This is a genomic window from Arthrobacter alkaliphilus, from assembly GCF_021483235.1.
GTDB lineage: Bacteria > Actinomycetota > Actinomycetes > Actinomycetales > Micrococcaceae > Arthrobacter > Arthrobacter alkaliphilus.
In genome coordinates this window covers 1-55,200 of the sequence record NZ_JAKEEC010000012.1, presented here as the reverse complement: position 1 = coordinate 55,200, position 55,200 = coordinate 1, and the positions used below count along the sequence as shown (strand labels likewise).

At 64.3% G+C, this 55,200-nt stretch carries 58 protein-coding genes (1 of these 58 only partly in view); 33 read left to right on the top strand and 25 right to left on the bottom strand.

Annotated features, from left to right (window positions below; genetic code table 11):
• The 6 genes from topA to proC all read left to right on the top strand — a co-directional run.
• Positions 1–863: the end of a type I DNA topoisomerase gene (gene topA, locus L0B83_RS10385; protein ID WP_234758334.1), read on the top strand. It extends 1,864 nt beyond the left edge of the window; 863 of the gene's 2,727 nt are visible here — the last part of the coding sequence; the start codon falls outside the window, past its left edge; its stop codon occupies positions 861–863.
• Positions 864–1,075: 212 nt separating this feature from the next.
• Positions 1,076–1,963, top strand: a complete 888-nt coding sequence (locus L0B83_RS10380) for a hypothetical protein (RefSeq protein ID WP_234758333.1) — start codon at positions 1,076–1,078, stop codon at positions 1,961–1,963.
• 120 nt (positions 1,964–2,083) lie between these two features.
• Complete coding sequence (locus tag L0B83_RS10375; RefSeq protein WP_234758332.1) at positions 2,084–2,560, top strand: SseB family protein; 477 nt, start codon at positions 2,084–2,086, stop codon at positions 2,558–2,560.
• 71 nt (positions 2,561–2,631) lie between these two features.
• The gene (locus L0B83_RS10370; protein WP_234758331.1) at positions 2,632–3,696 is read left to right on the top strand and encodes a Ppx/GppA phosphatase family protein; all 1,065 of its coding nucleotides are present in this window, start codon (positions 2,632–2,634) and stop codon (positions 3,694–3,696) included.
• 1 nt (position 3,697) lies between these two features.
• Positions 3,698–4,534: a sugar phosphate isomerase/epimerase family protein gene (locus tag L0B83_RS10365; protein ID WP_234758330.1), complete on the top strand. Its 837-nt coding sequence runs from the start codon at positions 3,698–3,700 to the stop codon at positions 4,532–4,534.
• Positions 4,535–4,853: 319 nt separating this feature from the next.
• On the top strand, positions 4,854–5,684 hold the full coding sequence (gene proC / locus L0B83_RS10360) for a pyrroline-5-carboxylate reductase (protein ID WP_234758329.1): 831 nt from the start codon (positions 4,854–4,856) through the stop codon (positions 5,682–5,684).
• A gap of 27 nt (positions 5,685–5,711) precedes the next feature.
• Here proC and L0B83_RS10355 read toward each other — a convergent pair whose 3' ends face one another.
• Positions 5,712–6,398 (bottom strand): potassium channel family protein, encoded by a 687-nt coding sequence (locus L0B83_RS10355; protein ID WP_234758328.1) that lies wholly within the window; start codon positions 6,396–6,398, stop codon positions 5,712–5,714.
• Positions 6,391–7,824 (bottom strand): TrkH family potassium uptake protein, encoded by a 1,434-nt coding sequence (locus L0B83_RS10350; RefSeq protein WP_234758327.1) that lies wholly within the window; start codon positions 7,822–7,824, stop codon positions 6,391–6,393. The genes L0B83_RS10355 and L0B83_RS10350 overlap by 8 nt, the downstream gene beginning before the upstream one ends.
• 111 nt (positions 7,825–7,935) lie before the next feature.
• Between L0B83_RS10350 and L0B83_RS10345 the strand changes: the two genes are divergently transcribed.
• Entirely contained in the window at positions 7,936–9,147 is a 1,212-nt protein-coding gene (locus tag L0B83_RS10345; protein WP_234758326.1) for an acetoin utilization protein AcuC, read from the top strand.
• Between the two features lie 96 nt (positions 9,148–9,243).
• Positions 9,244–9,831: an ArsR/SmtB family transcription factor gene (locus L0B83_RS10340; protein ID WP_234758325.1), complete on the top strand. Its 588-nt coding sequence runs from the start codon at positions 9,244–9,246 to the stop codon at positions 9,829–9,831.
• Between the two features lie 28 nt (positions 9,832–9,859).
• Here the strand turns inward: L0B83_RS10340 and L0B83_RS10335 are convergent, their stop codons facing one another.
• Complete coding sequence (locus L0B83_RS10335) at positions 9,860–11,191, bottom strand: alpha-hydroxy acid oxidase (protein ID WP_308193978.1); 1,332 nt, start codon at positions 11,189–11,191, stop codon at positions 9,860–9,862.
• Between the two features lie 78 nt (positions 11,192–11,269).
• Here L0B83_RS10335 and L0B83_RS10330 point away from each other — a divergent pair, with 78 nt between their 5' ends.
• A complete protein-coding gene (locus tag L0B83_RS10330) occupies positions 11,270–11,998 on the top strand; it encodes a FadR/GntR family transcriptional regulator (protein ID WP_234758324.1) in 729 nt (242 codons plus the stop codon).
• Here L0B83_RS10330 and L0B83_RS10325 read toward each other — a convergent pair.
• The gene (locus L0B83_RS10325; protein ID WP_234758323.1) at positions 11,988–13,001 is read right to left on the bottom strand and encodes a LacI family DNA-binding transcriptional regulator; all 1,014 of its coding nucleotides are present in this window, start codon (positions 12,999–13,001) and stop codon (positions 11,988–11,990) included. The genes L0B83_RS10330 and L0B83_RS10325 overlap by 11 nt on opposite strands.
• 329 nt (positions 13,002–13,330) lie before the next feature.
• On the opposite strand from L0B83_RS10325, the gene L0B83_RS10320 reads away from it, so the two are divergent.
• The 4 genes from L0B83_RS10320 to L0B83_RS10305 all read left to right on the top strand — a co-directional run bounded on the left by L0B83_RS10320 (position 13,331) and on the right by L0B83_RS10305 (position 16,743).
• Complete coding sequence (locus L0B83_RS10320; protein ID WP_234758322.1) at positions 13,331–14,485, top strand: 3-deoxy-7-phosphoheptulonate synthase; 1,155 nt, start codon at positions 13,331–13,333, stop codon at positions 14,483–14,485.
• Positions 14,486–14,644: 159 nt separating this feature from the next.
• A complete protein-coding gene (locus L0B83_RS10315) occupies positions 14,645–14,857 on the top strand; it encodes a helix-turn-helix domain-containing protein (protein ID WP_234758321.1) in 213 nt (70 codons plus the stop codon).
• 173 nt (positions 14,858–15,030) lie between these two features.
• Positions 15,031–15,129, top strand: a complete 99-nt coding sequence (locus tag L0B83_RS10310; RefSeq protein WP_003792170.1) for a 30S ribosomal protein bS22 — start codon at positions 15,031–15,033, stop codon at positions 15,127–15,129.
• Positions 15,130–15,567: 438 nt separating this feature from the next.
• Complete coding sequence (locus L0B83_RS10305) at positions 15,568–16,743, top strand: PP2C family protein-serine/threonine phosphatase (RefSeq protein ID WP_234758320.1); 1,176 nt, start codon at positions 15,568–15,570, stop codon at positions 16,741–16,743.
• 37 nt (positions 16,744–16,780) lie between these two features.
• On the opposite strand, the gene L0B83_RS10300 is transcribed toward L0B83_RS10305, so the two are convergent.
• Complete coding sequence (locus tag L0B83_RS10300) at positions 16,781–17,968, bottom strand: glycoside hydrolase family 26 protein (RefSeq protein WP_234758380.1); 1,188 nt, start codon at positions 17,966–17,968, stop codon at positions 16,781–16,783.
• Positions 17,969–18,352: 384 nt separating this feature from the next.
• Positions 18,353–19,171: an HAD family hydrolase gene (locus L0B83_RS10295; protein ID WP_234758319.1), complete on the bottom strand. Its 819-nt coding sequence runs from the start codon at positions 19,169–19,171 to the stop codon at positions 18,353–18,355.
• A gap of 77 nt (positions 19,172–19,248) precedes the next feature.
• Between L0B83_RS10295 and L0B83_RS10290 the strand changes: the two genes are divergently transcribed.
• A complete protein-coding gene (locus L0B83_RS10290; protein WP_234758318.1) occupies positions 19,249–19,503 on the top strand; it encodes a glutaredoxin family protein in 255 nt (84 codons plus the stop codon).
• A 51-nt stretch (positions 19,504–19,554) separates the two neighbouring features.
• Entirely contained in the window at positions 19,555–20,262 is a 708-nt protein-coding gene (locus L0B83_RS10285; protein ID WP_268820774.1) for a redox-sensing transcriptional repressor Rex, read from the top strand.
• A gap of 63 nt (positions 20,263–20,325) precedes the next feature.
• Here the strand turns inward: L0B83_RS10285 and L0B83_RS10280 are convergent, their stop codons facing one another.
• The 3 genes from L0B83_RS10280 to L0B83_RS10270 form a co-directional block, all read right to left on the bottom strand.
• Entirely contained in the window at positions 20,326–21,165 is an 840-nt protein-coding gene (locus L0B83_RS10280) for a hypothetical protein (RefSeq protein ID WP_234758316.1), read from the bottom strand.
• Positions 21,166–21,407: 242 nt separating this feature from the next.
• Positions 21,408–22,103: a hypothetical protein gene (locus L0B83_RS10275; protein ID WP_234758315.1), complete on the bottom strand. Its 696-nt coding sequence runs from the start codon at positions 22,101–22,103 to the stop codon at positions 21,408–21,410.
• A 208-nt stretch (positions 22,104–22,311) separates the two neighbouring features.
• Positions 22,312–22,860 carry a YceI family protein gene (locus tag L0B83_RS10270; RefSeq protein WP_234758314.1) on the bottom strand — a complete coding sequence of 183 codons (549 nt, stop codon included), beginning with the start codon at positions 22,858–22,860 and terminating at the stop codon, positions 22,312–22,314.
• Positions 22,861–23,063: 203 nt separating this feature from the next.
• Between L0B83_RS10270 and L0B83_RS10265 the strand changes: the two genes are divergently transcribed.
• From L0B83_RS10265 to ccsB, 5 genes are read left to right on the top strand one after another with little or no spacing between them, the layout of a single operon-like run.
• On the top strand, positions 23,064–23,726 hold the full coding sequence (locus L0B83_RS10265) for a histidine phosphatase family protein (RefSeq protein WP_234758313.1): 663 nt from the start codon (positions 23,064–23,066) through the stop codon (positions 23,724–23,726).
• Positions 23,727–23,728: 2 nt separating this feature from the next.
• The gene (locus L0B83_RS10260; RefSeq protein WP_372461184.1) at positions 23,729–24,379 is read left to right on the top strand and encodes a TlpA family protein disulfide reductase; all 651 of its coding nucleotides are present in this window, start codon (positions 23,729–23,731) and stop codon (positions 24,377–24,379) included.
• Positions 24,380–24,393: 14 nt separating this feature from the next.
• On the top strand, positions 24,394–25,149 hold the full coding sequence (locus L0B83_RS10255) for a cytochrome c biogenesis CcdA family protein (protein WP_234758312.1): 756 nt from the start codon (positions 24,394–24,396) through the stop codon (positions 25,147–25,149).
• Entirely contained in the window at positions 25,149–26,813 is a 1,665-nt protein-coding gene (gene resB, locus L0B83_RS10250) for a cytochrome c biogenesis protein ResB (protein ID WP_234758311.1), read from the top strand. The genes L0B83_RS10255 and resB overlap by 1 nt, the downstream gene beginning before the upstream one ends.
• A complete protein-coding gene (gene ccsB, locus L0B83_RS10245; RefSeq protein ID WP_234758310.1) occupies positions 26,813–27,874 on the top strand; it encodes a c-type cytochrome biogenesis protein CcsB in 1,062 nt (353 codons plus the stop codon). The genes resB and ccsB overlap by 1 nt, the downstream gene beginning before the upstream one ends.
• Positions 27,875–28,004: 130 nt before the next feature.
• Here ccsB and L0B83_RS10240 read toward each other — a convergent pair whose 3' ends face one another.
• A complete protein-coding gene (locus L0B83_RS10240) occupies positions 28,005–28,382 on the bottom strand; it encodes a PLD nuclease N-terminal domain-containing protein (protein WP_234758309.1) in 378 nt (125 codons plus the stop codon).
• Between the two features lie 81 nt (positions 28,383–28,463).
• On the opposite strand from L0B83_RS10240, the gene L0B83_RS10235 reads away from it, so the two are divergent.
• On the top strand, positions 28,464–28,772 hold the full coding sequence (locus L0B83_RS10235) for a DUF4229 domain-containing protein (protein ID WP_234758308.1): 309 nt from the start codon (positions 28,464–28,466) through the stop codon (positions 28,770–28,772).
• A gap of 425 nt (positions 28,773–29,197) precedes the next feature.
• Here the strand turns inward: L0B83_RS10235 and L0B83_RS10230 are convergent, their stop codons facing one another.
• The 5 genes from L0B83_RS10230 to L0B83_RS10210 all read right to left on the bottom strand — a co-directional run bounded on the left by L0B83_RS10230 (position 29,198) and on the right by L0B83_RS10210 (position 33,514).
• Positions 29,198–30,079: a 1,4-dihydroxy-2-naphthoate polyprenyltransferase gene (locus L0B83_RS10230; protein WP_234758307.1), complete on the bottom strand. Its 882-nt coding sequence runs from the start codon at positions 30,077–30,079 to the stop codon at positions 29,198–29,200.
• Positions 30,080–30,141: 62 nt separating this feature from the next.
• A complete protein-coding gene (locus L0B83_RS10225) occupies positions 30,142–31,275 on the bottom strand; it encodes an AMP-binding protein (protein WP_234758306.1) in 1,134 nt (377 codons plus the stop codon).
• Positions 31,276–31,284: 9 nt separating this feature from the next.
• On the bottom strand, positions 31,285–32,253 hold the full coding sequence (locus tag L0B83_RS10220) for a 1,4-dihydroxy-2-naphthoyl-CoA synthase (RefSeq protein WP_234758305.1): 969 nt from the start codon (positions 32,251–32,253) through the stop codon (positions 31,285–31,287).
• Positions 32,254–32,274: 21 nt separating this feature from the next.
• The gene (locus L0B83_RS10215) at positions 32,275–32,712 is read right to left on the bottom strand and encodes a VOC family protein (protein ID WP_234758304.1); all 438 of its coding nucleotides are present in this window, start codon (positions 32,710–32,712) and stop codon (positions 32,275–32,277) included.
• A gap of 73 nt (positions 32,713–32,785) precedes the next feature.
• Positions 32,786–33,514 carry a CPBP family intramembrane glutamic endopeptidase gene (locus tag L0B83_RS10210; RefSeq protein ID WP_234758303.1) on the bottom strand — a complete coding sequence of 243 codons (729 nt, stop codon included), beginning with the start codon at positions 33,512–33,514 and terminating at the stop codon, positions 32,786–32,788.
• A gap of 201 nt (positions 33,515–33,715) precedes the next feature.
• Between L0B83_RS10210 and L0B83_RS10205 the strand changes: the two genes are divergently transcribed.
• Positions 33,716–35,194, top strand: coding sequence for an amino acid permease (locus tag L0B83_RS10205; protein WP_234758302.1), 1,479 nt, complete (start codon positions 33,716–33,718; stop codon positions 35,192–35,194).
• Positions 35,195–35,247: 53 nt separating this feature from the next.
• Here L0B83_RS10205 and L0B83_RS10200 read toward each other — a convergent pair whose 3' ends face one another.
• Entirely contained in the window at positions 35,248–35,973 is a 726-nt protein-coding gene (locus tag L0B83_RS10200; protein ID WP_234758301.1) for a dienelactone hydrolase family protein, read from the bottom strand.
• A 73-nt stretch (positions 35,974–36,046) separates the two neighbouring features.
• On the opposite strand from L0B83_RS10200, the gene L0B83_RS10195 reads away from it, so the two are divergent.
• The 4 genes from L0B83_RS10195 to L0B83_RS10180 all read left to right on the top strand — a co-directional run bounded on the left by L0B83_RS10195 (position 36,047) and on the right by L0B83_RS10180 (position 39,689).
• Positions 36,047–36,706 (top strand): pentapeptide repeat-containing protein, encoded by a 660-nt coding sequence (locus L0B83_RS10195; protein WP_234758300.1) that lies wholly within the window; start codon positions 36,047–36,049, stop codon positions 36,704–36,706.
• Between the two features lie 97 nt (positions 36,707–36,803).
• Entirely contained in the window at positions 36,804–38,027 is a 1,224-nt protein-coding gene (locus L0B83_RS10190) for a thiolase family protein (RefSeq protein ID WP_234758299.1), read from the top strand.
• Positions 38,027–38,824, top strand: coding sequence for an enoyl-CoA hydratase/isomerase family protein (locus tag L0B83_RS10185; RefSeq protein WP_234758298.1), 798 nt, complete (start codon positions 38,027–38,029; stop codon positions 38,822–38,824). The genes L0B83_RS10190 and L0B83_RS10185 overlap by 1 nt, the downstream gene beginning before the upstream one ends.
• Before the next feature lies 1 nt (position 38,825).
• A complete protein-coding gene (locus L0B83_RS10180) occupies positions 38,826–39,689 on the top strand; it encodes a 3-hydroxyacyl-CoA dehydrogenase family protein (protein ID WP_234758297.1) in 864 nt (287 codons plus the stop codon).
• 16 nt (positions 39,690–39,705) lie between these two features.
• On the opposite strand, the gene L0B83_RS10175 is transcribed toward L0B83_RS10180, so the two are convergent.
• Complete coding sequence (locus tag L0B83_RS10175) at positions 39,706–39,900, bottom strand: helix-turn-helix transcriptional regulator (RefSeq protein WP_234758296.1); 195 nt, start codon at positions 39,898–39,900, stop codon at positions 39,706–39,708.
• Complete coding sequence (locus L0B83_RS10170) at positions 39,897–40,313, bottom strand: hypothetical protein (RefSeq protein WP_234758295.1); 417 nt, start codon at positions 40,311–40,313, stop codon at positions 39,897–39,899. The genes L0B83_RS10175 and L0B83_RS10170 overlap by 4 nt, the downstream gene beginning before the upstream one ends.
• A gap of 99 nt (positions 40,314–40,412) precedes the next feature.
• Here L0B83_RS10170 and L0B83_RS10165 point away from each other — a divergent pair, with 99 nt between their 5' ends.
• The 4 genes from L0B83_RS10165 to L0B83_RS10150 all read left to right on the top strand — a co-directional run bounded on the left by L0B83_RS10165 (position 40,413) and on the right by L0B83_RS10150 (position 44,737).
• Positions 40,413–41,009 carry a GNAT family N-acetyltransferase gene (locus L0B83_RS10165; RefSeq protein WP_234758294.1) on the top strand — a complete coding sequence of 199 codons (597 nt, stop codon included), beginning with the start codon at positions 40,413–40,415 and terminating at the stop codon, positions 41,007–41,009.
• Positions 41,010–41,045: 36 nt separating this feature from the next.
• Complete coding sequence (locus L0B83_RS10160) at positions 41,046–41,771, top strand: tyrosine-protein phosphatase (protein WP_234758293.1); 726 nt, start codon at positions 41,046–41,048, stop codon at positions 41,769–41,771.
• A gap of 241 nt (positions 41,772–42,012) precedes the next feature.
• Complete coding sequence (gene paaZ, locus L0B83_RS10155; protein ID WP_234758292.1) at positions 42,013–44,115, top strand: phenylacetic acid degradation bifunctional protein PaaZ; 2,103 nt, start codon at positions 42,013–42,015, stop codon at positions 44,113–44,115.
• Positions 44,116–44,329: 214 nt separating this feature from the next.
• Positions 44,330–44,737 (top strand): VOC family protein, encoded by a 408-nt coding sequence (locus L0B83_RS10150; RefSeq protein WP_234758291.1) that lies wholly within the window; start codon positions 44,330–44,332, stop codon positions 44,735–44,737.
• Between the two features lie 182 nt (positions 44,738–44,919).
• On the opposite strand, the gene L0B83_RS10145 is transcribed toward L0B83_RS10150, so the two are convergent.
• Genes L0B83_RS10145 through L0B83_RS10135 form a run of 3 tightly spaced genes read right to left on the bottom strand, consistent with a single transcriptional unit; the run spans position 44,920 to position 47,415 of the window.
• On the bottom strand, positions 44,920–45,531 hold the full coding sequence (locus L0B83_RS10145; protein ID WP_234758290.1) for a TetR/AcrR family transcriptional regulator: 612 nt from the start codon (positions 45,529–45,531) through the stop codon (positions 44,920–44,922).
• A 41-nt stretch (positions 45,532–45,572) separates the two neighbouring features.
• Complete coding sequence (paaK, locus tag L0B83_RS10140) at positions 45,573–46,925, bottom strand: phenylacetate--CoA ligase PaaK (protein WP_234758289.1); 1,353 nt, start codon at positions 46,923–46,925, stop codon at positions 45,573–45,575.
• A gap of 7 nt (positions 46,926–46,932) precedes the next feature.
• Complete coding sequence (locus L0B83_RS10135) at positions 46,933–47,415, bottom strand: hotdog fold thioesterase (RefSeq protein WP_234758288.1); 483 nt, start codon at positions 47,413–47,415, stop codon at positions 46,933–46,935.
• 119 nt (positions 47,416–47,534) lie between these two features.
• On the opposite strand from L0B83_RS10135, the gene L0B83_RS10130 reads away from it, so the two are divergent.
• The 3 genes from L0B83_RS10130 (at position 47,535) to L0B83_RS10120 (ending at position 49,232) form a co-directional block, all read left to right on the top strand.
• Positions 47,535–48,101 (top strand): GNAT family N-acetyltransferase, encoded by a 567-nt coding sequence (locus tag L0B83_RS10130; protein ID WP_234758287.1) that lies wholly within the window; start codon positions 47,535–47,537, stop codon positions 48,099–48,101.
• 68 nt (positions 48,102–48,169) lie between these two features.
• Positions 48,170–48,985: a response regulator transcription factor gene (locus tag L0B83_RS10125; RefSeq protein ID WP_234758286.1), complete on the top strand. Its 816-nt coding sequence runs from the start codon at positions 48,170–48,172 to the stop codon at positions 48,983–48,985.
• Positions 48,986–49,067: 82 nt separating this feature from the next.
• Positions 49,068–49,232, top strand: a complete 165-nt coding sequence (locus L0B83_RS10120; protein WP_234758285.1) for a hypothetical protein — start codon at positions 49,068–49,070, stop codon at positions 49,230–49,232.
• Positions 49,233–49,554: 322 nt separating this feature from the next.
• Here the strand turns inward: L0B83_RS10120 and L0B83_RS10115 are convergent, their stop codons facing one another.
• From L0B83_RS10115 to L0B83_RS10100, 4 genes are all read right to left on the bottom strand, one after another.
• Positions 49,555–51,300, bottom strand: coding sequence for a GAF domain-containing sensor histidine kinase (locus L0B83_RS10115; RefSeq protein ID WP_234758284.1), 1,746 nt, complete (start codon positions 51,298–51,300; stop codon positions 49,555–49,557).
• A 53-nt stretch (positions 51,301–51,353) separates the two neighbouring features.
• Positions 51,354–53,573, bottom strand: a complete 2,220-nt coding sequence (locus L0B83_RS10110) for a S9 family peptidase (RefSeq protein ID WP_234758283.1) — start codon at positions 53,571–53,573, stop codon at positions 51,354–51,356.
• A 66-nt stretch (positions 53,574–53,639) separates the two neighbouring features.
• Complete coding sequence (locus L0B83_RS10105; protein WP_234758282.1) at positions 53,640–54,095, bottom strand: hypothetical protein; 456 nt, start codon at positions 54,093–54,095, stop codon at positions 53,640–53,642.
• Between the two features lie 91 nt (positions 54,096–54,186).
• A complete protein-coding gene (locus tag L0B83_RS10100) occupies positions 54,187–55,137 on the bottom strand; it encodes a signal peptidase I (RefSeq protein ID WP_234758281.1) in 951 nt (316 codons plus the stop codon).
• Between the last annotated feature and the right edge of the window lie 63 nt (positions 55,138–55,200).

Sequence of the window (55,200 nt, the reverse complement as noted above, 5' to 3'; positions counted from 1 at the left end):
CGCTGCGCGTCGGAAAGTTCGGCCCGTACCTGGAAAGCTCGCTCCCCACTGTCGACCCCAAGACCGGCGAAGTGGTGGAGTCCGCGCGTGCCAATGTGCCCGAGGACCTCGCACCGGACGAGCTCACCGCCGCCAAGGCCGTGGAGCTCATGGAAACGGCTGCACCCGAGGAACGCGTCCTGGGCAAGGATCCGCACACCGGCCACACCGTGGTTGCCAAGAACGGCCGCTACGGGGCCTATGTCACTGAGATCATCCCGGAGATGACGGAAGAGCAACTGGCCAACCAGCCGGTGGAGTACTACAAGAACGGCAAGCCCAAGCCGCCGAAGAAGCCCGTCAAGGCAAAGCCCCGCACAGGCTCGCTCTTCAAGTCGATGTCCGTTGACACGATCACCCTGGATGAGGCCTTGCAACTCATGAGCCTGCCACGTGTCCTGGGCGAGGACGCCGAAGGCAACCCCATCACCGTGCAGAACGGCCGCTTCGGGCCTTACCTGAAGAAGGGCACGGACTCGCGGTCCATCGGATCCGAGGAAGAGATTTTCACCATCACGCTGGAACAGGCGTTGGAGATCTACTCCCAGCCGAAGCAGCGTGGTGCGCGTGCCGCGGTGCCGCCCCTGGCCGAGTTCGGTCCGGACCCTGTCTCGGAGAAGAACATCGTGGTGAAGGAAGGCCGTTTCGGCCCGTACATCACCGACGGCGTCACCAACATCACCGTTCCGCGCGCCACGTCCCTGGAGGAGCTGACCCGGGAACAGGCCATCGAACTGCTTGCCGAGAAGCGTGCAAAGGGACCGGTCAAGCGCACCACCACGGCCCGCAAGGCACCGGCGAAGAAGGCCACGGCGAAGAAGTAGGGGGGCGCCCGAAATCGTGGGTGTGGGCCCGGGGCTGCGTTCCAGTACGCAGCCCCCGGCCCACACCCACGTAGTGGGTTTCCACATAGCTCGATTGGCTGGTTCCGCGGACTCCGCTGCTCCCAGATGCTGGTGCAGTGAACAGCTACGGAAATGTTGGCCCGCTTGTCCCGGTTGACCCTATTGCGGGGATTTGGCTTCCGCCCGGGAACATGTGGCGGACAGAGGAGCTCCTTGCCGAAGGACTGAGCAAGCGCCGGATCAATGAATACCTCAGCTCCGGCTCACTGGTGAAGGTCCGCACGGGTGTCCTTGTCCGCGGCGCTGTCTGGAAGGGACTCTCGGACGCCGGCCGGGAGCGCGCCCAGTTGGCGGCGTATTGCCATCAGACCCTCCGTGTTACCGCGGACGGGCTGACGTTCAGCCACACTTCCGCCGCCCGTCTGCACCGTTTGTATTTGTGGAGGGCTGATCAGTTGATCCACGTCATCATTCCGTACCGCGCGGCTCGCGCGTCCCACGCCACTGACGTCAGGGCCCATTCGGGCCTCCTCCTGCCCGGGCAGCGGATCGAGATTGACGGGCTTCCAGTGACAACACTCGACCGCGCCGTGCTCGACTGCGCGCGAATATTGAACTATCGGCAGGCCCTGATTCTCCTGGATCACGGCTTGAGGCGCGGATGCAATCGTGAGTGGTTGGAGTCAGCCTGCGCCGATCTGGTCGGTGCCAGGGGAGTCGTTGCTTTTCGAAAAGCCCTGACCTTCGCAAACCCATTGTCAGAATCCCCGGGGGAGACCTTGACCCGGGACGCCATCGCCAAACTCGGCTTTTCGGATCCCGTGCTCCAGTTGCGGGCCCAAACACCGCGTGGCGCCTACAGGTTCGACTTCGCGTGGCCACACCTGCGGGCTGCGCTCGAATTCGATGGCAAGGCAAAATACTTCGACTACAAGCCAACTGCGGAAGTGATCTTCGAAGAACGGCAACGGGAGAAGCTGCTGACTGAGCAGGGCTGGCGGATTCTCCGCATCGGTTGGAAAGACCTCTTCGACGAACGCGGCCTGAAAGTACGTCTGCTCAGGCTTCTCCGGGGCTGAGATCGTGGGTGCGGGCCGGGAGCGGCGTTCCGGGACGCAGCCTCGGGCCCGCACCCACGAACTCGACGGAGCAGCGGCGGCGAATTGCGTCCGGCAGGGGAACCGTGATCGAGTGGAACCATGACAGATCAGCCGGAAGCCCCGGAATCCCTGCCCTTGAACGATCTTGAGTCCAAGCTCGCAAAGGCCGGGCAACCCGACGCGAACCCGGTGGACGTCATCCTGGCCTTCCTGAACAACGAGGTGTACATCCTGAGCGCGGACTCGTTGGATCAGCCTGACGCCGCCGTGGAGCCGCTGGTGCTCGCCAATTCGGAGGGTCAGCCCGTCCTCGCGGTATTCAGCCACCCGAGCCGGGTGGAATCGCGCTTCCTTGAGGCCGCGCCCAACGTTCTGGGCACCCACGGCTCCGCGATTCTGGACAGCATCGGCGACGAACTGGGACTGGTCATCAACCCGGGCAGCGAGCACGGCTTCGAGATGGGTCCCGAGGGCATTGCGAACGTCCGCCGTGATTTCAAGCGCACGGACGAAACGGACGAAGCGAGCGCCTCGGCCGCGGATGCGGAGTCACCCACCTCCGGACCCCAGGACTAATTGATCGGTCACCGGGATGAATCGGCGGTCGTACTTGCTCCACACGCTTCGAATCGGGGAATAATGGCAGAATGCGTCTTGGCGTCCTAGACATCGGTTCCAACACCGTCCATTTGCTCTTGGTGGACGCGCATCCAGGCGCACGCCCGGTGGCGTTTGCCTCCCACAAGCGACCTCTCTCGCTGGTTCAGTTCCTAGACGCCGAGGGCAACATCAACGACGCCGGGCAGCACGAGCTGATCGAATTCGTCCTCGAAGCGTGGGAGTTCGCAGCCCGCCACAAGGCCGAGGACCTCCTGGCTTTTTGTACCTCGGCCATCCGTGAAGCCACCAACGGCGCCGAGGTCCTTGCGCGCGTGAAGCACGAGACCACGGTGACCTTGCAGGAACTGACAGGCAGTGAAGAAGCGTCCATGACGTTCTTCGCGGTCCGGCGCTGGTACGGCTGGGGCGCGGGTCCGATCCTGGACCTGGACATCGGAGGCGGCTCGTTCGAAATGGCGTTTGGCCAGGACGAACTGCCTGAACTCGCGGTGTCAGTCCCGCTCGGTGCCAGCCGTCTGACGAGGGATTGGCTCCACGACGACCCGCCCACGGCCAAAAGCGTCAAAGCGTTGCGCAAGTACATTCGCCAGACACTCAAACCGGTTGTGCGCGAGTTCAAGCAATTGGGCCGGGCCAACCTTGTGGCCGGAACCTCCAAGACCTTCCGTTCGCTTGCACGCATAGCGGGCGCGGCCCCCAGCGGCGCCGGTCCGTACGTCAAACGCGAACTTCATGCCACGGACCTGGGCCTTTGGGCGCAGCGTATCTCGGCCATGACCGTCGAGGACCGGCTGTACCTCCCGGGCGTCTCGGATGCCCGGGCTGCGCAGATCCTTGCGGGTGCGCTGGTCGCCGAGGCCGCGTTGGAAATGTTCGAATTTCCCAGCATGGAGATCTGTCCTTGGGCCCTGCGCGAGGGATTGATCCTGCGCCGGCTCGACCAGCTGGTCTTCGACGGCCCGCTGGCCCCGGCTCCACATGTCGGGCTCGGAGACGCGGCACCGGTACCGCGCCTGGGCGCCAACACCGCAACGGCCGCGACAGCCGCAGTACCCATACCCATCCCCAGCGCCGGGAGGCAGGCCAACTAACATGAGCACCGACGTCGAGCACTCCGAAGAAGACACGCCAAGGATCCCGGTGGCGCTGTCCAGCGCTTCTGTCTATCCGCTCAGCGTCCATGACGCCTTCGCCGTGGCCCAGGACCTGGGGTACGACGGCGTCGAGGTGATGGTGACCAACAACGCCACGAGCCAGAACCCGGATGCCCTCATCCAGCTGAGCCATCGCTATGACCAGCAGATCGTTTCGATCCATGCGCCCACGCTGCTGTTGACCCAGCAGGTGTGGGGTCCGGCGTGGAACAAGATCGAGATGTCCTGCCAGATGGCGCGCGAGGTGGGCTGCAACACCGTGGTGGTCCATCCGCCCTTCCGGTGGCAGTCGAACTATGCGGAGAACTTCTCTGCCGGTGTGCGCGAGATCGCCGCGATGTACCAAGTGCATATCGCCGTAGAGAACATGTACCCGTGGCGCGTGCGCGGCCGTGAGGCGCTTGCCTACCTTCCGCACTGGGATCCGTTGGGTCAGGATTACGACGACGTCACGTGGGACTTCTCGCACGCCGCCACCGCGGGGGCCAACAGCCTTGAAGCGATCCGGGCGCTCGGGAGCAAGCTGCGCCATGTCCACCTCACGGATGGTTCGGGCTCGGGCAAGGACGAACACTTGATTCCTGGTTACGGAACCCAACAGTGCGCCGAGTCGCTGCAGTATCTCGCGTCCACCGGATTCGAAGGCACAGTGGTTGCCGAGATTTCCACGCGCAAAGCCAAAGTTACCGGGGAACGCGAGGAGTGGCTGGCCGAAACGCTGCGCTTCGCCCGTCAGCACTTAGGGGCGCCGCTTGTGGGAGCCTTCGAGATTTAGCCTCGCCACTCAAGACGACGACGGCGGGCGCGTGCCCGCCCTCGAACCGCCGCCTTGAAGTCGAACGGCCGCCTTAAAAGCGAAAGCACCGGTGGCAAACGGGAAAATGGGGGAAAACCCGTTCAGCCACCGGTGCTTTGTGGGCGGACATCCCCATGCCCGCCTCATCACTCGCACCCTCAATGAGGTAATTACCAAGTTACGGAGCGATATTGGGCGCAGCCTGCAATAACCTTGGGAACTAGCTGGGAATCCTGGGCGGCCTCTTGAAAGCCCGGCTCGATCTGCGGTGGCGCAGCGGAACTGGCATCATGGAGCCATGAGCAACCGAATCGCATTCCTTGGCTGTGGGTCCATGAACGAGGCCATTCTGGGAGGCCTGCTGGCTGCCGGAACGGATCCGTCGGACGTCGTCGCTACCGTACGTCGCGCTGAACGCGCCGCCGAACTGGCTGAGCGCCACCACGTCATGACCATCGCCGGAGCCGAGGAACCAGACAACAACAAGTTGGCGACGAAGGGCGCCTCGGTTGTCATCCTCGGTGTCAAACCTGTGGGTATTGCGGACCTCGCCCGGGAAATCTCAGGGTCGCTGGCCAAGGACACCATTGTGATCAGCGTTGCCGCCGCCGTGTCGATCGCCCAGCTGGAAGCAGCCCTGCCGGCAGGGCAGCCGGTCATCCGGACGATGCCCAACACGCCCGCCAAGCTCGGGCGCGGGGTGGTCTCCGTTTCGCCCGGAACCAATTGCACCCCTGTGCAGCTCCAGCAGGCCAAGGACATCCTCGCGGCCGCGGGCACGGTTGTGGAAATCCCAGAGGAACAGGTTGATGCCCTGTCCGCCATCAGCGGCTCAGGCCCCGCGTACGCGTTCTACCTGGCCGAGGCGATGGCTGCCGCCGGCGTCGAACTCGGCCTGGATCCCGAGCTCTCCCTCAAGATTGCCCGCGAGACCGTTGCAGGTGCGGGGTTCATGCTCGCCGAACCGGGCGCCGACCCCACCGCCCTGCGCATCGCGGTGACCAGCCCCAACGGCACCACGGAACGCGCCATTGCGGCATTCAACGACCGCGGCCTGCCTTCGATCATCGCCGACGGTGCACGCGCCGCGGCTGCCCGGGCAGCGGAAATCACCCAACAGCTCGGCTAGCAACCCACGGCGCTGCGGTCCGGCAAGTTACGGCCGCGCGGCGAAGCGCTCAAGCAGGTCCACGTGCCCGGAGACGATCAGCATGTCGCGGCCGGATACCTTAGTGTCCGGGCGGGCATAGGTGAAGTCCTCGCCCGGGGACTTCACGCCAACAATGGTCACGCCGTACTTGGAGCGGACCTTGGACTCATCGAGCGTGAAGCCCACGGTTTCCTTGGGCGGGTACATTTTCACGATGGCGAAGTCGTCGTCGAACTCAATGAAGTCCAGCATGCGGCCGGAGACCAGGTGTGCTGCACGGACGCCGGCGTCGGCCTCCGGGTAGATGACATGGTTGGCGCCGATGCGGGTGAGGATCTTGCCGTGCGAGGCCGTGATCGCTTTCACCCAGAGGTGCTCAATGCCCAGATCCACGAGGTTCACCGTGATGAGCACCGAGGACTCGATGGACGTTCCCACGCCTACCACGGCAGAGCTGAAGTCCTGTGCGCCGAGTTGGCGGAGGGCATCGATGTTGGTGGCGTCGGCCTCGACGACGTGGGTGAGCACGGGGGCCCAGGTCTGGACAAGCGTGCGGTCCCGCTCAATGGCCAGGACTTCGCGTCCCTGCTTGACGAGCTGCTCCGCAGTGGCTGCACCGAACCGGCCCAAGCCGATCACCAGGACGGGCGCGTTGTGCGCCGGCCGGTTGGGGGCGCCTGTTGAATTAGCCAATGATCGGCCTCTCTTCCGGGTAGTGGAATAGCTGCCTGCGCTGGCGGAGGGCCAGGGCTGAGGCAAGGGTTATAGTGCCGATGCGGCCGGCGAACATGAGGGCTGCGAGCACGTAGACCCCCGACGGCGGCAGTTCCGCGCTAAGGTTCGTGCTGAGGCCAACGGTTGCGAAAGCCGAAATGGTTTCGAAGAGCACCCGGTCCAGGCTGGCGCCGCTGATGGCCAAGAGCAGGAATGCCGATACGCATACCAAGGTGGCGCCCGCGACGATCACCGAGATGGCCACTCGCATGGTGCCTTCGGGAATCGTGCGGCCGTAGACCTTGACGTCGTCGTCGCCCCGGGCCTCGGCGATGATGGCGAGGAACATGACCGCGATGGTGGTCACCTTGATGCCGCCCGCCGTCGACGCCGAACCGCCGCCGGCGAACATGAGCGCGTCGGACAGGAGCCTCGTGGTGGAATCCATGTGCGCCTGGTCCACGAGGTTGAAGCCGCCGGACCGTGTCATGACCGAGGCGAAAATGGAATGCGTGATCTTGTCGCCGACGCTCATGTTGGCGATGGTGTTGGTGTTGTCCCACTCCATCAAGGCCCACAGGGCTGCGCCGGCAACGAGGAGGATCAGGGAAACCTGGATGGTGAGCTTGGTGTGGAGGCTCCACTTTTTCCAATTCAGGCCGTGCCGTCGGAGCACCAGCATCACCGGGAAGCCGAGGCTGCCGAGGAACACTCCAACCATGAGCGGTACAAGAATCCACAGGTCGGTCTCGTACGGCACGATTCCGTCGGAGTGGGGCGTGAAACCGGCATTGTTGAAGGAAGACACCGAGTAGAAGACTCCATGCCAGACGGCTTGCCAGAAGTCCTCTCCGAGTGTCACGAAGCGGGGAATCAAGGCGATGGCCAGTACGGCCTCGATCGTCACGGACGTGGAGATGACGATCCGCAACAAGGTGCCCACTTCGCCCAAGCGTCCGGCGTTGTTCATGGCCTCCTGGGCAATGAGCTTGCCCCTCACGCCCAGCCGTTTGCTGACCATGAGCGCCAGGAGGGATGCGAGTGTCAGGGTTCCCAATCCACCCACGAAAATAGCCAAGATGATGACGAGCTGGCCGAAGAATGTCCAGTGCGTCGCCGTCGACACAACCGTCAGACCGGTCACGCACACGCTGGATACCGCGGTGAACAGGGCCTGGTGGATGGGAGTGACCGCACCGTCGGCCGATGCCGCCGGCAGGGAAAGCAAACCGGTGAAGAAGAGAATCGCGACGACGTATGCGGTGAGCGCCAACCGCGCCGGTGAGGAGTTGGCGATGTTGTCGATGAAGTCACGGATGCCTGTGAAAATCCACAGGCTTTTCCGCTCCGGCTGGACGGTTTGCCAGCTGGCCGGGTCCAAGGACCTCGACTGGCTCTGAGTCATGGCAGTGCTGTTCGCTTCTGGTTGATTGATTCTGCTTTCCTGAGTAGTAAACCACTAATCGCCTGTTGTAACGGGGCAGCTGCGTCCTGCCGCTCGGGTAGCCTGTCATTGATGACTTCCTGGGCAGGCCTCCGTCCATCCCCGCTGCCAACGACGGTGGCGTGGGATCCCGCCATGACCGCATACGATTTCGGTCCATCGCATCCGATGGCCCCCGCGCGGCTTGAACTGACGGCCAGGCTCGCCTCGTCACTCGGACTTTTCGACCTGGAGCACGTTTCCGTCCAAGCGCCGGAGGTCGCGTCCGACGTCGAGCTCCGGGCAGTGCACAGCGCCGAGTACATCGCCGCGGTGCGGCGGGTCAGCGAAGACCCGACGACGCCGGACCCCGAACGCGGGCTCGGCACCGACGACGATCCCGCTTTCGCCGGGATGCACGAAGCAAGCGCCCGGCTTGCCGGCGGCTCGCTCCTCGCGGCCGAGGCAATCCTGTCCGGGACCGCGGTCCGCGCCGTCAACTTCGGCGGCGGCCTGCACCATGCCTCCCGCGAGCGCGCAAGCGGTTTTTGTATCTACAACGACGCCGCACTCGCTGTGCAGAGGCTGCTCGACGGCGGTGTCCGGCGGGTCGCGTACATCGACGTCGATGCCCACCACGGCGACGGCACGCAGAGCATCTTCTGGAACGATCCCAGGGTCCTCACGATCTCCCTGCACGAAAGCGGCCTCTCGCTGTTCCCGGGGACCGGCTTCGCCAACGAGACCGGCGGCCAGGACGCGCTCGGAACGGCCGTCAATGTGGCCTTGCCTGCATGGACGGGCGACGCCGGGTGGCTGCGGGCCTTCCACGCAGTCGTACCGCAGCTCGTTCAGGCCTTTGAACCGGAAGTCATCGTAAGCCAGCATGGTTGCGACTCCCACAAACTCGATCCCCTGACGCACCTGAACCTCAGCGTGGACGGCCAACGCGAGGCGGCCACCGCCGTCGCGCGCCTCGCCGCGAGGTTTTGCGAGAATCGATGGATCGCCACCGGGGGAGGGGGCTACGACATTACGGGAGTGGTACCGCGCACGTGGAGCCATTTGATCGGCATCGTGGCCCAACATCCCATCCAGCTGACGGCTCCGGTCCCGGAAACTTTCCGCAGCCATGTCAGGGAAAAATACGGGGACGCGGTCCCGGAACTCATGGGCGACGGCGTGGACACCTGGTGGCGTTCGTGGGAGGTCGGTTACGACCCCGCCGACGCCGTTGACCGCACGATCATCGCCACCCGCAAGGAAATCTTCCCGGTTTACGGCCTGGATCCCTGGTTCGACTGACAGCTTGGTCGGCCCCCCAGGGCAAGGCCTGGTCAACGCCGCGCCCCTGCGAAATAGTTGATGCCTTTTGACGTATATGTCGCTAGGGTGGGAGGCATGGTGACTGACGACGTATTTGCCGTCATTGCTGAGGCGACCCGGCGTGACATTCTGGTTTCCCTCCGCTCTGGGGACAAGGCAGTGGGGGAACTGGTGGAGGAGCTCGAAGCGAGCCAGCCCACCATCTCAAAGCATTTGAAGGTGCTCCGCGAGGCGGATCTCGTCAGCATGCGCGCACAGGGGCAGAAACGCTACTACGCGTTGAACACGAAGCCGCTCGCCGGGGTTGCCAGCTGGCTGGAGACCTTCGACGTCGGACCCGCCAAGCCCGCGGACCAGGCGGCCGCCCCGGCCCGCAACCCCCGCTCCGGTTCCGCCGGCCAGCAGGGTGCAGGCGCCGCGAAGGAGGAGCAGCTCACGCAGCCAGACGGAGAGCCGCAGCTCGCTTCCCAGGCGGGCACCGACGTCGAGCGCTCGCCTGAGACCGTCCCCGCGTCCGGAACCGTTGCCCCGGCAGCGGGAACTGACGACACCAGGCCGCAGCAGATCGGCCGCACCGTAGGCCGGGCAGCCACCAAGGCTGCCGACCTCTTGGCGAACCTGCCCAACCTGCCCAACCTGCCGAAGTTCGGACGGAAGAAGTAGCACCCACCTTGCTGAAGGGCGCTGAAGGTTACGCTCCCAGCAGCCGCACGTGGTCCGGGTTGAGCTCGGAGACCTTGGTGACTCCGAGCAGCGCCATGGTGCGGGCCATGTCCTTCTCCAGGATCTCGATGGTGCGGTCCACGCCTGCCCGGCCGCCGGCCATGAGCCCGTACAGGTAGGCGCGGCCGATCAGGGCGAAGTCCGCACCGAGGGCAAGGGCAGCCACGATGTCCGCGCCGCTCATGATGCCGGTGTCCAGGATGACGGCGGCGCCGCTGTTGTCAGTTTTGAGCGCCGCGGAGATCTCGGGAACGAGGTGCAGCGGAATCGGTGCCCGGTCCAGTTGGCGGCCGCCGTGGTTGGAGACCACCACGCCGTCAGCGCCGTGGTCCACCACCTTACGGGCATCTTCCACCGTCTGGATGCCCTTGACCACGAGCTTGCCCTTCCAGGTTTCCCGCAGCCAGTCCAGGTCGTCGAAGGTCAGGGTGGGATCGAACATGGAGTTGATGAGTTCGGCCACGGTGCCCGTGTAGCGGGAGAGCGAGGCGAACGTCAACGGCTCGTGCGTGAGGAAGTTGAACCACCAGGCGGGCCGGTACGAGGCATCCAGGACGGTCTTCAGCGTGAGTGCCGGCGGGATTGTCATGCCGTTGCGGACATCCCGCAGCCGGGCGCCCGCGACGGCGGTATCCACAGTGACCATGAGGGTGTCGTTTCCGGCCTTGGCGGCGCGCTCGATCAGTTCCAGGGAACGGTCCCGGTCGGTCCAGAGGTACAGCTGGAACCAGTTGCGGCCGTTCGGAGCCGCCGCAGCCACGTCCTCGATGGACGCTGTGCCCATTGTGGAGAGGGTGTAGGGGATTCCGGCGGCTTCGGCCGCCTGGGAGCCCGCGTACTCACCCTCCGACTGCATCATGCGGGTGAACCCCGTGGGTGCGATCCCGAAGGGAAGCCGGGATTCCTTGCCCAGGATCCCGGTCCTGAGGTCGATGCTGGAAACGTCGCGCAGGATCCCCGGCCGGAACTCGATGTCCTGGAAAGCCTGACGGGCCCGGCGAAGCGTGATCTCGGCCTCAGCTGCACCGTCCGTGTAGTCGAAGGGTGCCCGGGGAGTGCGGCGCTTTGCCATGTCCCGAAGCTCCCAAATGGTGGATGCGCGCCGCAGCTTCGCCGCGTTGCTGAAGTCGGGCTTCTTGAACTTCATGAGCGGCGCCAGGTCCGCGTATTTGGGTATCCGGCGCTTCAATGCAGGTGGATGTCCGACGGCGGCGGGTGTGTTGGCGGCGGGTGCGTTGGCGGTTGGCGCGGCGGCGGTGCCGGCCGGGGGAGGAGTGGCGGGCTGGACGGTCTGCGTCATGGTGGTGCCTCCGGTGTGCTGTGCGGTTGGACCGCACTCTATGCCATGTGGTCCAACCACATCAAGTATTATGTAGGCATGAGAACGCACGAGCTCGTCCTGGGTTGGATCGAAAAGCAACTGTCCGACGGGCACTTGGTGCTTGGCGGGCGGCTCCCGGCCGAGCGTGCGTTGGCCGAACAACTGGAAGTCTCGCGGACCTCGGTCCGCGAAGCCATCCGGATCCTGGAAGCCATGGGCTTGGTGCGGGCGGGAGTCGGTTCCGGAAAGGATGCGGGCACGGTGGTCATCGCGGAACCCGCCGCAGCACTCGGTTCAGCGTTCCGGCTCCATGTGGCCACCCAGCATTTGCCTGTGGCCGACATCGTGGAGACCCGGGTCCTGCTGGAGTCGTGGGCGGTGTCCCGCGCGAAGGCGGAGGCTCCGGAATTGGCCGAAGCGGCGAGGCTGCTGGACGAGATGGAGGTACATCCCGCCGTCGACGATTTCATGGCGCTGGACATCGCTTTCCACCTGGCGTTGGCGGAAGCTGCCGGGAATGCCGTGGTGAGCACCATCATGGGCTCGCTGCGTGAAGCGATCGAGGGGTATGCTGCGGCGCTCACGGCCAACCTGCCCGATTGGGACCGCACCGCCGATCGCCTGCGGTCGGAGCACCGGGCCATCTTGGCGGCAGTGAACGACGGCGACGGCGGCCGGGCAGCGAAGCTCGTTGCCGACCACATCGAGGGGTACTACCGGGAAGCCGGGCTGGGGCAGCGGCCCGCGGAAAGCGCCGCGGAAATTCCCGCGGAAGCTACGCCTTGACGGGTCCGGTGCTGCCCCTGAGTTCAAGCCGCGGCGGGAAGTAGTTCGTGGGCGAAGCGGCGTCGTTGGTCTGGATCTGCTCCCGCATGCGGCGCCACGCAAGGTCCCCGAGATCGGAGATCGGCACGGCGGCAGTGGTCAGCGGAGGCATGGTGTAACGCGCGAACGGCATGTCGTCGAAACCTGTGAGCGACAAGTCTTCCGGCACGCGGATCCCGCGCTCGTTGAGTCCGCTCAAGAGGCCCATCGCAGCGACGTCGTTGAACACCAGAATTCCCGTAGCGCCACACGAGGCGACCGCATCGCTCGACTCGAATCCGGCGTCGTAGGTATTTCCGCCAGGATGGTACTGCAATTCGATGTCGGGGTACTCGGCTTTGAACTTCTCGAGTCCCCGCAGGCGCTGCACGTTGGATGCGCTGCGGTCCGGTCCCGTCAGATAAGCCAGCTTGCGGTGTCCCAACTCGACCAGGTGCGCGGCAAGTTCCTGGATGCCCTGGCCATAGTCCACCACCAGGCTTGGAGTCGGGACGGACTGGGTGATCCGGTTGATGAGGACCAGTGGGTGGAGGGTCGGTGCGAGCTCTTCAAGCTCCTCATCGCTCATGCGGGGAGCGCAGAGGACCACGCCGTCGCAACGCCGCCGGGCTTCGCCGGCCAGGATTGCCTCTTCGCTCCGGACCTCGGAGGAGTCCGCGATCAGGACGCGGTAGCCATCGCGGGCCGCGGCAATGCTGAGCCCGCGGAGAATGGCCTGGAACGTGGGGTTGGACAGGTCCGGAACCACGATTCCGATGGTGTCCGTTTTGCCCAGGGCCAGGCTGCGGCCTACCGGGTTCGGCTTATATTTCAGTTCGGAAGCGGCTGCCCGGACGCGGGCGGCAATGTCCGCGTCAACGGTTGTGTTTCCATTCATGACGCGGGAAACCGTGGCATGCGAAACGCCGGCCATGGATGCCACATCTGCGATGCCCACCCGGCGGGTATACCTTCTGCCTGGCATGGTTTCCTTCCTGGAGTTGCTGCCGCGCTGCTCCAACTCCAACGCGGCGAGGCCCGTGCTTTGAGGTGAAGTTTATAGTGCGTCGGGAAACGGTTTCCCTTGATGTCGTTGCATTTCGATTTGCGGGCATCCGGAGCCTGCCGCTATGGTTTGGCTATGACTAACCGTTGGTATGCGTATTTTTCGTTGGCTCTGGAGGGGCCCGCGTCTAACTGACACGCATCCAACTTTCCTTCAGAGCCAACAGGGCAGAGATCATTCTCTGCCCTTCGCCATTTCCAGGCGGGCTCTGAGCAGGGTCCGCTCCTCTCCGGAACAGGACCCCCTACATGACCAGCATCGCCGCAGAGCCCACTACCCGTAACGCGTCGCTAGACTCCGACGTCGAGAATCCCGGCACGCAGTCGACGTCGAACCTTCGCGTCAGCCGCTTCGAGCCGCTCCCGACGCCGCAGGAAATCAGCGCTGAACTACCGCTTGACGCGAGGTCCTCCGCCGTCGTCGAGCGCGGACGCGACGGAGTGCGCGCCATCATGGACGGCGTGGACAACCGCCTCTTGGTGATCGTTGGCCCGTGTTCCATCCACGATCCGAAGGCCGGCTTGGAATACGCGCGCAGGCTGGTCAGCCAGGCGGAGAAGCACAAGGAAGACCTGCTCATCGTCATGCGGGCATACTTCGAGAAGCCGCGCACCACGGTGGGCTGGAAGGGGCTCATCAACGATCCCCGCCTGGACGGCAGCCACGACATCGCCGCCGGACTCCGCGCCACCCGCGGGTTCCTGCAGCAAGTAACCGCCCTCGGCTTGCCGACCGCCACCGAGTTCCTCGAACCCATCAGCCCGCAATACATGGCCGACCTGGTGGCATGGGGTGCCATCGGTGCGCGGACCACTGAGAGCCAGATCCACCGCCAGCTCGCCTCCGGCCTGTCGATGCCGATCGGTTTCAAGAACGGGACCGACGGCGACCTCCAGGTTGCGATCGACGCCTGCGGCGCCTCGGCGGCACCCCAGGCATTCCTGGGAATCGACGGCAACGGCCGCGCCGCCCTTGTGGCGACCTCGGGCAACCCGGACACCCACGTGATTCTGCGCGGCGGGCGCAAGGGGCCGAACTACTCCGCAGACCAGGTGGCCGCCGCGTCGGAGAAACTCTCGGCGAAGGGACTGAACCCGAGGCTGATCGTTGACGCCAGCCATGCCAACAGCGGCAAGAGCCATCATCGCCAGGCCGAAGTGGCCTTGGAAATCGGTGCGCAGTTTGAAGACGACGCTGCCTCGCCGATCGCCGGCGTCATGCTGGAGAGCTTTCTTGTTGGCGGGGCTCAGAACCTCGACGTGGAGCGGCAGGCGGCCGGAGAACAGGAGCTGGTCTACGGCCAGAGTGTCACCGACGCATGCATGGAATGGGACGTCACGGTGTCCGTCCTGGAGCAATTGGCGGCCTCGGCCCGCAAACGTCGGATGGCTACTTCCAACTAGCCGAAACGTGGCCGCCAGTTGGACGAAAGACTTTCACTTTGGTACCAGCAGCCTCTAGAGTATCTAGCACATGGTTGTTTGATGGCTCAGCATCGGCACACCAGGTAATGAACGCTGGGGGTTCGCCGCTAACCGCTGAGAGCAAAGGAATATGGAGAAATGTCCGCAGAGACTAACTTCTCGAATGCGCGTTTCATGACAGTGGCCGAAGTTGCCGAAGTCCTCCGGGTTTCCAAAATGACCGTGTACCGTCTGGTCCACTCTGGAGATTTGCCGGCCGTCCGATTTGGACGATCGTTCCGGGTCCCCGAAGAAGCCGTGAGCCAGTACCTCAAAGGCGCGGTTGTCGACGGGCACTCCGAGACGGCCTGAGCCCCCACTGGTCCCCCGCAAGGCCAGCGGTCATTGGGTGCCTCCGATAGGCGGTACCCTGTTAAGGAACGTTTTACGTCATTGTAAGAATCTGTCCGTTGTAAAGTCTGTTGCTCAGTTCAAGGACCTCACCCAGCAGACAGAATCTCAATCTAGTTTGGTAAGGAACTTACGTGGGTTCAGTTATTAAGAAGCGCCGCAAGCGTATGGCCAAGAAGAAGCACCGCAAGCTGCTTCGCAAGACTCGCCACCAGCGTCGCAATAAGAAGTAGAGATACTTCCTTCAGCGTGAATGCCCGTTGCCTCCCGAGGCGGCGGGCATTTTGCGTCTCCGCCCCGCCGACGCCCGGTCAGGTTTGGCGGGTGTTTGGGTGACGCCCGGTCACCTTTGTCGGCTTTTTGGGTGACGCCCGGTCAGGTTTGGGGGCTCTTTGGGGCGACGCCCGGTCACCTTTGGGGGCCTTTGGGGCGACGCCCGGTTACCTTTGTCGGGTGTTTGGGCGACGCCCGGTCACCTTTGGGGGCTTTTTGGGCGACGCCCGGTCACCTATGTGGGGCGTTTGGGTGACGCCCGGTCAGTCCCGCTTTGTGACAGTCGTAGGGATCCCTTGTTCGTTTAGGATGTTTCAGACCACTTGAAACTACGACAGGCCCTGGGCGGTTGCGCGCAATCGCGGATCCGGGTTTCTGCACGTGAAGGAGTTGGGCAGATGGAGAAGGCGACGACGACGGACCAGAGCCGGGAACAGGCGAGAGTTCGTGCCTTGGACTCGCTTCAGCTGATGGGGACGGCGCCGGAGGAACGGTTCGACAGGATTACCAGGATCGCCCGTGAGCTCTTCGACGTTCCCATCGCCGCACTGAACCTTCTCGATGAGCGCGAACTGTTCGTCAAGTCCCCCGGCGGCGCGAGTGCGGCGACCCGGCCACGGGCCGAGACTTTCTGCGACGTCACCATCAAGAGCCCGGAACTGCTCGTTGTTCCGGACGCCGCGTCCGATCCGCGGTTCGAATCCTATCCCGACGTCGCCGGCGGCCGGGGCGTGCGGTTTTACGCGGGCCGTCCCCTGGCACTGAACGGCGGCCACCGGGTAGGGACCTTGTGCCTCTTCGACACCAAAACCCGGGAACTGAGCGCCGCTGACCGGAGCATGCTCGATGAGCTTGGCGCCTGGGCCGAGGCAGAGCTGCAGGATTCCCTGGACCTGGACCAGGCCCGCGACGTCCAGCAGGCCCTGCTGCCGGCAACATCCCCGGGGGCTCCGGCCTACGAGATCGCCGGGGCGTCCCTGCCCGCACGCGCCGTGGGCGGGGACTTCTACACCTGGACCGATACCGGGGATGGCCTTGAGGTGACCCTGGCAGACGTTATGGGCAAAGGCGCCGCGGCGGCACTGATGGCGGCCACGGTCCGGGCGACCATGCTTTCGGTCGGTACTGGGGAACCATCGGAAGTTATCCGTCAGGCCGCAGCAGGCCTTGGCCAGGACCTTGACGCGACAGGTGTCTTCGCCACAGCGTTTCAGGCCCGGCTGGTCCTCGAAACCGGCCTGCTGGACTACGCCGACGCCGGACATGGACTCACGCTCGTCGTCTCACCGGACGGGACCCACCGGCAGCTGCGGGCACCGGGCCTGCCCTTGGGACTTGGCGGTTCCGGTAGCTGGAAGAGCCGCTCGACACGACTGGACCCCGGGGACGTGCTGGTGATGTTCACCGACGGCCTGTTGGATCTGTTTGGAGGCACCCTTGAGGGTCTGGATGCGATCGCCGGACTTGTCCATGACAACCCGCGACCGGCCGCGCTGATCGAGGCAGTCCGGAACGCCGCGGCCGGAAAGCAAGAGGATGACATCACGGTGGTCGCCTTAAGGCGCGCAAACTAGGTCGCGCCGTCGGTATTGCCGCCGTCCCTGGTGTCCTTTAGCCTGCGCTCGGGTGGGCGGGAGTGCATTGCTGGCCAGTGCCGTACAAAAGCCAAGACGGCAGGGCCTTGGTGAAGGCATCCCGGACCGTCGGGACCTTGGTGGCAGTCCAGTCGACCTGAGCTTTGACTTCGGTCTCGTATTTGTCCCATTCGAACCAGTTGACCATCTTCAGGTCCGGGAAGCGCGTGGTGATCTCGGGGGAGAGGACCTGGTTCCACCAGGTCTGCTTGATGGCCAGTGCGTCGGTGGCGTCGCGGCTCGTGTTCACGAGCGCGGCCGTTTCGGCGATCGCGACCGGCTTGGAGTGGTTGACCCCGTAATTGGTGTAGAAGTCCGGAACGCCGAGGTCGTTTCCGCCCGCGCCGTTGTAGGTGCCGGTGAGTTGTTGTACGAACTTGTCCGGCTCCGGAACCACGTTTGCACCCCACGGGTAGGTATTTCCCCAGTGATACAGGGACATGCCCACCCAGTCCACAACGTCGTCGCCCGGGTAGTACGGTGCGTACGGGTCGTCGTTACCGTCCAGAACGCCGTCGTGGTTTGTATCAAGTGCCGTGAAGTCGGCGGTTCCCTTTGCCGCCTCGAATTTCCCGCCCGCGAAAGGGTAGCCGCCGCCGTAGTTCGGCGCCCACATTGTCGCGCTCGAGGGCGCTGCGTGCACCGCCGCCGCGAGCTTGCGGAAAGCGGCGATGTACCCGGTTGGCTGCTCGCCCCATTCGTACCAGGAACCGTTCATCTCCTGCCCGAAGCGGACAATTACTGGAACGCCCGAGTCGTTGATGGCGGTCAAAAGAGCCTGCAAATCCTTCAGCGGCGCATCAGAGACTGAAGCCAGCCCCGCGTGCGGCTCGAGAGTCAGTAGCAGCGTCGCACCCTGGATACGGACTTGGTCCGCCGCGCCCTGGATATTCTTCCGCTCCGTGTCCGTGAAGGGGAAACCGGAAAAGGAGACGGCCACGCCCGGGTGATGGCCGAGGTTCCGGGCGTATTCCGAGAGCTGTTCATGGCCCCAGTCCAGATTAACGCCGAAGAGCACACCCGGCGCGGACCCGGTCGGGCGGGCCGGAACCGGACACGATGACGGACTACCCGACGGCGACGTCGCACTCCCGGAACACCCCGCTACTGCCAGGACCGCGGCAAGGGCCGCCACCACTGCGGCTGCCGGTATCCGTCGCTTCATCTGCTGCACTCGACAACCCTACAAGCCGGTCCCTTTCAAGCTTCGCATTGCCTTCCCGCAGTGGGGACGCTCGGTCACGATTGTCGGGTGTTTGGGGGACGCTCGGTCACGTTTGTCGGGTGTTTGGGGGACGCTCGGTCACCTTGGTGGGGTGTTTGGGGGACGCTCGGTCACCTATGCGGCCGGCTGCCGGAACCATCCTTCACATCGAGTGCACTATGGTTGTCGGTTCTGGGGTGAGAGGTGACCGGGGGTTGGGGGTTCTGGGGTCAGAGGTGACCGAGGGTTGTCGGTTCTGGCGTCATAGGTGACCGGGGGTTGGGGGTTCTGGCGTCAGACGTGACCGGGGGTTGGGGGGTCATAGGTGACCGGGGGTTGGGGGAGTTAGACCCTCGGGGTGCGGAACTTCGCGAAACCCCGCCACAAACCGTAGACGGCGCCTCCGACGGTCGCGGCCTTGAGCCCGAGAGTGGCTGCCCGGCGGCCGGAACGGAAGTCATAGACAGGCCAGTTGTTCTCGCGCGCGTGGCGGCGAAGCCCGGAATCGGGATTGATGCACACGGGGTGGCCAACTAAGGTGAGGAGCGGAATGTCGTTGTGCGAATCGCTGTACGCCCAGCAGCGCTTCAGGTCCAGGCCCTCCTCGTCCGCGACGCGCTGCACGGCCACGGCTTTGGCCGATCCGTGGAGGATCTCGCCCACCAACCGGCCCGTATAAGCGCCTTCCTCAACCTCGCCCACGGTGCCCAGGGCGCCGGTCAGGCCGAGCCGGGTGGAAATCACGGTGGCAACTTCGATTGGTGTGGCGGTCACAAGCCATACCTGCCGGCCAACACGCAGATGTTGTTCCGCCAGGGCCTTGGTACCGGGCCAAATCCGCGACTCGATCATCTCGTCGTAGACCTCTTCGCCCAGCTCCTTGATATCGGAGACCTTGATCCCGGCCGCTAGGATCAGGGCGGAATCCCGGACGGAATGGACGTCCTGCATGTTCTCGCCGCGGAGCACGAACTTGAATTGCTTCCAGGCGAAGCCCGCGGCCTGGGAAAGGGTGAAGGCCTTGCGTTCGTACATCTTCCGGGCCACATGGAAGAGGCTGGCGCCCCTCATGAGGGTGTTGTCGACGTCGAAGAATGCGGCTTCGCCGTGTTGCTGCGTTGCAGCCGGCGCGGTGGCCACAACGGCGTTTTTCTCGACGGGCATGTCTCGAGTCTAGTCATTCACCCGGCCGCCTGCCGTTCGCGACGGTTGTTCCGACGCTGAAGAGATACCGTTGAAGCATGCCGAATCCCGACGTCGTACTCCTCACCAAAGCCGACTGTCACCTTTGCGCCGCGGCGCGTGACGCCGTCGAACGCGTGACCTCAAGCCTTGGGCTCACCTGGACGGAACGGTCGATCGACAATGACCCGGTGATGCGAGAGCGCTACGCCGAGGAGATCCCGGTGGTGTTCGTGGACGGAATCCAGCGCGATTTTTGGAAAATCGACGAGGCACGATTGGTGCGTGTCCTGAAAAAGGCCATCGCCGCCTGAACATGCGTGCTGTGCTTTGTTGGCAATAGAGTGGGAAAACAAAGCGACGCAATGGAGAAAAACGTGACTGCGCTGGAACCGTCCGCCGAGGCCGTACCCGGGGACAAGGAGTCTGCCGCGAAGCAGATACCGCCCGCTGCTGTGGCCCGGATGACGCTTTACCTGCGCGCCCTGAACTCCTTGCTGGGCGAAGGCGTGGAACGGGTTTCCTCCGAAGCGTTGGCCGAGGCGTCGGGCGTCAGCTCGTCCACCTTGCGCAAAGACCTCTCCTACGTCGGCTCCTATGGAACGCGGGGCGTGGGATACGAAGTCCAGTATCTCAGCCGCCATATCGCGGCGGCGCTTGGCCTCACCCATGATTGGAAAGTGGCCATTGTGGGCGCCGGCAACCTCGGCAAGGCCTTGGCACGGTACGGCGGCTTCGAATCGCGCGGCTTTGACGTGGTGGCGATCCTCGACGCCGACCCCATGGTCATCGGGAACGAAGTGGGCTGGCTGCGGGTCAGCGACGTGGCCAATCTTGAATCGGTCCTTCAACGGACCGGCACCAACATGGTTGTCCTGGCCCTCCCGGCCGCGGTGGCGCAGGACGTCTGCGACCGCGTCATTGGCGCAGGCATCCGCAGCATCCTCAGTTTTGCACCGGTGCTGCTGCAGGTTCCTCCTTACGTGAATCTGCGCAAGGTGGACATGGCCACCGAGCTGCAGATCCTGGCGTATCACGCACAACGGGCGCAGACTCCGGGCCAGGCCGTTTAGGCAGGGCCGGGTCCGCGCCCGTCGTTTTTTGGTCCTCAGGACTGGTGGCCGTTCGGCTCCGGCCTAGCGCCCGTACGGCGGCTGGCCGTAAGGATTGGCAAACGGCTGGGCTTTCCGGAAGTACGGTGCCGACGCCGGCAAGTAAAGCAGCACGATCGCGGCGATGCCCAAGAGGATGGTGATGGTGCCGATGCCGATCTGGGTCAGGCCCAGGAGGGAAATTCCGGCAAAGACGGTGCCCAGGATACGGGCCCAGTTCTTCCCCTTGCGGACATTGAACGCAACCAGCGCATAAAGCCCGGCAAAGATCACCGAAAAGACAACCACGAAGGTGACAAGAACGCCGACGAGGCTGTTGATGTCCATACCTGAAGTAGCGGCGCCTCGCGCGGACAGGGCCTGAGCGAGCATGTTCTTGCCAGCCGGCGAGTTCAGCGAAGCGATGCTAATGGGAATCCCGACCAAGGTCAGTACACCGGCGGCAATCATGAGCCAGAAGGAAATGTTGACCAGTTGCGGGACCCGGGAGGACGCCGCGGGCTGCTGGCTCGGCCATGTGACCGGACCGCCCTGGCCGTACTGGGGTGCGGAAGGCTGGCCGTACTGGGGCGCCTGCTGCCCGTACTGCGGGGCTTGCTGGCCGTACTGCGGGGCTTGCTGCCCGTACTGGGGTGCGGAAGGCTGGCCGTATTGCGGGGTCTGCTGCCCGTACTGGGGTGCGGAAGGCTGGCCGTATTGCGGGGTCTGCTGCCCGTACTGGGGAGCGGAAGGCTGCCCGTATTGCGGGGTCTGCTGCCCATACGGAGGAGCGTACGGCTGCTGGGGTGTCTGCTGGCCGTATTTCGGTTCCTCGGGGGTGGGATCCTCGCCAGGTGTGGACGGCGGGTACGGAGGGGTGCTCATGGCATTCCTTTGCGTGTCGACTGCGGATATGGCTGCCGGGTGCAACATGCCCTGCCCCCAGCTCGGCTTAAGTCCACCGTACCCCGGCGGCACTGCGCTGGTGATGATTCCCGGCAAGAATTCTCGCCCGACGGGCCTCGGCGGATCTCCCATGAATCGTCTACGGACAAACGGAAGGCCGCGGTGTCCTTCAAGGACCGGCCGCGGCCTTCAGCTTGAGATTCCGGTGTGGAACGGGGTGGCTAGACGGCGCCCCTCGCGGACTTGAACCAAGCCTGCGAATTGGGCAGCCACATCAGGACCGTTGCGACCAGGCTGATGACGAAGCCGAACCAGTTGCTGCCCTGTCCTCTTGCCATCGCTCCGCCGACGATCGAGAGGATCAGGGAAATTGCGGCGATGACGGTCAGCGCGAGGCGGGCCCACTCCATGCCCTCCTTCATCTTCATGGCGAAGACGATTTGGGCGGCCGCCACAACCAGCGCTATCAGTACCAGAAGGAGGACGACGACGGCGACATCCGGCGCGAGCGTGAACAGCACAATGGAGCCAAAGAGGCCGAGCAGGGCACCCAAGGCGCCCAGGAGTCCACCAATGAGCCAGATCCAGTAGGAGACCTTCAGCTCCGTCGGCATGCCGGTGACCTTGAACATGCCGGAAAAACCGCCCTGGGGCAGGACATCGTTGAAGTTCTTCGGACCGTCGGTCGGCATCTCGAAGCGGAATCCTTCGCCGTGCCCAGCCTGGCCTTGCTGCTGGTATCCGGGGGAGGGCTGCTGGTATCCGGGGGCGGGTTGCTGGTAGGCGGGGGGCGCTTGGTAGGAAGGAGGTGCTTGGTATTCCTGCGGAGGTTGGTAACCCGCAGGAGGGACATTGCCGGGCTGCTGTGGTTGGGCTCCGGGCTGCTGAGGCTCAGGAGCTTCGTTTGGGTTACTCATGGCATCACTTTAGACCTGAGGTTTAAGGATTCATAGGAAATTCTTGGCTAATTTGCCGGTAAGTATCGGCTTTTCGGCGAAGAATGGGCGGCTGATACCGCGGCAAAACGGCGCGGGCGAAACGGTGACACCGCGAGCAAAAACGGCGCCTCCGGGGCTGCACACGTGATGCAGCCCCGGAGGCGCCGTTCAGTCGGGAAACCCGGGATTAGGCGGAAGGTGCGATGAAAGCCAGTTCCAGGTTGATGACAACCTTGTCGCTAACCAGGACGCCCCCGGCCTCGAGGACTGCGTTCCAGGTCAGGCCGAAGTCCTTGCGGCTGATGGTGGTCTCCCCGGAAACGCCTGCGCGGGTGTTGCCGAACGGGTCAACGGCCATGCCGTTGAACTCGGTCTCGATGGTCACCTCTTTGGTGACGCCCTTGATGGTCAGATCGCCCACGACGTCGAAACTGTCGCCGTTGGCCTTGACGTGCCGGGAGACAAACGTGATCTCCGGGAACTTCTCCACGTCGAAGAAGTCCTCGCCCTTGACGTGGCCGTCGCGGTTGGCGTCGCCCGAGTCGAAGCTGGCGGCCTGGATGGTCGCCGTGACCTTGGCGTCAGTCAGGCTGCTGCCGAGTTCAAGGGTGGCCTCTGCCTCGGTGAACTGGCCGCGGACCTTGCTGATGCCTGCGTGGCGGACGGTGAAGCCGATTTCGCTGTGGGAGTTGTCGAGGGTCCAGACTCCGGTGACGACGTTTGCGGGAAGTGTCATGGGGTTCTCCTTAGGAAGGTGTGATCGTAGCTTCATCGGTCGTTCGGCCACACTTAGTTGAAGTGTCAACCGAACCTTGCGTCCAGTATAAACATGCAAACGCATCTTTTATTCCACCTGCGGGGAACATTTCGAGGAAAGTTTCAGTTCTACGAAACGTAGAAGATTTCAGATCGCCCGCCTTCTTTGAGAAACTGGTAAACATGCCCCAAGCAACTGTCCATCTGCTCCGCCATGGCGAGGTCTACAATCCCGACGGCATTCTGTACGGCAGGCTGCCCGAATTCCACCTCTCCGAACGCGGCCGCGAAATGGCCAAGATGCTTGCCGACCACTTCGCTTCCCGCGTCGCGCAGGGGGCGAACATTGTCTACCTTGCCTCCTCACCGTTGACCCGCGCGCAGGAAACCGCCCTTCCCACTTCCCAGGCGTTGGACCTCGAGGTCCACACGGAACCGCGGATCATCGAGGCGGAGAACCACTTTGAAGGGCTCAAAGCCAATACCGCCGAATTCATCAAGCCCAAGCATTGGCTCGAGTACCGCAATCCGTTGCGTCCGTCTTGGGGCGAGCCTTACCGCGAGCAGGTCGCCCGGATGCGTGCCGCCGTCGAGGACGCCCGGCTGAAGGCAATCGAACTTGGCGGCGACGGCGCCGAAGCCATCCTCGTCAGCCACCAGCTTCCCATCTATGCGACGCGCCGCAGCGCGGAGGGCAGGCCGCTGTGGCATGATCCGCGCCAACGCGAGTGCACGCTGGCGTCCCTGACTTCCTTGGTGTTCGACGACGGCAAGGTTGCCCGGGTGGACTACAGCGAACCCGCCGCGGTGCTGCTGCCCGGTGCCGCGAAGACGTCCGGAGCATGACAATGGACGGGAACACCACTAGCCGCAGGGCCAGCGGCCTGAAGATCAACGCAGCCCTGGCCTCCCGCCGTAGCTTCCTTGCAGCCGGGGGAGTAGCCCTTACTGCCTTGACGATGGGCCTGTCCGCCTGCGCGCAGGAAGACGCCCTGGCCAAGCAAGCCAAAGCCGGCGATAACAAGAACTACGTCGCCGGCGACGGCTCGGTGACCGAGTTCGCCGCAGCGGACCGCAAGGCCGCCGTCGGGATCAAGGGCACGTTGTTTGACGGAACCGCGGTGACGCCGCAGGACCTCCTGGGCAAAGTAACCGTCCTTAACTTCTGGTTCGCCGCGTGCGCGCCGTGCCGGGTTGAAGCGCCGATCCTTGAGGAACTGCACCAGGAGTTCAAGAGCAAAGGTGTCCAGTTCTACGGCGTGAACCTCCGGGACGAGAAGGCTACGGCCGATGCGTTCGACCAGACATTCAAGCTCACGTACCCCAGCTTCAACGACAAGGACGGCGCTGTGCTGCTGTCCGTCTCCGGCATCGTTCCCCCGGGCGCGGTGCCCACTACGCTTGTCCTCGACAAGCAAGGCAGAGTTGCTTCGCGCGTCCTCGGCGAGATCGAGAAGAGCACCCTCAAGGCCCTCATCACCACCGCGGTTGCCGAGTAGGTGGCCCGGACAGCGTGAACAGCCCTTTCGCCGAAACCATCCTGAGCGGTTCCTTGCTGCTGGCCATTCCCGTGGCTCTGCTGGCCGGACTCGTGTCCTTCCTGTCGCCATGCGTGCTGCCGCTGGTACCTGGCTACCTTGGCTACGTGACCGGGCTGAGCGGCGTCGACCTCCAGAAGCAAAAGCGCGGGCGCATGCTCGCGGGAATCGGCCTGTTCGTCCTCGGATTCTCTGCCATCTTTGTCCTGCTCGGCGGCGCGTTCGGGCAGTTGGGGACTCTCATCACCGGCCCGCAGAACGCGTGGATCACGCAATTGCTGGGCGTGCTGGTGATCGTCATGGGCGTCGTCTTCCTTGGCGGGTTCGGGTGGTTGCAGCGTGACGCGAAAATCCATGCCAAGCCCCCGGCCGGGCTGTGGGGTGCTCCTTTGTTGGGCATCACGTTCGGACTCGGCTGGGCTCCCTGTATTGGCCCCACCTATTCCGCGGTCCAATTGCTGAGCCTTTCGGGGGGATCGTCCGCTGCCAAGGGGGCCCTCCTGGCGTTCATCTACAGCCTTGGCCTTGGCATCCCCTTCCTGCTGATCGCCCTCGCGGTCCGCCGCGGGATGGGTGTGATGTCCTTCTTCCGCAGGCATCGCCTCGCGATCCAGCGGCTGGGCGGGGGCATCCTGATCCTCTTGGGAATCCTGATGGCCACCGGAGTGTGGAGCGCCTGGGTTACCGGGCTGCAGTACTGGTTCCAAACCGATGTGAAGTTGCCGATCTGATGAGCGAGTCCGTGCCAGGTAAAGAGAAGTCCAAAAAGTCCGCCAAAGCCGAGGCGGCACTGCCCGTCCTGGGCATCGTAGGCATGCTGCGCTGGGCCTGGACCCAGCTGACCAGCATGCGTACGGCGCTGTTCCTGCTGCTGCTCCTGGCCGTCGCGGCCGTTCCGGGCTCGTTGTTCCCGCAGCGTCCCGCGAACCCTGCGATCGTGACGCAGTACATCAGCGACCACCCGGACTACGGCAAGCTCCTGGACTCCGTACAGCTCTATGACGTGTACTCCTCGGCTTGGTTCTCGGCGATCTACATCTTGCTGTTCATCTCCCTGATCGGCTGTGTCACGCCGCGAGCCATCGCCCACTACAAGGCAGTGCGCTCCCAGCCGCCGCGGACTCCGAAGCGTCTTTCGCGCCTCCCGGAGTACGGCACCTTTGTGCTGCCCGCCGACGCCGGGATCCCGGCGTCGAAGGCTATCTCCGACGCCGCCGCGGTGCTGAAGAAGCGCGGCTACCGCGTGGAGGTGCGCGACGTCGACGCCGCCATGCCTTCCTTGGGTGCCGAGCGCGGTTTCCTCAAGGAAGTGGGAAACCTCGTGTTCCACGCTTCGCTGATCGGAGTGCTGATTTCGGTGGCCGTCGGCGGACTCTTTGGCTACAGCGGCCAGCGCATCCTGGTGGAAGGCGACACCTTCGTGAACACCTTGGTGGGCTACGACCAGTTCAGCCCCGGCACCAACTTCCAGAGCAGCTGGCTGCAGCCGTACTCGATCCAGCTGAACAAGTTCGACGTCCAGTTCGACCGCGAATCCCCGGCCCACTTCGGCCAGCCCATCGACTTCTCGGCGGACGTCACCACCAAGGAAACGCCGGACGCTCCTGCCAAGAAACAGGTCCTCAAGGTCAACGATCCGGTGTCCCTCGGCGACACCAGCATTTACCTGACGGGCAACGGATACGCCCCGGTGGTCACCGTCCGGGACGGCGCCGGCAACGTCGCGATGCAGGGACCTGTCGTGGCCAAGCTGCAAGGTGACAACTACTACTCGTCCGTGGTCATCAAGGTTCCCGACGCCAAGCCCGATCAGCTCGGCTTCGCAGGGTTCTTCCTGCCCACGGCAATGCAGACGGACAAGGGCGTCGCCTACAGCGGCGATCCCTCGCTCTTCAACCCGCAGTTGAACCTCAACTCGTACTACGGCGACCTCGGCTTGAACAAGGGTGCCCCGCAGAACGTCTTCGAGCTCGACGTCGCCAAGCTGACCCCGCTCAATGGCCGCGGCATGGCGGACAAGGCCATCGCGCTCGCCCCCGGTGGCACCTACAAGCTTCCGAACGGCAAGGGCAGCATCACCTTTGACGGCGTCAAGAAGTACGTCGGCGTCGACATCCACCACAATCCGGGCCAGGCCACCGCGCTCGTGTTCGCCTTGCTGGCGGTCGCCGGACTGATTCTTTCCCTCTACCTGAACCGCCGTCGTGTCTGGGTCCGCACCGGAACCCACGACGACGGGCGCACAATGGTGGAGTACGGCCTCCTCGCCCGCGGAGAGGACCACCGGCTGGCCGGCGAAGCTGCCGCGATCCGCGAACTGCTGCAACGAGAATGGCAGCTCTCCAAAGAGCCGTCCACCGACACCGTTTCTTCCCCAACCTCGAAGGACCAGTAATGTTCCCCATCAACGAAACCATGGGCCAATACAGCGAGCTTTTCATGCTGCTCGCGGCCGGCACCTACACGGTGGCGTTCATCGCTTTCGCGTGGGACCTCGCCAAGAGCAGCAAAATGCTGAAGGCAGTGGACCTGAAGGCGGCCTCTTCGGTGCCAGCCGAGGCCAAGGTTCCGGTCGCCGTCGGGCGTGCCGGTGGAAACGACGTCGGCGGTCCTGCCGGCAGGACCGAGCGGCCGACGTCGGCGGTCACCTCCGTCAACCAGACCGCCGGCGGTGACATGAAGTACGCCGCCGAGCGCCGCATTCCCGCCCGCGTGGCCGTGGCAGTCGCGATCATCGGCGTGGCAGTGCACGGCGCCGGAGTCGTCACCCGCGCGATCGGCGCAGGCCGCGTGCCGTGGGGCAACATGTACGAGTTCCTGACCACCGGCGCGTTCCTGGTGGTTGCAGTCTTCCTGCTCTCGCTCATCCGCCGCGACCTGCGCTTCCTTGGCACGTTCGTGCTGGGCCTCGCGGTGATCATGATGGTGGCCGCGTCGGTTACGTACTGGACCCCTGTGGGCCACTTGGTTCCGGCGCTCCAAAGCTACTGGCTGGTCATCCATGTCTCCATCGCCGTGATGTCCGCCTCGCTGTTCACCCTGACGTTCGCCATGTCGGCGCTGCAGCTGCTGCAATCGCACCGGCAGAAGACCCTGGCGGCCGGCGGTGTGGACAAACTGGGCTTCCTGCGGCTGGTACCGAATGCGTTGAGCCTCGAAAACCTGTCCTACCGCATCAACACGGTGGGATTCGTGGGCTGGACCTTCACCCTCATGTTCGGCGCCATCTGGGCGGAAAAGGCCTGGGGCCGCTTCTGGGGCTGGGACACCAAGGAAGTCTGGACGTTCGTGATTTGGGTGGTCTACGCCGGCTACCTGCACGCGCGCGCCACCCGCGGTTGGACGGGAACCCGCGCCGCCTGGTTGTCGATCGCGGGATACCTGTGCGTGATCTTCAACTTCACGGTGGTCAATGTGTTCTTCAACGGCCTGCACTCTTACTCGGGGCTCTCGTAAGTCTGCTCGGGAGGGGCGCCTGACCGTCCTGACCCTTTTTGACCAAACCACGACGGCGACACTCCGCACTTGCGGGCGTGTCGCCGTCGTTCGCGTTTCAAAAGGGGTCAGGAAGATTCGGTAGAGCCTGTCAGCTGGTGCTGTCGCCGGTGTCGTCGGCCTTGGATTCGCCCTTGAGCTTGCGTTCCTTGGCCTCAAGTTCGGCCTTGAGTTTCTTCAGCCGCTCGGCCTCGGCCTGGTTGCGGCGGCGGACCTCCAGATTGCGGAGAAAGTCGGGGTCGTCGTCGGGGGCAACGGAGTGGCTCGCGGGCTGAGGGGCGGCCCGGAACTTGTACGGACGGCCAATCAGGAACCAGAGAACGGCGCCGAGGACCGGCAACAGGATCATGACGACAATCCACGCGGGTTTGGAAATTCCCCGGGTATCGCGGCGGTCGGTGCGGATGACATCTACCAGCCCGTAGACGAACACGAGGAGGACAACGACAGCGGCAGCAACGCGAAGCATACCGTCAAGTCTAGTCGTCGTCGGGTTCGGCGAAAGCTGCACGATCAGGGCGCAATCAGGCTGCGAGGGTAAACTTGATGCGTGGCTTTCCTCAAATACTCCCTGATCCGCCTGGCGATCTTCCTTCCGCTCTTCGTCCTCTTCGCCCTCCTGCAGACAGGGTTGGTGCTGGCAGCGATATTCGCCGGCCTCATCGCTTTCGCCATTAGTTACCTGTTCTTCCAGAAGCAGCGCGACGCCGCCACTGCCGCCATGCGCGAACGTTTCTCCGGGCGGGCCAAGCCCATCCGCTCCGCATTGGAGATCGAGGACGCCTCCATCGAGGACCGAATGGTCGACGAAAACCCCACGGTGAGGGTCGAGAACGACCGACGCCCCAAGGAATCCTAGAAGGACGCCCGGTCACTTATAACGGGTTTCCCGCGGACGCCCGGTCACATCATGTGGGGTCCCCCTTGGACGCCCGGTCACATCATGTGAGCGAGCGTCGGGGGAAACCGGCCTGGATGTGAGTGAGGGTCGGGGGAAACCGGCCTGGATGTGAGCGAGCGAGGGCCGGGGAAGGACGCCCGGTCACCTAAACCGCGTCTCCCGCGGACGACCGGTCACTTATAACGGGTTTCCCGCGGACGTCCGGTCACATATCTGGGGTTTCCGTCGGACAACCGGCCCGGATGTGAGCAGGGGTCGGGGGAAACCGGCCCGGATGTGAGAGAGCGTCGGGCGAAGGGCCCCCGGATGTGAGAGAGCGTCGGGCGAAGGGCCCCCGGATGTGAGAGAGCGTCGGGCGAAGGGCCCCCGGATGTGAGTGAGGCTTAGAAGCCGTGGGTCAGGATGAGGCCTAGCGAGAACAGCAAGCTGTAGCCGAGGTTGATCATTCCTGTTTGCTTGAGGACCGGGATGAGGCTCTTGCGCTTCCGGCCGTTGACCATAAGCCAGGCCGGCATGAGGCAAGCGGGGATCAGCAGCAGCACTATCAGCATCCACGGCTTGGCGGGCGCCAGCACCACTACCAGGAGGATCGCGACGGCAAGCATCAAGACGTAGCTCTCGCGGGCGTGGCGGTCGCCCAGCCGCACCGCCAGGGTCCGTTTGCCAGCGGCGGCGTCCGTCGGGATGTCGCGCACATTGTTGGCCATCAGGAGCGCGGTGGCGATCAATCCCGTGCCGATCGCACCGATAACGGCCGGAAGGCTCACCTGCCCGGCCTGCGTGTAGGTGGTGCCCAGCGTTGCGACGAGGCCGAAGAAGACGAAGACGAAGAGGTCGCCCAGACCCATGTAGCCGTAAGGGTTCTTGCCGCCGGTGTACCCCCAGGCGGCCAGGACGCAGCCGATGCCCACCAGGATCAGCCACCATGCCTGGGTAATGACCACCAGGATCAGGCCGAAAATCATGGCCAGGCCGAATGCGCCGAATGCAGCCCACTTGACGTGGTCAGGGCGAGCCGCGCCGGAGCCGACCAGCCTGAGCGGACCAACACGGTCCTCGTCCGTGCCACGGATGCCGTCCGAGTAGTCGTTGGCGTAGTTGACGCCGATCTGCAGCAGCAGCGCCACGACGGCTGCGAGGATGGCGTTCAAGGGCCGGAAGGATTGCAGCTCGTAGGCGGCTGCCGTGCCGATCAGCACCGGCGCGATCGCGGCCGGCAGGGTGCGCGGGCGGGCGCCTTGAATCCATTGTGCAGCTGTTGCCACGTTTAGTACCTCGTGTTGTTTCGCGTTGGGGGAAGGCAGATGGCGGTCAGGGAGGACGTGTTCTATTCTCCCTGATGCACCTGGGCGAGAAGCTCGATCATCGCGAGCCGGTCAGGCTTTCCGTTGGGGAGCATGATGAGGGAATCCGCGTTCAGCACCGTTTTGGGCGCGAGGGCCCCCAGCGCCGCCTGGGCGCGGGATCTGTACGAAGCGACGGCTTCCGGGGAGGTGTCCTCGACGGCGACATAGGCAGCCACCGCCTGGCCCCACTCACGCGAAGGCACCCCGGCCACGAAAGCCGCCGTGACGCCGTCGAACTTTTCCAGCTCCGCCTGGATGAACGCTGCGGAGGCTTTCACGCCGCCGGTGATGATGACGTCGTCGGCGCGCCCGAGCACCGTGAGGGTCCCGTCGTCGGCGAGCTCGCCTAGATCATTGGTGCGGTACCAGCGGGTGCCGTCCTCCTCGAAGAACGCCTCGGCGGTCGCCTCGGGCGCGTCGAGGTAACCGGAGGCCACGGTGGCGCCGCCCAGGAGGACGCGGCCGTCGTCGTCGAGCATGACCCGCACCCCCTCGATCGGGCTTCCGTTGTACACGCAGCCGCCGCACGTCTCGGCGGACCCATACGTGGTGACGATCTTCAGCCCGGCGTCCTTGGCGGCGTCCAGCAGCGCGGCGGAAGCAGGCGCGCCGCCCAGGAGGATGGCGTTGAAACGGCGCATGGCCGCGAGGGTCCGAGGCGACGGCGAGTCCAGGAGCCGCTGCAGCTGCGTCGGGACGAGCGAGGTGAAGCGGATGGTGTCCGTCAGCTCCTCGGCGGCCTCGGTGAAGGCCTCCGGGGTGAAGCCGTTTGAGAGGTCCATGACCCATGGCCGCGCGCCGGCGAAGAGCGAACGGACCAACACCTGGACCCCGGCAACGTATTGCAGCGGCAAGGCCAGGAGCCACTGTCCCTCGCCGCGGAGCGCGATGGCCGTGGCCATGGATGAAGCAGCAAGCTGGTCGACCGTGAGGACCGTGGCCTTCGGCGTGCCCGTGGAACCGGAGGTGCGCACCACCAGTGCGGCGTCCTCGAAACCGGGCGTTTCAACGGGCGCCGCATGCGGGGTTCCATCCTCTGTGACGAGGATTTCGACGGCGGGTCCCTCACCGTGGAGGGCGGCGGCCAGGGCTTTCAGGACAGGATCGATGTTCACGGGCGGGTCCTAGAAGTAGTACGGAAAGTTGGACCAGTCCGGATCGCGCTTCTCAAGGAACGCTTCCTTGCCCTCCACTGCCTCGTCCGTCATGTAGGCCAAGCGAGTGGCCTCCCCGGCGAAGACCTGCTGGCCGGCCAGGCCGTCGTCGGCGAGGTTGAAGGCAAACTTGAGCATGCGGATGGCTTGAGGGGACTGCCGCGCGATGTCGGCGGCGTACTCCAAAGCGACTTCCTCCAGCCGCTCGTGGTCCACGGCCTCGTTGACGGCGCCCATGCGGACCATGTCCTCAGCGGAATACTCACGGGCCAGGAAGAAAATCTCGCGCGCGGCTTTCTGGCCGATCTGGCGGGCCAGCAGCGCCGAGCCGTAACCGGCGTCGAAACTTCCCACGGTGGCATCGGTCTGCTTGAACTTCCCGTGCTCGCGGGAGGCGATGGTGAGGTCGCTGACGACGTGGAGTGAGTGGCCGCCACCGGCAGCCCAGCCGTTCACGACGGCGATGACCACCTTGGGCATGGTCCTCATGAGCCGCTGGACTTCCAGGATGTGCAGGCGGCCGGCCCGGGCAGGGTCGATCTTCTCCTGCGTCCCGCCGTCAGCCGTGTCTTGGACCACGTACCGGTAGCCGTCGCGGCCGCGGATCCGCTGGTCCCCGCCGGAGCAGAAGGAATGCCCGCCGTCCTTGGGGGAGGGGCCGTTTCCGGTGAGGAGCACTGTGGCGACGTCCGGAGTCATCCGTGCGTGGTCCATGGCGCGGTACAGCTCGTCGACAGTGCCGGGGCGGAAGGCGTTGCGGACCTCCGGGCGGTTGAAGGCGATCCGGACGGTGGGAAGATCCCTTGTCACTTTTCCGTCGGCGTCCCGCTCGACCTGCCGGTGGTAGGTCATGTCCTGGAAATCGTCGAAACCGGCCACGTTACGCCAGCGCGATGGGTCAAAGACGTCGGAAACCTTGGCGGGGAAGTCGTTGCTCACCCTCAGAGTCTAGTAATCCCCTCAGCTGATGCAGAACTCGTTGCCTTCGGGATCTGCCATGGTGTGCCATTCGTGGGGCCCTTGCTTGGCCGTCCACAGGTATTTCGCGCCCCGGGCTTCCAAAGCGGCACGGACGTCGTCCTTGCCCTGTCCGTTGAGCCGGACGTCCCAGTGAACGCGGTTCTTGACTGTCTTTTCCTCGGGAACGGTCTGGAACAGGAAGCGGCGGCGGGTGTCCTTGTCCTGGTCTTCTTCCGGGCCGATTGCCGCGCCGTCCTTCCACACGAGTTTGCCGTTGTGCGTGGTGGTTTCTTCTTCCGTGGCAAAGCCTTGATCCACCATGGACCGGATGAACGCCTCGTCCTGGGGTTCCACAATCCACTCGAGCGTCTCGGCCCACCAATCGGCGAGGGCATGCGGATTCTTGCAGTCGATCACTACCTGAAAGTTCAGTGCCATGGACTGAACCTACGACGACGGCGCGTGGCGGGGAAGTGCCTGGCGGACAGTTCCGGTCCGGATGTGGCGGGGTTTAGCCGCCGAGGAGTTGCGGCGGGACCGCGTAGATCACGACGACGGCCAGCAGGTTCTTGGCGGCATGAACGAAATAGGAAAACATCACGTTGTTCCCGGTCCAGACGTAGACGGCCACAAGGACAACGCCCATTCCGAGGTACGGGGCCACGGCGGGAAGCACCAGGCCCTCACGTCCCACCACGTGGATGGCGGCGAAACAAAGCACGGACAGTGCGCAACATAGCCAAATATTGACGCGACGGGACAGCTTGCCGATGAGCAGGTGCCGGAAAAGGTATTCCTCCACGAAAGGCCCCAACACCACCAGCAAGGGCACCACGAACCAGGCCGGGAGCTGCAGGACCAGGGACTGGAGGCCCAGCTGGTTTTGCGACGCTTTGGCCGAGCCGGTGACTGTCACCAGGACGGCGGTGATAACCAGCATGGCCACGATCGCCAGCGGAATCATGGCGAGCGTGAACCACGGACGTGTGGACAGGATCAGGAGGTCGCGGCCTATGACGCGCCACGAAGCGGCAACGGCGAACAGGCCCACGCAAGCGTAGAAAGCTAGGTTGATTGCGAAGACGGTAGTGCTGGGATCGGGGAAGACGTGCTGGACGAAAGTCGTCACCGGGGCCGTGGCGAGGCTGAGGACGGCTGCCAACGAGACATAGAGTCCGAAAGCCGCAGCGTCCAATCCCGTGAAGCGGTATAGCCTGCCGGCCGGCGGAATGTTGCCCATAGGTCCAGCGTAACGCCCCTCTTTGTTGCCCGCGTCACGATCCGCCGAAATCACCGGGTACGATGGTTTTGCCGGATTTACCTTCGACGCTTCCGCGTTTTTGCCACTGATTCGACTTGCCAACAGGCTTAAAGCTCGAATTCCTTGTGCTGATGCGCGTGAAGCCGAGGCCGGAATCTTCTCAACCCACAAGGAACAGCTGTGTCTCAAAACACCACAACCGACCTTCAGCGTGAGCCGGGAACCCTGGCTGCGCCCAGTACCGCTACAACTTCCGAAAACCTCAGCGCCGAGGGCTACCAGAAGACCCTGAGCCGCCGCCACGTCACGATGATCGCGATGGGTGGCGCGATCGGCGTCGGCCTCTTCATGGGAGCCGGTGGACGGCTCGCTTCCACGGGCCCGGCCCTCATTTTCTCCTACGCCATCGCCGGCGTTATCGCCTACCTGCTGATGCGGGCCCTCGGCGAACTGATCATGTACCGCCAGACCTCCGGCTCCTTCGTCAGCTACGCCGGCGAAATGTTCGGCAAAAAAGGCGCCTACCTCTCCGGTTGGATGTACTTCATCAACTGGGCCATGACAGGCATCGCCGAACTGATCGCAATTGGGCTCTACTTCCAGTTCTTCTTCCCCAACGTCCCCGTTGAGCTGTCCGCCATTGCCGCACTGGTGCTGCTGGTGGCCGTTAACCTGTTCAGCGTCAAGGCCTTCGGCGAATTCGAATTCTGGGCGTCCTGCCTCAAAGTCGCCGCGATCCTGATCTTCCTCGCCGTGGGCACCTTCATGGTGGTCACGAACGCGCAGGTCGGCGCCGGACATGCGTCTCCGACCAACCTCTTCGCTGCCGACGGCGGCATGTTCCCCAAGGGCGGCCTGGTGATGATCCTGGTCCTCAACGCCGTGATCTTTGCCTACAACGCCATCGAGCTGGTCGGCATCACCGCCGGCGAGATGGAGAACCCGGAACGCGAAGTGCCCAAGGCGATCCGCGCCGTCGTGCTCCGCATTGTGGTTTTCTATGTCGGTTCCGTGACGCTGCTGGCGATGCTCCTGCCCTCGGACCAGTACCACGCAGGCACCTCTCCGTTCGTCACGGTGTTCGGCCAGATGGGCTTGCCGTGGATGGGCGACGTCATGAACATGATCGTCATTACGGCCGCCCTGTCTTCGTGCAACTCGGGCCTGTACTCGATCGGCCGCATTTTCCGGACCATGGCCAACAATGGACATGCCCCTCAGTGGCTGACGAAGATGTCCACGCGCCACGTGCCCTACGCCGCCATCCTCGCCATCGGCGCCGTCTACCTCGTGGGCATTCTGCTCAACATCTGGTTGGGTGGTTCGCACGCCTTCGACCTCGCGCTGAACACGGCCTCGATCGGCGTCATCTTCACGTGGGGCTCGATCTTCGCGAGCCAGATCGCCTTGCGCAAGAAGAAGGGCAACGTCTCCAGCCTCCCCATGCCGGGTTCGCCGTGGACCAGCTGGATCGGCCTGGTCGCCCTGCTGGCCATCACCGTGCTGATCGGCATGGATACCATGACGGACAAGGCCACGGGCGAGGTGTTCCTCCTGGGCCTCTGGACCCTGGCCACCATCCCGTTCTTCGCCTTGGTGCTGTGGCTTGGCTGGCAGAAGGTCAAGAACAACGAGCCGAAGAGCGAGCTTTTTAGCTAGCGGGGCCCGACGACGGCGGTCGCCTCCTTGGTGGGGCGGCCGCCGTCGGGCATTTAAACCCTGAGGTATCTCGCGAAGTGCTCCTCGATGCGCTGCCACGCTTCCGGAGCGGCGGCCGGATCGGGTTTGATTCCCATCACCCGCATCAGGGGCCGTAGGGGCCGAGGCCCAACTGGCGCGTCGTTCATGAAGCCGTGGCCCGCCGTCGGGAATTCCTTGACGTCGTGCTCGATCCCGAGGTTCGTGAGCGCAGCCTCCAACTTCGCGGCCGCGCCAGGCATGGTCCGGTCCTTGGCTCCGTAGTTGGCGACCACTGGACATGCCCCTTCCAAAGCGTGCTCGAGGTCCCGCGGCAACTGGCCGTAGTTCACGGATGCGGCGTCGAAGTCATCGTGGGCGGCGAGCAGGGCGAATGCGCCTCCCATGCAGAACCCGATGACGCCTACTTTGCCGGAACACCTGGCATCGCCGCGGAGCCAGGACCGCGCCGTCGCGATGTCCGTGAAGGCCCGGCCGGTGCCCGACATGATGGACCGCATGGTCGCCACGAGGCAGCGCCTCGCGCCGCCGTCGCTGAAGAGGTCGACGGCGAGCGTCAGGTAACCAGCCTCGGCAAGCCGGTCTGCGTGGCGGCGCATCACGCCGTCGAGCCCGAACGCTTCATGGATAAGCACGACGCCGGGAAACGGACCTTCGCCGTCGGGCTCGGCGAGGTAACCCTGCAGTGTCCGGGAGCCTCCTGCTGCCGCGCTTTCCGTGCTCAAGTCGATGTGCGCCATGGTGCAATCCTGCCAGAGCGCGCAAGTGTCATTGTCAGCTGTCTTTGTCAGCGGTCGCAGCTAGGCTCGATGCATGGACCACAGCACCACGCCCAGCCAGCCCCGGATTTCCCCGATCACGCTCGACGGGCTCCGCGACGATGCCGCCCCGGACTTCCAGCGCGGGGAACGGTACGACGGCGTGCGTCTCAACCGTGCCGACGCCGACGGTGCGGAACTGAGCGGAGCCGATTTCATCGAGTGCGAATTCAACGGAGTCTCCTTCAACGAAGCCCAGCTGCGCGGCGCGACCTTCCGGGACTGCATCTTGAATGAGCCCTACGCTCCGGTATTCACGGCGGCGCGCAGCTCGTGGCGTGAAGTGGAGATCAGCAACCCGCGTTGGGGTTCGGCGGAGATGTACGAGGGCACCTGGAACTCGGTAAAGATCGACGGCGGCAAGCTGGACTTCCTGAACCTGCGGGGATCCAAACTCACGGACGTAGTGATCACGGGCTGCATCATCAACGAACTGGACCTCGGTTCCTGCACCGCGACGCGTGTGGTGCTCAAGGATTGCACCGTCGGGACGTTGGATGTCTCGGGAGCCAGGCTCAAGGATGTGGACCTGAGAAGCTCGGACTTCCGGATGATCAATGGACTCGGCGGCCTGTCCGGGGCAGTCGTCGATGATTACCAGCTCAGCCTGCTCGCACCCTTGTTGGCCGGACACTTGGGCATCCGGGTGATCTGAGTGACGGTTGACCTGTGAGCGGCTCAGTGTAATCTTTATAGAACGAACGGTCGGTAAATTATTCGCCGATCCCGCTCCCTTCACTAAGGATGATCCCATGGTCGAGGCTTTTCTTGTTGGCGGTGCCCGCACCCCTGTAGGCCGGTATGGCGGCGCGCTCTCAGCCGTCAGGCCAGACGACCTCGCGGCCCTCGTGGTCCGTGAAGCCGTGGAGCGGGCCGGCGTCGATCCCGACGCGATCGACGAGGTCATCCTCGGCAACGCCAACGGAGCAGGCGAGGAAAACCGCAACGTGGCCCGCATGGCCACCCTCCTCGCCGGATTTCCCCTCCACATCCCCGGCATTACGGTCAACCGCCTGTGCGCCTCCGGAATGAGCGCCATCATCATGGCCAGCCACATGATCAAGGCCGGAGCGGCGGACATCGTGGTGGCAGGCGGCGTCGAGTCGATGAGCCGGGCTCCGTGGGTGCAGGAGAAGCCCACCACCGCCTTCGCCAAGCCCGGCCAGATCTTCGACACGTCCATCGGCTGGCGCTTCGCCAATCCCCTCTTCACCAAGGGCGAGCTGTCCCGCGGCGGCAAGATGACGTACTCCATGCCGGAAACTGCCGAGGAAGTTGCTCGCGTCGACGGCATCTCCCGCGAAGACGCCGATGCCTTCGCGGTCCGCTCGCACGAACGTGCCCTTGCTGCGATTGCGGGCGGCCGCTTCAAGGAGGAGATCGTGCCGGTCAGCGTGAAAACCCGCAAGGGCGAATCCGTGGTGGACACCGATGAAGGCCCGCGCGAGGGGACCACCATGGAGGTCCTCGCCGGGCTCCGTCCTGTGGTCGCCGGAGGTTCTGTAGTCACGGCGGGCAACTCCTCCTCGCTCAACGACGGCGCGTCGGCAATCATCGTCGCGTCCGAGGCTGCCATCGAAAGGTTCGGCCTCACTCCGCGGGCCCGCATCATCGACGGCGGCTCGGCCGGCTGCGAACCGGAAATCATGGGCATCGGCCCCGTTCCGGCTTCCCGGAAAATTCTGGACCGTTCCGGACTCACGGTCGGCGACCTTGGCGCCGTCGAACTCAATGAAGCCTTCGCGACGCAATCGCTCGCGAGCATGCGGCGATTGGGCCTGGATCCGGACATTGTGAACAACGACGGCGGTGCGATCTCTTTGGGGCATCCGCTGGGTTCCAGCGGCTCGCGTATCGCGATCACCTTGCTCGGCCGCATGGAGCGCGAGTTGGGCGCCACCGACCGGAAGATCGGCCTCGCGACCATGTGCATCGGCGTCGGGCAAGGCGCGGCACTCCTCTTGGAAGGCGTCTGATGTCACTGAACGGCGACTTCACCACGCTCCTTGTCGAGGAACGGGACGACCGTGTCACGGTGCTCCTGAACCGGCCCGAGGTCCGCAACGCGATCGACCAGCAGATGGTGGATGAACTGCACCAGGTGTGCGAGTACCTCGAGCGCGAGCCCAAGATCCTGATCATTGCCGGCGTCGACGGCGTCTTTGCGTCAGGCGCGGACATCGGCCAGTTGCGGGAACGCCGCCGCGACGACGCATTGCGCGGCATCAACTCGACCATCTTCGTGCGGATCGCGAAGCTGCCCATGCCGGTCATCGCGGCCGTGGATGGCTACTGCCTGGGCGGCGGCGCCGAACTGGCCTACGCCGCGGACTTCCGCATCGGCACGCCGAGCCTGCGGATCGGCAACCCGGAGACAGGGTTGGGCATCATGGCCGCCGCAGGGGCCACGTGGCGCCTCAAGGAACTCGTAGGGGAGCCGGTCGCCAAGGAAATCCTCTTGGCGGGAGCGGTTCTCCGCGCGGAAGAAGCCCTGCGCATCAATCTCATCACCCAGATCCATGAAGCCCCCGTGCTGATGGAAGCGGCGCACAACCTCGCCGACCGGATCAGCCGGCAGGATCCCTTGGCCGTGCGGATCACCAAGTCCGTGTTCCACGCTCCGGCCGAGGCACACCCGGTGATCGATACCCTGGCCCAGGGCATGCTTTTCGAATCGCAAGCCAAGTTCGACCGCATGCAGGCATTCCTAGACAAGAAGAGCGCCAAGCAAAGCAGCGGCAAGCAGTCCAGCGACAACCCAGACAGGACCTGAAATGACAACAACGCCCGCTATTCCGCATGTTGTCGGTGTCCTCGGCGGTGGCCGCATGGGCGCCGGAATCGCCCACGCTTTCTTGATCAAGGGCGCAACCGTGATCGTCGTCGAGCGCGACCATGAATCCGCCGCCGGCGCCCAGGGCCGCGTTGCCGATGCCGTGGCCAAATCCGCTGCCCGGGGCACCCTGGGCGGGACAGCCGAAGAAACGATGGCAAGGTTCAGCACCTCCACGGACTACGGTTCTTTCGTCCATTGCGGGCTCGTGGTGGAAGCCGTGCCTGAAGACTATGAGCTCAAGGTTTCGGCCCTCAAGGCCGTCGAGGAGCACCTTTCCGCCGACGCCTTCCTCGCCTCCAACACCTCGTCCCTCTCCGTCACGGGCCTCGCCTCGCAGCTCCGGAGGCCTGCCAATTTCGTGGGCCTGCACTTTTTCAACCCTGTCCCGGCTTCCACGCTCATCGAAGTTGTCCTGGCCAAGGAAACCTCACCGGAGTTGGCCGCGACGGCGAAAAGCTGGACCGAGGCACTCGGCAAGACCGCCGTCGTCGTCAATGACGCACCAGGCTTCGCGTCCTCGCGGCTTGGCGTCGCGATCGCGCTTGAAGCGATGCGCATGGTGGAGGAAGGCGTGGCCTCGGCGGAGGACATCGACGCGGCCATGGTCCTGGGCTACAAGCACCCGACCGGACCGCTCAGGACCACGGATATCGTGGGCCTCGATGTGCGCCTTGGCATTGCCGAGTACCTGCATTCGACGTTGGGGGAGCGCTTTGCCCCGCCGCAGATCCTGCGCGACAAAGTGGCCCGCGGCGAGCTCGGACGGAAGACCGGCAAGGGATTCTTCGAGTGGGCTGACTGATGTGTAGTTCCTGCGTCTAGTCGTCCAGTTCAAAAATGTCTTCGACGCTGACCTCGAAGAACTTGCCCAGGCGCAGGCCCAAGGGAAGGCTCGGATTGAACCTGCCCTTTTCGATCGCAATTACTGATTGCCGTGAGATGCCGACTGCCTGGGCAAGTTCTTCCTGCGAGAGATTCTTCGAAGACCGGAGTTCCGCTACCCGGTTCTTCATTGAGCGAGCTTCTTCAGGATGATTGCGTGCCGGATGAAATACATCACGATCAGCGTCACCAGCAGGACAATCGTCATGAATGCCGGGTGCGCGTAGTCACCAAAGATCAGGAAGGACGCACCGAAGGCGGTGATGAGGACGAGGGCGTCATAAAAGACGGCCGAGGAAGCCCTGAGTGCCACCTCACGCTCGATCCCCTCCGCGGAGTCCGAACGGACCATCATCGCATTCTGTTTCTTGGCGACCATCACCGCGGGGCCTGTGAAGATAACTACACAAACCATCAATACCCGGGGGACAGCATTCCATGGCCCGTCCTGAACGGCAGCACTCCATGCGGCCAGCACTGCGATAAGTGCAAGAGCGACGGCAATTACGGCGAGGTATTTCAGGGCCAAGGAGGAGCTCTTCATGAATGTAAAGTACGCTTTACATTCCACTTTCGCAAGGAAATTGGATGGGTCGGCTTGGCCAAGTCGTTCGTGAGTGAGCCGCCCGGTTAAGCTGGCGGGATGACCCGCATCGAACCCGTGACCCTGGATGGCCGTTTTGTAACCCTCGAGCCATTGAGCCCCGAACACCACGATGGCCTCGTGGATGCCGCGAAAGACGGCGAGTTGTGGAAGCTTTGGTACACCTCGGTCCCGACGCCGGAAGGCATGGGCGCCGAGATCGAGCGCCGGCTGGCACTCCAGGAGCAAGGGTCCATGCTGCCGTTCGCCACCCGGTTGAAGGCGAACGGCAAGCTCATCGGCATGACGACGTACATGAACATCGACGCCGCCACCCCGCGCGTGGAGATCGGCTCCACGTGGAACGCCGCCTCGGCACACGGTAGCGGCAGCAATCCCGATTCCAAGCTGCTGCTCCTCCGCCACGCTTTCGAAACCCTTGGCTGCCCCGCCGTCGAATTCCGTACCCATTGGCTCAACCACCAATCGCGCGAGGCGATCGCCCGTTTGGGCGCCAAGCAGGACGGCGTGCTCCGGAACCACTCACGAACTTCCGACGGCGTGCTCCGCGACACCGTGGTCTTTTCCATCCTCGAACACGAATGGCCGGCGGTACGTACCGGCCTCGAGTTCCGGCTGTCGAAGCGCGTCCCCTAGTAGCTCACCCATCCGGCCTGTGGTTAGCTGTCCGGTATGGATGGGATCACGACCACTTCCACGCCGTCGGACGTCCATTGGGACGGTGCGGTGAACGCCTGGCGCATTGCCGGAGGCGTGTATCGCATGGGTCGGCGGGAATGGGTCACCGACGCCGGGTGGCAGCAAATGTTCGACGCCGGCATCCGCACTGTGATCGACCTGCGGACCGCTCGCGAGCAGCAGCCCAGGGAGGTTGATCCCGAGGTTTCGGCTGAAGCGACCTCGCGGTTCGACATCGTCCATTGCCCAACCGAGGATCCGGAGAAAGAGGAGTTCACCGAGCTCTTTGGTCCGTACCTGAAAGACCCGGCGCACTACGCCGAATATCTGAGGCTCTTCCCCGACAAGGTTGCCCTGGTCTTTAAGGCCATAGCCGCAGCCCGTGGCGGAGTGGTGGTGCACTGCGCCGCCGGCCGGGACCGGAGTGGAATCGTCGCCGTGATGCTGCAAAAGCTGGCAGGCGCCAGCGACGAGGAGATCGTGCGCGGTTACCAGCAGGGGATGCGCGGGATCAACGAACGCCATCGCTATCATCGCGCTCCGCATGCCCATGACGCATTTCTGGAAGAGGATGCGCTCGAAGCGTTACTGGCATCACGGTCCGTGAGCCTCCTGGAATTCGCGCATACCCTCGACGCCTATGCTTTCCTCTCGGCGAACGGTGTCTCCGCGGCCGAAATTGCCGCCATCCGCGCCAAGCTCGGGGTCCGGGCGGACTAGCTGAGGCGGGCACGCGCCGTCGTGACCTTCTTTGAATTTGGGAAGCGCCTGCGACACGGCGACTCGCCACATTTCAGCGCCGAATCGAGGCAAAGAAGGTCAGGAAGGGCATCGTCCCGTCACACGCCTAGTGTGCAATCGGGCCTCTCATGTATTCTGGATTGTATTACCGAACGGCCGGTCAGTAATTTGCGGCCGTTCAGTCCGTTTCGTGCCCGTGCCTTGGAAGGACCCGTCGACGATGACCAGTACCGCTGTCGCTCCGGAAGCCACAACCGTTGAAACCGTGCCCAGTTTCGTCCAAGGCGAGTGGTGGACCCCCAGCGCAGACCCCGCCGCCGGCGTCCCCGTCCGCGATGCGAGCACGGGCGAGGTCCTTGCAACGGTCAATACCGAGGGACTGGACCTTGCCGGCGTCGTGAACTACGGCCGCACGGTAGGCCAGCGTGAGCTTGGCAAGCTCACCTTCCACCAGCGGGCCCTCAAGCTCAAGGAACTGGCCCAGTACCTCAATGGCCGGCGCGAAGAGTTCTACGCATCCTCCTTCAAGACCGGCGCCACCAAGATCGACTCGATGGTGGACATCGACGGCGGTATCGGCGTGCTGTTCACTTTCGGTTCCAAGGGCCGCCGCGAACTTCCCAACTCGCAGGTAGTGGTGGACGGTCCCATGGAAGTCCTGTCCCGCGACGGTTCGTTCGTCGGCGGGCACATCTACACCCGCATCCCGGGCGTCGCCGCACAGATCAACGCCTTCAACTTCCCCGTGTGGGGGATGCTCGAGAAGTTCGCGCCTGCGTTCATCGCCGGTGTCCCCACGATCGTCAAGCCCGCCACCCCCACCGGCTACGTCGCCGCCGTCGTAGTTAAGGCGATCGTGGACTCGGGAATCCTCCCGGAAGGCTCGCTGCAGCTCATCTCCGGGTCGGCCCGCAACCTGCTGGACCACCTCGACTACCGGGACCTGCTCGCCTTCACCGGTTCGGCTTCCACCGCCAATTCGCTGAAGTCCCACACGAATGTAGTCCAGGGCGGCGTTCGCTTCACCTCGGAAACCGACTCCCTCAATGCCGCCATTCTCGGACCCGACGCCGTGCCCGGCACGCCCGAGTTCGACGCCTTCATCAAGTCCGTCGTCACCGAGATGACCGTTAAGGCCGGCCAAAAGTGCACTTCGATCCGCCGCACCATCGTCCCCGAAAGCCTCGTGTCCGACGTCGTTGCCGCCATTGGTGCGCGCGTGGACGAACGCGTCGTGCTGGGTGACCCGCGTGCCGAAGGCGTCACCATGGGCGCCCTCGCGTCCCTGGAGCAGCTCGCGGACGTGCGTGCCGCCGTGCAGTCAATGCTCGACGCCGGGGGCGAGCTTGCGTACGGGACGCTTGATTCGCCGTCGGTCACCTCGTTGGACGGGACGGTGGGCGTCGTGGAGGGCGGCGCATTCATGTCGCCCGTGGTCCTGAGCTGGGCCGATGTCGACGCGGAAGCTGTCCACTCGCTTGAGGCGTTTGGTCCGGTGTCGTCGGTGATTGGCTACACGGATCTCGACGACGCCGTCCGGCTAGCCGCCCGCGGTGGTGGCTCCCTCGTGGCTTCCGTGTGCACCAATGATCCTGCCGTCGCGTCCGCGCTGGTCACCGGGATTGCCGCGCATCATGGCCGCGTGCTGATGCTCAACCGTGAGGACGCCCGTTCCTCAACCGGCCACGGTTCGCCCGTGCCGCACTTGGTCCATGGCGGACCCGGCAGGGCAGGTGGCGGCGAGGAGCTCGGCGGTATCCGCTCCGTCATGCACCACATGCAGCGCACCGCGATCCAGGGCTCGCCCAACATGCTGACCGCCGTGACCGGAGTCTGGCACACCGGCGCGGACCGCAACTTCACCCTGGAAACTGAAGGAACGCACCCGTTCCGGAAATCCCTGGCAACGCTGCGGATCGGCGACGCTGTCCGCTCCGAACTACGCCAGGTGGCCCTGGATGACATCTCGGCTTTCGCTAACTCCACCGGCGACACCTTCTACGCCCACACCAACCAGGAAGCAGCCGAAGCCAACCCCTTCTTCCCGGGAATCGTGGCGCACGGGTACTTGCTGCTGAGCTGGGCGGCCGGACTGTTCGTTGAGCCGGCTCCGGGTCCCGTCCTCGTCAATTACGGACTGGAGAACCTGCGTTTCATCACTCCCGTGGCGGCGGGGGATTCGATCCGGGTCACGCTCACGGCCAAAAAGATCACGCCGCGCGAGACCGACGAATACGGCGAAGTGGCCTGGGACGCCGTGCTCACCAACCAGAACGACGAAATCGTGGCCACCTACGACGTGCTCACCCTCGTGGAGAAGTAGCCCCGGTTTCCTCCTCCCGGACGCCCGGTCAGGTATGTGGGGTTTTTCCCGGACGCCCGGTCAGGTATGTCGGGTTTCCTCCCGACGCCCGGTCAGGTATGTCGGGTTTCCTCCCGACGCCCGGTCAGGTATGTCGGGTTTCCTCCCGACGCCCGGTCAGGACGGACTTTCCGATCCCGCGCGGCGTAAGATTTTTTGCGTAGGAGGTGGCGACATGAACCTAGCACTCAGAACAGCCACAACCGTCTTGCCCGTTGACGACGTAGCCCGAGCCCGCAGCTTCTACGCGGAGAAACTCGGCCTCCCGCACCGCGGTATGACGTGGGATGGAAACTATTTGTTCGGTATCGACGGCGGCACCATGCTGCAGTTGATGCCTGTCAAGGACGGCATGCACTCTACGCATACTGCCCTTTCCTTTGAAGTCAGTGACATCGAACGGACAGTCGCCGAGATGGAGGCTAACGGGGTCGAATTCAGGGACTACGACCTCCCGGACCTCAAAACGGAGCACCATATTTGTACGACGGACGCCGATCGGTGCGCCTGGTTCATGGACACGGAAAACAACGTTCTGTGCGTTCATGAAAGCTTGGGCGTCCAAGCCGAATACCAGCTCTGAAACCCATTCCCGAAACCGAACGGAACGCCTCCTCACTTCAAGTGAGGAGGCGTTCCGTCATTTGCCGCGGGATGTGACCGGGGGTTGGGGGATTTGCCGCGGGATGTGGCCGGGGGTTGGGGGAAGTGCCGCGGGATGTGGCCGGGGGTTGGGGGTCGGGCGTTAGAGGCAGGGGGAGCGGGTCAGCGGGCCTGCGCCGAGGCATGGAGGCCGTCGAAGGCCATGGTGATGACGTCGTCGGCGAGGCGCTCGGGCGAGAGGGAGCCACCGGGCTTGTACCACTCCACGATCGAGTTGATAGTCCCGAACAGGAGCCTCGTCACGGTGCGGGGGTCGATGTCCTGGCGCAGCGTGCCTTCTTCACGCGCGGCGGAGATCAGCGCAGCCACCTTGTGATCGAAAGCACGACGGCGTTCCAAGGCGTCCCGCTCGATCTCCGTGTTCCCGCGCAAACGCAGGAGCAGCGTGACGAACGGAAGCCGCTCCACCAGAACCGCGATGGTTTGCCGCAGCACGAACTCAAGCCTGGAATCGGCAGGACCGGACAAAGCCTCGGGCTGTTCCAGGATGGCCTCGAGCCCACCCAGCGCGTGCTCAAGGGCGAGCTTGAGGAGATCGCCTTTGGACGGTACGTGGTGGTAGATCGCAGACTTTGAGATCCCGAGGTTTTCGGCCAAAATGCCCATGGAGGTCGCATCGTAACCGTGCCGGTTGAAGACGTCGACGGCGATGAGCAGCACCGATTGCTGGTCGTATCCGGGGCGTCCCCGCTTGGTTGCTGTTTCACTGGGCATGCTGGTCATTTTCTCACGAACGGTCGGTAGACCCAGGAAGGTTACTTCTTGGGTCGCAGGTCGTAGACGCGGCGCAACTTTCCGTTCGACCGCTCCAGCGATCCTGGCTCCACGACGTCCACCACGCACGAAGAACCCACGTGGATCTTGATCTGCTCCTGCAAGGTGCGTGCCGCCGTCGCGCTCTGCTCGGCGGATACGGCGTCCCGCCGTTCGATGCGAACTGTCATCGAATCCATGCGCTTGCCCTCGGGGCGCGTCAGCTCGAGCTGGAAGTGCGGGCTGAGCTCGGGGATGCGCAGGGCGATTTCCTCGATCTGCGAAGGGAAGAGGTTCACGCCGCGCAGGATGATCATGTCGTCGCTCCGGCCGGTGATGCGGCCCATGCGGCGGTGTGCCGGACGCGCGGTGCCGGGGAGCAGCCGGGTGAGGTCTTTGGTGCGGTATCGGATGATCGGCAGTGCTTCCTTGGTGAGCGAGGTGAAGACAAGTTCGCCCGGTTCGCCGTCAGCCAGCACCGAACCTTCCCCGCGCTCGGGATCGAACGGGTCGATGATTTCGGGACGGAAGTGGTCCTCCCAGATGTGGCAGCCGTCCTGGGTCTCCACTGCCTCGCCGGCGACGCCCGGACCCATCACCTCGGACAGTCCGTAGATGTCGCAGGCCTTGATGTTCATGGTGGTCTCGAGTTCGTGGCGCATCTCCTCGGTCCACGGTTCGGCGCCGAGCACGGCATACTTCAGCGAGGTCGACGCCGGATCGACCCCCATGTGCGCCATGGCGTCGGCGATCGTGAGGAGGTAGGTCGGCGTTGCCAGGATCACGTCCGGCTGGAAGTCCTGGATGAGTTGGATCTGGCGTTCGGTCTGGCCGCCGGACATCGGGATAACGGTGCAGCCGAGCGCTTCAGCTCCCGCGTGCGCGCCCAGTCCGCCGGTGAACAGGCCGTAGCCGTACGCGTTGTGGACCTTCATGCCCGGCCGGACTCCGGAGGCGCGGAGCGAGCGCGCCACCAGCGAGGCCCAGTTGGCGAGGTCGTTCTTCGTGTACCCGACGACGGTGGGCCGCCCCGTGGTGCCCGAGCTCGCGTGGACCCGCGCAACTTCGTTCTGCGGCACTGCGAACATGCCGAAGGGGTATTCCTGGCGGAGGTCTTCCTTGGTGGTGTACGGGAACTTGCCGAGGTCGGACAGTTCGCGGAGATCGGAAGGGTGGACGCCGGCGTCGTCGAACTTGCGCTTGTACAGCGGGACGCGATCGTACGCGTAGGCCACGGTGTGTTGGAGGCGGCTGAGCTGCAGCGCCTCGAGCTCGTCGCGGGAGATGGTTTCTTCGCGATCCAGCTGTGCGGGGCTAAGCGATACGTCGGGAGCGGCGACGGTGTTCTGTGTCATGGTGTTCCTACTTCTTGGAGATGGTGCGGCTGCGGCCACGGAACTCTGCGATGAGTTCGCCATAGCTGCCAGGATCGTCGGGGGAGCCGACGGCGGAAGGCTCGCTTGCGTCGGCGGCGAAGATTTGGATGTCGTACAGTCCGCTGCGGCCGTTGTTGGCGCGACGGTTCGCGACGGCGGTGATCACCTGGCCTTGATAAGCCGGCTTGAGGAAGTTGATGTCGACGCCGGCCGCGACGGTTATGGTGTCGGCTTCCGACGGCGAGGGGTTGGCGGGGTTGCACGCCATGGCGAACGCGGAATCGGCGAAGGCGAAGATCATTCCGCCGTGGGCCATCCCGAAGCCGTTGAGCATTTCCTGCCGAAGCTTCATGCGGACGGTGGCGTGGCCGTCGTCGACCTTGAGCACCTCCAGGCCCATCCATTCGGAGGCGTAGTCGTTCTTGAGGATCTGGTGCTGCGCTGCACCAGAAAGGGTGGTCTCAACCATGCGTCATTGCCTCCAGCTTTATTTACCGAATGTTCATTAGGTAATCCCAGTTTGCTTGAACTGTCAAGGGGTGGCCGGGTTACGAGATGGGCTCGAAGGCGAGGTAGTAGCCTCGAGGAATGCCGCATATCGAACTTCCCATCCGGACCCCGAGGCTTGTACTTCGCAGGTTCGAGGCCACCGACCTGGAGCGATTTCACGCCTACCAGTCGTTGCCCGAGACGGCGCGGTTTCTGCTCCGGCAAGAATTGACCCTCACGCAATCGATGGAAGTGTTGGGGCGGTACGCCAACTTCACGTTCGAACAAGAAGGCGACTGGTTGTGCCTCGCCATAGAGCGCGCGGACGTTCCGGGGCTGCTCGGTGAGGTGGTGCTGAAGTGGTTGCCGGGCACGGGGCAGGGTGAAATCGGATGGATCCTTGCGCCGGAAAGCCGGGGCCAGGGTTATGCCGCAGAAGCCGCCGAAGCCCTGCTCCGCCTTGGTTTCGAAAGCCTCATGTTCCACCGGATCGACGCCAAGCTTGACGCCCTGAACACCTCGTCGTCGGGAGTGTGCGAGCGGCTCGGGATGCGCCGCGAAGCCGAGCTCGTGGACAACTGGCACTATAAGGGCAAATGGTCCACCGAGGTCATCTACGCCATACTCGACTCGGAGTGGCGGGCGCGGAAAACGGACTTACCGTGACATGCGGGAGAATAGCGGGTACGGCCGGTGTTAAAGTGGGCTGAGCAGGGGTAGATCGGGGCGAAAAATTGGGCGCATCGGGCGTTGCTGTAGTAATCGAGGATGACGATGACATCCGTGAGGTAGTCCATGCTGTCCTGGAGGCATCGGGTCTCGAGGTTTACGCTGCCGGAAACGGCGTCGACGGCGTAGATGCGGTCCGCCTGCACAACCCCGACGTGATCACCTTGGACCTTGGCCTGCCCGATATTGACGGGATCGAAGTCACCCGACGCGTCCGCGAGTTCAGCGACGCCTACATCATCATGCTCACCGCCCGGGCGCGTGAAGTGGACACCCTGCAAGGGCTGGCCATCGGCGCCGACGACTTTGTCACCAAGCCCTTCCGCCCCCGTGAACTCCTGGCCCGCGTTGAGACCCTCCTTCGCCGGCCGCGCGGCAGCAAGCTTTTGAGCAGTTCCGGAGGGAGCCCGACGGCGGAGCTGTCGCAGGCCTCGGCGTCGAGCTCGCCAACCGGACCCACACCGGTGCTTCCGGCCGCTGATGCTTCGGCCTTGGAACACAATGGGCTTTACCTGGACGTGGCCACGCGGACCACCCGGGTGGGGACCGAAGAGGTGCAATTGACCCGCACCGAGTTCGACCTCCTCCAGGCCCTCATGGAGGCCGGGCGCGTTGTCCGAAGCACCACGGGGCTTGCCCGCTGGCTCCATGCCAAGGAGTACGAAACCGGCGGCTACGTCAGCGAATCCGAAGAGCGCGCCATCCAGGTTCACATCGCAAATCTGCGGCGCAAGCTCGGTGATTCGGCGCAGTCACCGCGTTGGGTGGAAACCGTGCGTGGCGTCGGATACCGCCTGGCCGCAAAGTCTTCGGAAAACTGAAGGCAATCTTTAGCGAACCTTTAACGAGGCTTCTTACGCTGGGAAAGTCAACCTCGGACTTTCACCGCTCAAGGAGCATCGCATGAAAAAATTCGCCGCAACACTGCTCATGACGGGCCTGCTCGCCATTGGCGGATTTGTCACCCCTGCCAACGCAGCTCCGAAGACCACGAGCACAACGGTTACGACCGTCCCCGTTGTGACCGACCCGGTCCACTACGCACAGGTCGGTTGGTGGCCCAACTAATCCCCACCGGCACCGTCTCCTCGGCACCTTGCCGGGTCGTCCGGCGTCGGCGCCTGCCGTTCCTAACCTTGTTTGCGGCGGGCTGAAGCCGAAAATGAGCGGACTCGCCGTGTCGTGAGGACCTTCCCGATCCAAACAAGGTCAGGACGGCGCCAGGCCGGAGTCATTGGCGGCCGGCGTGGCTAGGCTCGCCGTACCGAATTCCCCAGGTTTGCCGCGGCTGCGGCCCGGAATTGGGGGACTCGCCGTGTCGGAGGGGCCTCCCGGACCCAAAGGTGGGGAAGTTGCTACGCCACCCGCGCGGTTCCTGATCCAAACACGGTCAGGACGGCGCCAGGCCGGAGTCGACGGCGACCGGCGCAGCTTGGCTCTCCGTATCCAGCGGCAGCCGGACTGAAACCGTCGTTCCCACGCCGAGGGCGGACTCGACGTCGAGCCTGCCGGAATGGCGTTCCACAATGTCGTGCGCGATTGCCAAGCCAAGCCCGCTCCCGGGTATGGCCGCCGTGGAAGCGTTTGAGGCACGGAAGAACCGGGTGAAAATCTGCTCGATTTCGGTTTCGGGGATCCCGACGCCGGTGTCCTCTACGCGCACCACTACGCTCGGAACGGTGTCCGGATCCGAGGCGATCCCGCTGCTCACGGCAACGTGGCCGCCGTGGGGGGTGAACTTGATCGCGTTGCTGATGATGTTGGCGAAAACTTGCTCGAGCTTGGCTTCGTCGGCCTGGACAGTCATGGTTCCCGGCGCGTGCGTCACCGTGAGGGACAGGGAACGGGAGTCGGCGAGTGGTTGCAAGGTCGAGACGACAAGCCTGAGCAGGGTGCCCACATTCACGGGGCCCACCTCGAGGTCGCCGGAAGTGTCTTGGTGCGAGACGGTGAGCATGTCTTCGATCAGCCGCCGGAGCCGCTCGGCATTGCGTGAAATGACGTCGACCATCCGCTCGACACCCGCCGGCAGGGGCCCACCTGCGCCAGTGCGCATCATGTCGAGATAGGCAGTGATGGAGGTCAGGGGAGTTCGGAGCTCGTGGTTCACGGTAGTGAGGAAGTCGGTCTTGGCCTGGTCGAGTTCCTGGAGCTTGTACATGACCTGCTGTTGCGCGCCGATCAAGTGGATCTGCATCAAGCCGTAAGCCAAGTTCCCGGCGACGTGTTGAATCAGGCTTATTTCGGCCCGGGTCCATTCCTGCGCCGAGTCCGGGCGCGCGATCCAGATGACCCCGAGAACCAGGTCTCCCTCACCTACCGGCACCACAACAGAGGCCGACGGCGCTCCGGCACCACCCGGCGCCCCGGCACCAGCCGGCGCTCCCGCACCACCCGGCGCCCCCGCACCAGCGGGCGCTCCCGCACCACCCGGCGCCCCCGCACCAGAGGAATCTCCCGGGGTAACCCGTCTCGGCAGCGACTGCACCTCCGCTTCCGCCCACAAACGCTCCGCCAACTCGAACGTGGAGGTTTCGTCGGTGAGTTCACCCGGCAATACTCCGGGCGCAAGTCCCGAAGCGTTCCATTCGGCGCTCACCTGAGGCACCCGGGAGTCCGGGAAGGTGGTGAACCAGACGTGTTCCGCGCCCAAGGCCTCGCCGATTCCGTCGACCAGGTGCCGGGCAATTTGGTCCGGATCAATGGTGGACCTGATTGCCGCGGACACCTTCCTCAGGCTCTCCCGCAGCGACTCGGCTTCCGCGCGGCGGCGCGTCCGTTCAGCAGCGCGGGCAATCAGGACCAGGGCCCGGTGCGCGCGAAAGGCGGGAGGCTGGCCCCTGTAGGCAAAATCCGCAATAGTCCAGGCCTCCAGGGCGGCAACATCGAGCTCGTCCTCGGGATCCAACACGAGCAGGACCGGGACGCCCTTCCTGGGAAGGAACTCCCGGAGCGTGTTGTCCACCACCAGCACGTCGATCGGTTCGCTTTCGACTGCGGCCGCAAGCGAATCGGCGTCGTGCGCTGAACGAACTATGAACCCTGCCGCGGCGAGCGCTGCGACCGTCTCGGAGTGGCGGACCGGATCAGGGTCGGCCACCACGGCCCGGTTTGGCACCGATGCATCGTTGGTCAAGCTACGCTCCTACTGTCCGGTCCGGTCCGCCTGGAAGCCTACTATCGAGAACCTTACTTGAGACCGGCCCCCGGCAGCAGTTCGACGGCGCCGAGCGAGTCCGCGACGAAGGCGTAGTCCCACGCGCGCTCGCGCCATTGCACGTACCTTCCCGAGGCGCCGCCGTGTCCGCCGTCCATCTCGATCTTCATGACGATGGGAGCGGTGCCCGTGGTCTCGGAGCGCAGCACCTGGACCCATTTGGCCGGTTCAACGTAGAGCACGCGGGTGTCGTTGAAGGACGTGACCGCTGCGATCCGCGGGTACGAAACGGCGCGGATGTTCTCATACGGCGTGTAGGACTTCATGTACTCGTACACTTCGGGGTCGGTGATGGGGTTGCCCCATTCTTCCCATTCGAGCGCGGAGAGCGGCAGCTCAGGATCCAGGATGGTGTTGAGCGCGTCCACGAAAGGCACCGCTGCCACGATCGCCGCGTACTTTTCCGGCGCGAGGTTGGCCACGGCGCCCATCAGCAGGCCGCCTGCCGAGCCGCCCATGGCCGCGATCCGATCCGGTGCCACCCAGCCGGACGACGCCAGCCAGTCCGTCGCGGCGATGAAGTCCGTGAAGGTGTTCTTCTTGTTGAGCTTCTTGCCGTCGTCGTACCAGCGCCTGCCGAGCTCGCCGCCGCCACGGATGTGGGCGATCACCATGACGATTCCGCGGTCCAGGAGGGACAACCTCGCCACGCCGAAGCCCGGATCCATGCTGACCTCGTAAGAACCGTAGCCGTACACGAGGCCCGCTGCGGTGGAGTTCCGCTCGACAGAGGCGTGCCGAAGAACGGACAGCGGCACGCGCGTCCCGTCCGCCGCCGTCGCCCATTCCCGGGTGGCAACGTAGTCGGAGGCGGTGTACCCGCCCAGCACAGGGCTTTCCTTCCGAAGCAGCAGCTCGCCCTGCGGCAGCGCGGCGGTGGGCAGCACGAAGTCGTATACCCGCGACGGCGTGAAGTAGGACGTGTAGCCGATGCGGATGACCGGAGCTGCATAGTCGGTTCCACCCACGCCGGCCGTGTACAGCTCCTCGTCGAAGGCGGGCTCCACGGCCGCCCCTTGTGCGGCGGTCCCCAGCCCGGCGAGGGGAATGACCTGCACGCGTTCGATCGTGTCCTGCCGCACTGACACCACCAGATGCGTCGAGGTGACGCCCGCGCCGTTGACGCGAACGGCGTCGGAATGCTCGACGACGGTGCGCCAGTGCTGCTCGGCCAGCGGCTTGGCGAACTCGGCCGGGTCCGCGATGGAAACCATCGAGTTGACGGCATCTTTGTTATGGGTCAGGAGGATGGTTTCGGCACCGTCAAGGAGGAAGGGCTCGGCCTCGTAGAGGATGTGCTCGTCGCGGGAAATCACGGTGGACAGGCCGGCGTCGTAGTCGTCGAAGCGCAACAGCCGCGTCTCGCTGAATTCCGAGCAGCCGATGCTCAACACGAGGTGCCTCCGGTCGGAGGAGAGCTCGAATCCGAGCCACATTGCGACGTCGTCCTCTTGGTAGATGACCTCGTCGGCGCTGACGGGCGTTCCCAGGACGTGCGATTTCACCTGGTAGGGGCGCCAGGAATCGTCAACTACGGTGTAGAAGATCCGGGTCCCGTCGGGGGAGAAAGCCACACCGTAGAAGATGTTCTCGATGACGTCGGGCAGCAGTTCACCCGTGCGCAGGTCCTTGATGCGGAGCGTGAAGCGTTCCTCGCCGGAGTTGTCCACGGCGTAGGCGTAGAGGTTGCCGTCCAGTGTCACGGCAGTGCCGCCAACGGAGAAGAACGGCTTGCCTTCCGCCTCGGCGTTACCGTCCAGCAGGACTTCTTCACCGGCCAGTTCGACGCCGGGTTCCACCGCCGGCGGGGTCCAATCAGCCACCGGGTTGCCTGAGTTCGCGGCCCGGACACGGCAATGGATGCCATACTCCTTGCCCTCCACGGAACGGGTGTAGTACCACCAGTCGTCCTTGCGGCTGGGGACCGAAAGGTCGGTCTCCTGCGTTCGCCCCTTGATTTCCTGGAAGATCGCCTCGCGCAGCGGTTCCTGGTGTGCCGTGACGGCTTCCTGGTAGGCGTTTTCGGCCTTCAGGTGCTCGACGACCTCGGAGGATTCCTTGTCCCGCAGCCATTCGTAATTGTCCACGAAGACATCGCCGTGGTGCTCGCGGGTGTGCGGCACCTTCTTGGCGACGGGGGCCGTGGGGCTTTCGGCCTGGGAAGGGTGGGCGGAACCGGAAATCTGGGTCATGCTCTCAATATATAGAGCCTGGCCGACGCCGGTGCCCGCGTTCGCTGCGGGGGTAGCGGTGAGCGCCTAGGTACAGGTGAACTGGCCCGTCACCGGGGTGCCGGTCCAGGTGTTGCTGGTGCCGGGGACCGGATACTGGTTCTGGACGGTCCAGGTCCAGGTGCCCGTATGGGCTGTGATTGTCGCTTTGTAAGTATTGCCGCCGCTTTGCGTGCTGGTGCCGGTGAACACGGCGGTTCCGCCGCTGGAGACGATGAAGACCCCGGTAAAGCGAGGATCCGAAATGGCCCAGGACGTGACGGTGATGGTGAGGTTGGAACCTCTGCAGCTTGCGCTGACGGTTGCCGTGGACGCCGGGATCGAGGCCGAGGAGACAGGAAGGCTGGCGCTCGCTGCACCGTTGAACGCAGCCTGCGCAATGCCCGGAGCGAAGACCAGCACCGCGGCCGCCGCGAGGACCGCGGCGACGCGACCCAACGCAGGCGTCTTCGCGACGTCGGCGGTGCTCCGGCTTCTACGCAAGGTCAGCGGCTTTCTGTCAGGCCCGATGGTCCATTCTTACCGCTACGCGCAGTAAGGGCAGAGCATTCGGTTCGGTTCTGTGAAAAGGATCTTACGCGGCGCGTCGGGCGGTGTGACCACCCAGGGCTTTCTCCAGCTGCGGCTGGTGCTGGCGTACGAGTTCCCCCGCTCGAGCGGCTGCTGTGTGATCGGTCATGACCAAGGCATGTTCAAGGCGTACGCAGTGCTGTTCCATCCGGAGGGCCCCGACCATCGATGAACTCGTCTTCAGGCTGAGTACCGCGTCCATGGCCAGGTCATCGTTCCCGGTGCTCAGGGCGTGGCTGATCTTGTTCACACGCTGTGGAAGCAGCTTGGCGTAGGAGGCCGCGAACTTCTCGGCGGCTTCCTTGCTTTTCATTTCCCGCGCCAGCCGCTTGAGCGGGCGATGGTCAAACGCCGGAAGGGGGCTCGCGGCGGTGCCGGCGTCGTCGTCGCCAGCGGGCTTCTTCCGCCAGATGGAGACGAGCACCATGACCACAATCGCGGCCGGAGCGCCGTACATCAGGACCTTCAGGACAACTGGATCACGAAGGACGCGGATCGCGTTGCCGAGGTACGGGACGGTGAACACCTGGCGGTCAACCTGGCCGCCGGCCAACGTTGCTGTCCAGGGATCTGCGCCATTGTTCGCGTCGCCCTTGGTGCGGACGGTGGCAGTGCCTTGGCTGTTCACTGCCAGGTCGATGATCCGGTGGGTCTCCACCCGCTGGTCATCCACGGGAATGTGGTACGTGATGATGTCCCCGACCTTCAGGTCTTTGACCGCGACGGGAACGGTGACAACCACGTCGCCCGGGTTGATCAGCGGCGACATCGAGCCGGTGAGCATGGTGCTGGTCTGGTAGCCGAGGACGCGGGGCCCGACGGCGAGGAACAGGAACGCAACCACGGCCGCGACGGTCATCGTTGTGCTGATGACGCTGACCATTCCCCGGGCAATCCTTGCCGGAGTGGTAGCAGTCCGGGAGACCCGCCGGTGGCGGACTGGTGATGCGGTCATGGCTGGGTCTTCCTTTCTGTGGAAGCCCTCCGCCGTCGGTGCATGGGGGGCTCGACGGCGGAG

Coding starts and splice junctions, on each gene's coding strand:
- L0B83_RS10380 (WP_234758333.1), top strand. CDS start 1,076: ATGTGGCGGACAGAGGAGCTCCTTGCCGAAGGACTGAGCAAGCGCCGG.
- L0B83_RS10375 (WP_234758332.1), top strand. CDS start 2,084: ATGACAGATCAGCCGGAAGCCCCGGAATCCCTGCCCTTGAACGATCTT.
- L0B83_RS10370 (WP_234758331.1), top strand. CDS start 2,632: ATGCGTCTTGGCGTCCTAGACATCGGTTCCAACACCGTCCATTTGCTC.
- L0B83_RS10365 (WP_234758330.1), top strand. CDS start 3,698: ATGAGCACCGACGTCGAGCACTCCGAAGAAGACACGCCAAGGATCCCG.
- proC (WP_234758329.1), top strand. CDS start 4,854: ATGAGCAACCGAATCGCATTCCTTGGCTGTGGGTCCATGAACGAGGCC.
- L0B83_RS10350 (WP_234758327.1), bottom strand. CDS start 7,824: ATGACTCAGAGCCAGTCGAGGTCCTTGGACCCGGCCAGCTGGCAAACC.
- L0B83_RS10345 (WP_234758326.1), top strand. CDS start 7,936: ATGACTTCCTGGGCAGGCCTCCGTCCATCCCCGCTGCCAACGACGGTG.
- L0B83_RS10340 (WP_234758325.1), top strand. CDS start 9,244: ATGGTGACTGACGACGTATTTGCCGTCATTGCTGAGGCGACCCGGCGT.
- L0B83_RS10335 (WP_308193978.1), bottom strand. CDS start 11,191: ATGACGCAGACCGTCCAGCCCGCCACTCCTCCCCCGGCCGGCACCGCC.
- L0B83_RS10330 (WP_234758324.1), top strand. CDS start 11,270: ATGAGAACGCACGAGCTCGTCCTGGGTTGGATCGAAAAGCAACTGTCC.
- L0B83_RS10325 (WP_234758323.1), bottom strand. CDS start 13,001: ATGCCAGGCAGAAGGTATACCCGCCGGGTGGGCATCGCAGATGTGGCA.
- L0B83_RS10320 (WP_234758322.1), top strand. CDS start 13,331: ATGACCAGCATCGCCGCAGAGCCCACTACCCGTAACGCGTCGCTAGAC.
- L0B83_RS10315 (WP_234758321.1), top strand. CDS start 14,645: ATGTCCGCAGAGACTAACTTCTCGAATGCGCGTTTCATGACAGTGGCC.
- L0B83_RS10305 (WP_234758320.1), top strand. CDS start 15,568: ATGGAGAAGGCGACGACGACGGACCAGAGCCGGGAACAGGCGAGAGTT.
- L0B83_RS10300 (WP_234758380.1), bottom strand. CDS start 17,968: ATGAAGCGACGGATACCGGCAGCCGCAGTGGTGGCGGCCCTTGCCGCG.
- L0B83_RS10295 (WP_234758319.1), bottom strand. CDS start 19,171: ATGCCCGTCGAGAAAAACGCCGTTGTGGCCACCGCGCCGGCTGCAACG.
- L0B83_RS10290 (WP_234758318.1), top strand. CDS start 19,249: ATGCCGAATCCCGACGTCGTACTCCTCACCAAAGCCGACTGTCACCTT.
- L0B83_RS10285 (WP_268820774.1), top strand. CDS start 19,555: ATGGAGAAAAACGTGACTGCGCTGGAACCGTCCGCCGAGGCCGTACCC.
- L0B83_RS10280 (WP_234758316.1), bottom strand. CDS start 21,165: ATGAGCACCCCTCCGTACCCGCCGTCCACACCTGGCGAGGATCCCACC.
- L0B83_RS10275 (WP_234758315.1), bottom strand. CDS start 22,103: ATGAGTAACCCAAACGAAGCTCCTGAGCCTCAGCAGCCCGGAGCCCAA.
- L0B83_RS10270 (WP_234758314.1), bottom strand. CDS start 22,860: ATGACACTTCCCGCAAACGTCGTCACCGGAGTCTGGACCCTCGACAAC.
- L0B83_RS10265 (WP_234758313.1), top strand. CDS start 23,064: ATGCCCCAAGCAACTGTCCATCTGCTCCGCCATGGCGAGGTCTACAAT.
- L0B83_RS10260 (WP_372461184.1), top strand. CDS start 23,729: ATGGACGGGAACACCACTAGCCGCAGGGCCAGCGGCCTGAAGATCAAC.
- resB (WP_234758311.1), top strand. CDS start 25,149: ATGAGCGAGTCCGTGCCAGGTAAAGAGAAGTCCAAAAAGTCCGCCAAA.
- ccsB (WP_234758310.1), top strand. CDS start 26,813: ATGTTCCCCATCAACGAAACCATGGGCCAATACAGCGAGCTTTTCATG.
- L0B83_RS10240 (WP_234758309.1), bottom strand. CDS start 28,382: ATGCTTCGCGTTGCTGCCGCTGTCGTTGTCCTCCTCGTGTTCGTCTAC.
- L0B83_RS10215 (WP_234758304.1), bottom strand. CDS start 32,712: ATGGCACTGAACTTTCAGGTAGTGATCGACTGCAAGAATCCGCATGCC.
- L0B83_RS10210 (WP_234758303.1), bottom strand. CDS start 33,514: ATGGGCAACATTCCGCCGGCCGGCAGGCTATACCGCTTCACGGGATTG.
- L0B83_RS10200 (WP_234758301.1), bottom strand. CDS start 35,973: ATGGCGCACATCGACTTGAGCACGGAAAGCGCGGCAGCAGGAGGCTCC.
- L0B83_RS10195 (WP_234758300.1), top strand. CDS start 36,047: ATGGACCACAGCACCACGCCCAGCCAGCCCCGGATTTCCCCGATCACG.
- L0B83_RS10190 (WP_234758299.1), top strand. CDS start 36,804: ATGGTCGAGGCTTTTCTTGTTGGCGGTGCCCGCACCCCTGTAGGCCGG.
- L0B83_RS10185 (WP_234758298.1), top strand. CDS start 38,027: ATGTCACTGAACGGCGACTTCACCACGCTCCTTGTCGAGGAACGGGAC.
- L0B83_RS10180 (WP_234758297.1), top strand. CDS start 38,826: ATGACAACAACGCCCGCTATTCCGCATGTTGTCGGTGTCCTCGGCGGT.
- L0B83_RS10175 (WP_234758296.1), bottom strand. CDS start 39,900: ATGAAGAACCGGGTAGCGGAACTCCGGTCTTCGAAGAATCTCTCGCAG.
- L0B83_RS10170 (WP_234758295.1), bottom strand. CDS start 40,313: ATGAAGAGCTCCTCCTTGGCCCTGAAATACCTCGCCGTAATTGCCGTC.
- L0B83_RS10165 (WP_234758294.1), top strand. CDS start 40,413: ATGACCCGCATCGAACCCGTGACCCTGGATGGCCGTTTTGTAACCCTC.
- L0B83_RS10160 (WP_234758293.1), top strand. CDS start 41,046: ATGGATGGGATCACGACCACTTCCACGCCGTCGGACGTCCATTGGGAC.
- paaZ (WP_234758292.1), top strand. CDS start 42,013: ATGACCAGTACCGCTGTCGCTCCGGAAGCCACAACCGTTGAAACCGTG.
- L0B83_RS10150 (WP_234758291.1), top strand. CDS start 44,330: ATGAACCTAGCACTCAGAACAGCCACAACCGTCTTGCCCGTTGACGAC.
- L0B83_RS10145 (WP_234758290.1), bottom strand. CDS start 45,531: ATGCCCAGTGAAACAGCAACCAAGCGGGGACGCCCCGGATACGACCAG.
- paaK (WP_234758289.1), bottom strand. CDS start 46,925: ATGACACAGAACACCGTCGCCGCTCCCGACGTATCGCTTAGCCCCGCA.
- L0B83_RS10135 (WP_234758288.1), bottom strand. CDS start 47,415: ATGGTTGAGACCACCCTTTCTGGTGCAGCGCAGCACCAGATCCTCAAG.
- L0B83_RS10130 (WP_234758287.1), top strand. CDS start 47,535: ATGCCGCATATCGAACTTCCCATCCGGACCCCGAGGCTTGTACTTCGC.
- L0B83_RS10120 (WP_234758285.1), top strand. CDS start 49,068: ATGAAAAAATTCGCCGCAACACTGCTCATGACGGGCCTGCTCGCCATT.
- L0B83_RS10110 (WP_234758283.1), bottom strand. CDS start 53,573: ATGACCCAGATTTCCGGTTCCGCCCACCCTTCCCAGGCCGAAAGCCCC.
- L0B83_RS10100 (WP_234758281.1), bottom strand. CDS start 55,137: ATGACCGCATCACCAGTCCGCCACCGGCGGGTCTCCCGGACTGCTACC.